59 protein-coding genes (2 of these 59 cut by a window edge) are annotated in these 56,023 nt (G+C 67.7%); 25 read left to right on the plus strand and 34 right to left on the minus strand.

Annotated elements, in window-relative coordinates; genetic code table 11:
• A protein-coding gene (locus ACYVAN_RS04505; RefSeq protein ID WP_460955935.1) for a hypothetical protein crosses the window boundary here: on the plus strand, window positions 1-82 show its end. 275 nt of this gene lie to the left of the window's left edge; 82 of the gene's 357 nt are visible here — the last part of the coding sequence; the start codon falls outside the window, past its left edge; it ends in the stop codon at window positions 80-82.
• 263 nt (window positions 83-345) lie between these two features.
• Window positions 346-480, plus strand: a complete 135-nt coding sequence (locus tag ACYVAN_RS04510; RefSeq protein WP_460955937.1) for a hypothetical protein — start codon at window positions 346-348, stop codon at window positions 478-480.
• 76 nt (window positions 481-556) lie between these two features.
• Here the strand turns inward: ACYVAN_RS04510 and ACYVAN_RS04515 are convergent, their stop codons facing one another.
• Entirely contained in the window at window positions 557-928 is a 372-nt protein-coding gene (locus tag ACYVAN_RS04515; protein WP_460955939.1) for a hypothetical protein, read from the minus strand.
• A gap of 304 nt (window positions 929-1,232) precedes the next feature.
• Here ACYVAN_RS04515 and ACYVAN_RS04520 point away from each other — a divergent pair, with 304 nt between their 5' ends.
• A complete protein-coding gene (locus ACYVAN_RS04520; protein WP_460955941.1) occupies window positions 1,233-1,754 on the plus strand; it encodes a class IV adenylate cyclase in 522 nt (173 codons plus the stop codon).
• A gap of 147 nt (window positions 1,755-1,901) precedes the next feature.
• Here the strand turns inward: ACYVAN_RS04520 and ACYVAN_RS04525 are convergent, their stop codons facing one another.
• From ACYVAN_RS04525 to ACYVAN_RS04540, 4 genes are all read right to left on the minus strand, one after another.
• Window positions 1,902-2,714 (minus strand): endonuclease I family protein, encoded by an 813-nt coding sequence (locus ACYVAN_RS04525; protein ID WP_460955943.1) that lies wholly within the window; start codon window positions 2,712-2,714, stop codon window positions 1,902-1,904.
• A 356-nt stretch (window positions 2,715-3,070) separates the two neighbouring features.
• Window positions 3,071-3,727, minus strand: coding sequence for a response regulator (locus tag ACYVAN_RS04530; RefSeq protein WP_460955945.1), 657 nt, complete (start codon window positions 3,725-3,727; stop codon window positions 3,071-3,073).
• Window positions 3,724-4,590, minus strand: a complete 867-nt coding sequence (locus tag ACYVAN_RS04535; RefSeq protein WP_460955947.1) for a sensor histidine kinase — start codon at window positions 4,588-4,590, stop codon at window positions 3,724-3,726. The genes ACYVAN_RS04530 and ACYVAN_RS04535 overlap by 4 nt, the downstream gene beginning before the upstream one ends.
• A 385-nt stretch (window positions 4,591-4,975) precedes the next feature.
• Window positions 4,976-5,317: an antibiotic biosynthesis monooxygenase family protein gene (locus ACYVAN_RS04540; protein WP_460955949.1), complete on the minus strand. Its 342-nt coding sequence runs from the start codon at window positions 5,315-5,317 to the stop codon at window positions 4,976-4,978.
• Between the two features lie 236 nt (window positions 5,318-5,553).
• Here ACYVAN_RS04540 and lhgO point away from each other — a divergent pair, with 236 nt between their 5' ends.
• Window positions 5,554-6,771, plus strand: a complete 1,218-nt coding sequence (gene lhgO, locus ACYVAN_RS04545; RefSeq protein ID WP_460955951.1) for an L-2-hydroxyglutarate oxidase — start codon at window positions 5,554-5,556, stop codon at window positions 6,769-6,771.
• 107 nt (window positions 6,772-6,878) lie between these two features.
• Here lhgO and ACYVAN_RS04550 read toward each other — a convergent pair whose 3' ends face one another.
• The gene (locus ACYVAN_RS04550) at window positions 6,879-7,268 is read right to left on the minus strand and encodes a phage holin family protein (protein ID WP_460955953.1); all 390 of its coding nucleotides are present in this window, start codon (window positions 7,266-7,268) and stop codon (window positions 6,879-6,881) included.
• 56 nt (window positions 7,269-7,324) lie between these two features.
• Window positions 7,325-8,350, minus strand: a complete 1,026-nt coding sequence (locus ACYVAN_RS04555) for a Ppx/GppA phosphatase family protein (protein WP_460955955.1) — start codon at window positions 8,348-8,350, stop codon at window positions 7,325-7,327.
• Window positions 8,351-8,635: 285 nt separating this feature from the next.
• Between ACYVAN_RS04555 and ACYVAN_RS04560 the strand changes: the two genes are divergently transcribed.
• A complete protein-coding gene (locus tag ACYVAN_RS04560) occupies window positions 8,636-9,682 on the plus strand; it encodes an LLM class F420-dependent oxidoreductase (protein WP_460955957.1) in 1,047 nt (348 codons plus the stop codon).
• 44 nt (window positions 9,683-9,726) lie between these two features.
• Here the strand turns inward: ACYVAN_RS04560 and ACYVAN_RS04565 are convergent, their stop codons facing one another.
• Complete coding sequence (locus tag ACYVAN_RS04565; RefSeq protein ID WP_460955959.1) at window positions 9,727-10,704, minus strand: D-2-hydroxyacid dehydrogenase family protein; 978 nt, start codon at window positions 10,702-10,704, stop codon at window positions 9,727-9,729.
• A gap of 66 nt (window positions 10,705-10,770) precedes the next feature.
• Between ACYVAN_RS04565 and ACYVAN_RS04570 the strand changes: the two genes are divergently transcribed.
• Both ACYVAN_RS04570 and ACYVAN_RS04575 read left to right on the plus strand, forming a co-directional pair.
• Window positions 10,771-11,553 carry a cupin domain-containing protein gene (locus ACYVAN_RS04570; RefSeq protein WP_460955961.1) on the plus strand — a complete coding sequence of 261 codons (783 nt, stop codon included), beginning with the start codon at window positions 10,771-10,773 and terminating at the stop codon, window positions 11,551-11,553.
• Between the two features lie 796 nt (window positions 11,554-12,349).
• Window positions 12,350-12,769, plus strand: coding sequence for a hypothetical protein (locus tag ACYVAN_RS04575; RefSeq protein WP_460955963.1), 420 nt, complete (start codon window positions 12,350-12,352; stop codon window positions 12,767-12,769).
• 48 nt (window positions 12,770-12,817) lie between these two features.
• Here the strand turns inward: ACYVAN_RS04575 and ACYVAN_RS04580 are convergent, their stop codons facing one another.
• The 6 genes from ACYVAN_RS04580 to ACYVAN_RS04605 form a co-directional block, all read right to left on the minus strand.
• Entirely contained in the window at window positions 12,818-13,876 is a 1,059-nt protein-coding gene (locus ACYVAN_RS04580) for a Gfo/Idh/MocA family protein (protein ID WP_460955965.1), read from the minus strand.
• A gap of 7 nt (window positions 13,877-13,883) precedes the next feature.
• A complete protein-coding gene (locus ACYVAN_RS04585; RefSeq protein ID WP_460955967.1) occupies window positions 13,884-14,570 on the minus strand; it encodes a response regulator in 687 nt (228 codons plus the stop codon).
• Window positions 14,571-14,611: 41 nt separating this feature from the next.
• Complete coding sequence (locus tag ACYVAN_RS04590; protein WP_460955969.1) at window positions 14,612-15,862, minus strand: sensor histidine kinase; 1,251 nt, start codon at window positions 15,860-15,862, stop codon at window positions 14,612-14,614.
• A gap of 129 nt (window positions 15,863-15,991) precedes the next feature.
• A complete protein-coding gene (locus tag ACYVAN_RS04595) occupies window positions 15,992-16,621 on the minus strand; it encodes an MBL fold metallo-hydrolase (protein ID WP_460955971.1) in 630 nt (209 codons plus the stop codon).
• Window positions 16,621-17,703, minus strand: coding sequence for an S-(hydroxymethyl)mycothiol dehydrogenase (locus ACYVAN_RS04600; RefSeq protein WP_460955973.1), 1,083 nt, complete (start codon window positions 17,701-17,703; stop codon window positions 16,621-16,623). Before ACYVAN_RS04600 ends, ACYVAN_RS04595 begins: the two co-directional genes overlap by 1 nt.
• Window positions 17,704-17,955: 252 nt before the next feature.
• Window positions 17,956-19,131, minus strand: a complete 1,176-nt coding sequence (locus tag ACYVAN_RS04605; protein WP_460955975.1) for an MFS transporter — start codon at window positions 19,129-19,131, stop codon at window positions 17,956-17,958.
• A 182-nt stretch (window positions 19,132-19,313) separates the two neighbouring features.
• On the opposite strand from ACYVAN_RS04605, the gene ACYVAN_RS04610 reads away from it, so the two are divergent.
• From ACYVAN_RS04610 to cutA, 3 genes are all read left to right on the plus strand, one after another.
• The gene (locus tag ACYVAN_RS04610; protein WP_460955977.1) at window positions 19,314-20,816 is read left to right on the plus strand and encodes an amidase; all 1,503 of its coding nucleotides are present in this window, start codon (window positions 19,314-19,316) and stop codon (window positions 20,814-20,816) included.
• Between the two features lie 156 nt (window positions 20,817-20,972).
• Window positions 20,973-21,731, plus strand: coding sequence for an SDR family NAD(P)-dependent oxidoreductase (locus ACYVAN_RS04615; protein ID WP_460955979.1), 759 nt, complete (start codon window positions 20,973-20,975; stop codon window positions 21,729-21,731).
• A gap of 19 nt (window positions 21,732-21,750) precedes the next feature.
• Complete coding sequence (gene cutA / locus ACYVAN_RS04620) at window positions 21,751-22,068, plus strand: divalent-cation tolerance protein CutA (protein ID WP_460955981.1); 318 nt, start codon at window positions 21,751-21,753, stop codon at window positions 22,066-22,068.
• A gap of 169 nt (window positions 22,069-22,237) precedes the next feature.
• Here the strand turns inward: cutA and ACYVAN_RS04625 are convergent, their stop codons facing one another.
• Both ACYVAN_RS04625 and ACYVAN_RS04630 read right to left on the minus strand, forming a co-directional pair.
• Complete coding sequence (locus ACYVAN_RS04625) at window positions 22,238-23,431, minus strand: acyl-CoA dehydrogenase family protein (protein WP_460955983.1); 1,194 nt, start codon at window positions 23,429-23,431, stop codon at window positions 22,238-22,240.
• Window positions 23,431-24,618 carry a CaiB/BaiF CoA transferase family protein gene (locus ACYVAN_RS04630; RefSeq protein WP_460955985.1) on the minus strand — a complete coding sequence of 396 codons (1,188 nt, stop codon included), beginning with the start codon at window positions 24,616-24,618 and terminating at the stop codon, window positions 23,431-23,433. Before ACYVAN_RS04630 ends, ACYVAN_RS04625 begins: the two co-directional genes overlap by 1 nt.
• Window positions 24,619-24,754: 136 nt before the next feature.
• Between ACYVAN_RS04630 and ACYVAN_RS04635 the strand changes: the two genes are divergently transcribed.
• The gene (locus ACYVAN_RS04635) at window positions 24,755-25,399 is read left to right on the plus strand and encodes a GntR family transcriptional regulator (protein WP_460955988.1); all 645 of its coding nucleotides are present in this window, start codon (window positions 24,755-24,757) and stop codon (window positions 25,397-25,399) included.
• Between the two features lie 137 nt (window positions 25,400-25,536).
• Here the strand turns inward: ACYVAN_RS04635 and ACYVAN_RS04640 are convergent, their stop codons facing one another.
• The 12 genes from ACYVAN_RS04640 to ACYVAN_RS04695 form a co-directional block, all read right to left on the minus strand.
• Window positions 25,537-26,397 (minus strand): 3-hydroxybutyryl-CoA dehydrogenase, encoded by an 861-nt coding sequence (locus tag ACYVAN_RS04640; protein WP_460955990.1) that lies wholly within the window; start codon window positions 26,395-26,397, stop codon window positions 25,537-25,539.
• 189 nt (window positions 26,398-26,586) lie between these two features.
• The gene (locus ACYVAN_RS04645) at window positions 26,587-27,270 is read right to left on the minus strand and encodes a dienelactone hydrolase family protein (RefSeq protein WP_460955992.1); all 684 of its coding nucleotides are present in this window, start codon (window positions 27,268-27,270) and stop codon (window positions 26,587-26,589) included.
• A 72-nt stretch (window positions 27,271-27,342) separates the two neighbouring features.
• A complete protein-coding gene (locus ACYVAN_RS04650; protein WP_460955994.1) occupies window positions 27,343-28,716 on the minus strand; it encodes a GH1 family beta-glucosidase in 1,374 nt (457 codons plus the stop codon).
• A gap of 1 nt (window position 28,717) precedes the next feature.
• Window positions 28,718-30,664 (minus strand): cellulase family glycosylhydrolase, encoded by a 1,947-nt coding sequence (locus ACYVAN_RS04655; RefSeq protein WP_460955996.1) that lies wholly within the window; start codon window positions 30,662-30,664, stop codon window positions 28,718-28,720.
• Between the two features lie 30 nt (window positions 30,665-30,694).
• On the minus strand, window positions 30,695-31,534 hold the full coding sequence (locus ACYVAN_RS04660; RefSeq protein ID WP_460955998.1) for a carbohydrate ABC transporter permease: 840 nt from the start codon (window positions 31,532-31,534) through the stop codon (window positions 30,695-30,697).
• On the minus strand, window positions 31,527-32,480 hold the full coding sequence (locus tag ACYVAN_RS04665) for a carbohydrate ABC transporter permease (RefSeq protein ID WP_460956000.1): 954 nt from the start codon (window positions 32,478-32,480) through the stop codon (window positions 31,527-31,529). The genes ACYVAN_RS04660 and ACYVAN_RS04665 overlap by 8 nt, the downstream gene beginning before the upstream one ends.
• The gene (locus ACYVAN_RS04670) at window positions 32,477-33,793 is read right to left on the minus strand and encodes an extracellular solute-binding protein (RefSeq protein WP_460956002.1); all 1,317 of its coding nucleotides are present in this window, start codon (window positions 33,791-33,793) and stop codon (window positions 32,477-32,479) included. The genes ACYVAN_RS04665 and ACYVAN_RS04670 overlap by 4 nt, the downstream gene beginning before the upstream one ends.
• A 188-nt stretch (window positions 33,794-33,981) precedes the next feature.
• Complete coding sequence (locus ACYVAN_RS04675; protein WP_460956004.1) at window positions 33,982-34,995, minus strand: LacI family DNA-binding transcriptional regulator; 1,014 nt, start codon at window positions 34,993-34,995, stop codon at window positions 33,982-33,984.
• Window positions 34,996-35,079: 84 nt separating this feature from the next.
• Complete coding sequence (locus tag ACYVAN_RS04680) at window positions 35,080-35,796, minus strand: serine hydrolase (protein WP_460956006.1); 717 nt, start codon at window positions 35,794-35,796, stop codon at window positions 35,080-35,082.
• A 495-nt stretch (window positions 35,797-36,291) separates the two neighbouring features.
• Entirely contained in the window at window positions 36,292-36,660 is a 369-nt protein-coding gene (locus ACYVAN_RS04685; protein WP_460956008.1) for an ANTAR domain-containing protein, read from the minus strand.
• 24 nt (window positions 36,661-36,684) lie between these two features.
• Window positions 36,685-36,831 carry a hypothetical protein gene (locus ACYVAN_RS04690; RefSeq protein WP_460956010.1) on the minus strand — a complete coding sequence of 49 codons (147 nt, stop codon included), beginning with the start codon at window positions 36,829-36,831 and terminating at the stop codon, window positions 36,685-36,687.
• A 190-nt stretch (window positions 36,832-37,021) separates the two neighbouring features.
• Window positions 37,022-37,594, minus strand: coding sequence for a type 1 glutamine amidotransferase domain-containing protein (locus ACYVAN_RS04695; RefSeq protein WP_460956012.1), 573 nt, complete (start codon window positions 37,592-37,594; stop codon window positions 37,022-37,024).
• A gap of 144 nt (window positions 37,595-37,738) precedes the next feature.
• Here ACYVAN_RS04695 and ACYVAN_RS04700 point away from each other — a divergent pair, with 144 nt between their 5' ends.
• Window positions 37,739-38,191 carry a peroxiredoxin gene (locus ACYVAN_RS04700; RefSeq protein ID WP_460956014.1) on the plus strand — a complete coding sequence of 151 codons (453 nt, stop codon included), beginning with the start codon at window positions 37,739-37,741 and terminating at the stop codon, window positions 38,189-38,191.
• 35 nt (window positions 38,192-38,226) lie between these two features.
• Here ACYVAN_RS04700 and ACYVAN_RS04705 read toward each other — a convergent pair whose 3' ends face one another.
• Genes ACYVAN_RS04705 through ACYVAN_RS04715 form a run of 3 tightly spaced genes read right to left on the minus strand, consistent with a single transcriptional unit; the run spans window position 38,227 to window position 41,790 of the window.
• Entirely contained in the window at window positions 38,227-39,231 is a 1,005-nt protein-coding gene (locus ACYVAN_RS04705; RefSeq protein ID WP_460956015.1) for a substrate-binding domain-containing protein, read from the minus strand.
• 49 nt (window positions 39,232-39,280) lie between these two features.
• The gene (locus ACYVAN_RS04710) at window positions 39,281-40,276 is read right to left on the minus strand and encodes an ABC transporter permease (protein WP_460956017.1); all 996 of its coding nucleotides are present in this window, start codon (window positions 40,274-40,276) and stop codon (window positions 39,281-39,283) included.
• Window positions 40,273-41,790: a sugar ABC transporter ATP-binding protein gene (locus tag ACYVAN_RS04715; protein ID WP_460956019.1), complete on the minus strand. Its 1,518-nt coding sequence runs from the start codon at window positions 41,788-41,790 to the stop codon at window positions 40,273-40,275. The genes ACYVAN_RS04710 and ACYVAN_RS04715 overlap by 4 nt, the downstream gene beginning before the upstream one ends.
• A 185-nt stretch (window positions 41,791-41,975) precedes the next feature.
• Between ACYVAN_RS04715 and ACYVAN_RS04720 the strand changes: the two genes are divergently transcribed.
• A complete protein-coding gene (locus tag ACYVAN_RS04720; RefSeq protein ID WP_460956021.1) occupies window positions 41,976-43,709 on the plus strand; it encodes a serine/threonine-protein kinase in 1,734 nt (577 codons plus the stop codon).
• Between the two features lie 128 nt (window positions 43,710-43,837).
• On the opposite strand, the gene ACYVAN_RS04725 is transcribed toward ACYVAN_RS04720, so the two are convergent.
• Window positions 43,838-44,914, minus strand: coding sequence for a lactonase family protein (locus ACYVAN_RS04725; protein ID WP_460956023.1), 1,077 nt, complete (start codon window positions 44,912-44,914; stop codon window positions 43,838-43,840).
• Between the two features lie 210 nt (window positions 44,915-45,124).
• Here ACYVAN_RS04725 and rocD point away from each other — a divergent pair, with 210 nt between their 5' ends.
• Window positions 45,125-46,348, plus strand: a complete 1,224-nt coding sequence (rocD, locus tag ACYVAN_RS04730; protein WP_460956025.1) for an ornithine--oxo-acid transaminase — start codon at window positions 45,125-45,127, stop codon at window positions 46,346-46,348.
• 59 nt (window positions 46,349-46,407) lie between these two features.
• On the opposite strand, the gene zapE is transcribed toward rocD, so the two are convergent.
• Complete coding sequence (zapE, locus tag ACYVAN_RS04735; RefSeq protein ID WP_460956027.1) at window positions 46,408-47,436, minus strand: cell division protein ZapE; 1,029 nt, start codon at window positions 47,434-47,436, stop codon at window positions 46,408-46,410.
• A 52-nt stretch (window positions 47,437-47,488) separates the two neighbouring features.
• Here zapE and ACYVAN_RS04740 point away from each other — a divergent pair, with 52 nt between their 5' ends.
• From ACYVAN_RS04740 to ACYVAN_RS04785, 10 genes are all read left to right on the plus strand, one after another.
• Window positions 47,489-48,223 carry a pyrimidine reductase family protein gene (locus tag ACYVAN_RS04740; protein WP_460956029.1) on the plus strand — a complete coding sequence of 245 codons (735 nt, stop codon included), beginning with the start codon at window positions 47,489-47,491 and terminating at the stop codon, window positions 48,221-48,223.
• A 216-nt stretch (window positions 48,224-48,439) separates the two neighbouring features.
• Window positions 48,440-48,991, plus strand: a complete 552-nt coding sequence (locus ACYVAN_RS04745; protein WP_460956031.1) for an Asp23/Gls24 family envelope stress response protein — start codon at window positions 48,440-48,442, stop codon at window positions 48,989-48,991.
• Between the two features lie 45 nt (window positions 48,992-49,036).
• The gene (locus ACYVAN_RS04750) at window positions 49,037-49,408 is read left to right on the plus strand and encodes a hypothetical protein (protein WP_460956033.1); all 372 of its coding nucleotides are present in this window, start codon (window positions 49,037-49,039) and stop codon (window positions 49,406-49,408) included.
• Window positions 49,386-49,667, plus strand: a complete 282-nt coding sequence (locus tag ACYVAN_RS04755) for a hypothetical protein (protein WP_460956035.1) — start codon at window positions 49,386-49,388, stop codon at window positions 49,665-49,667. The genes ACYVAN_RS04750 and ACYVAN_RS04755 overlap by 23 nt, the downstream gene beginning before the upstream one ends.
• Window positions 49,668-49,787: 120 nt before the next feature.
• Complete coding sequence (locus tag ACYVAN_RS04760; protein WP_460956037.1) at window positions 49,788-49,967, plus strand: hypothetical protein; 180 nt, start codon at window positions 49,788-49,790, stop codon at window positions 49,965-49,967.
• On the plus strand, window positions 49,964-50,347 hold the full coding sequence (locus tag ACYVAN_RS04765) for an Asp23/Gls24 family envelope stress response protein (protein ID WP_460956039.1): 384 nt from the start codon (window positions 49,964-49,966) through the stop codon (window positions 50,345-50,347). Before ACYVAN_RS04760 ends, ACYVAN_RS04765 begins: the two co-directional genes overlap by 4 nt.
• 2 nt (window positions 50,348-50,349) lie before the next feature.
• Window positions 50,350-50,889 carry a DUF6286 domain-containing protein gene (locus ACYVAN_RS04770; protein WP_460956041.1) on the plus strand — a complete coding sequence of 180 codons (540 nt, stop codon included), beginning with the start codon at window positions 50,350-50,352 and terminating at the stop codon, window positions 50,887-50,889.
• A complete protein-coding gene (gene amaP / locus ACYVAN_RS04775; protein ID WP_460956043.1) occupies window positions 50,886-51,512 on the plus strand; it encodes an alkaline shock response membrane anchor protein AmaP in 627 nt (208 codons plus the stop codon). Before ACYVAN_RS04770 ends, amaP begins: the two co-directional genes overlap by 4 nt.
• Window positions 51,513-51,555: 43 nt before the next feature.
• Entirely contained in the window at window positions 51,556-52,671 is a 1,116-nt protein-coding gene (locus ACYVAN_RS04780; RefSeq protein WP_460956045.1) for an ATP-dependent DNA ligase, read from the plus strand.
• Window positions 52,672-52,682: 11 nt separating this feature from the next.
• Window positions 52,683-53,570, plus strand: coding sequence for a 2-dehydropantoate 2-reductase (locus ACYVAN_RS04785; protein ID WP_460956047.1), 888 nt, complete (start codon window positions 52,683-52,685; stop codon window positions 53,568-53,570).
• 8 nt (window positions 53,571-53,578) lie between these two features.
• On the opposite strand, the gene ACYVAN_RS04790 is transcribed toward ACYVAN_RS04785, so the two are convergent.
• Complete coding sequence (locus tag ACYVAN_RS04790) at window positions 53,579-54,586, minus strand: EamA family transporter (protein WP_460956049.1); 1,008 nt, start codon at window positions 54,584-54,586, stop codon at window positions 53,579-53,581.
• Between the two features lie 118 nt (window positions 54,587-54,704).
• On the opposite strand from ACYVAN_RS04790, the gene ACYVAN_RS04795 reads away from it, so the two are divergent.
• Window positions 54,705-56,023: the 5' portion of an alpha/beta hydrolase gene (locus tag ACYVAN_RS04795; RefSeq protein ID WP_460956051.1), read on the plus strand. It continues 322 nt past the right edge of the window; only the first 1,319 of its 1,641 coding nucleotides appear in the window; its start codon is at window positions 54,705-54,707; its stop codon lies beyond the right edge, outside the window.

Below are 56,023 nucleotides of genomic sequence, written 5' to 3' on the forward strand. Positions count from 1 at the left end.
GGAGTACAACTATCCCGGAGCCGACCAGATATTCGCCGAACGGGAAATTCGATACTCAAAGGCGACGGCAATATCATATTGACCGATTGCCAGAACGAGGATCCGGTCATCCGCGTCGACTCGGCGACCCTGGAGAGCTCGTGTTATGAGGTCATCGGCTCGCAAGGGTGGCTCACCATGGAAATTCCGCGCGTGTATGCGATTCAGGGTGATGACCACAATGTGGCCGCACGACTCACGACCCAACGGAGAGACCGAAGCGGTCGACATCAGCCCCGGTGAACACACCCCGGTCGGTGAAGATCGACCACCGACCAATGGCCCGGCGTCGGCAAAAGCGACATCGTGACCTTCACCCGCGGCGGCGCCGCGCAAGTCTACGTCGCCCGCTCCGACGGTGCCGCCTTCGAAGACCGCACCCAATGGCACGACGACTTCGCCCCCAGCCCCGAAGTACCCCTACCCACCGGACACCGCTGAGGCATTTCCGTGCGCGAGTGGGGTGTGCGGCCCGTGCACACCCCACCCGGGCATTCGGCGCGGAGACAAGCCCCTGTCAGGGGCGCTTGAGGGCCTTGACGATCAACTGTCCGACGACGAGGTAGAGCAGCGCCGCCAGCCCGTAGTTCAGGACCACGCCCAGCACGGCATCGTCCGGGGTGAACACGTCCCCCAGACCGAGGACGAGCGTCTTGGCCAACGTGTAGACGATCGAGACGAATTCATTTCCCTGGTTGGCGCCGAAAACGACGAACAGGACGTGCAGGACGAAAATGGTGACGATCACGCTCGTCACCACTCGAACGACATTCGCGACGCCGGCGGCGCCTTCACCACGGCGGTCCTCGTAATACCAGTCCCGCTCCGGAGGATGACCGTGTCCATTCGGAGCGTGGGGACCGGGGCCTTGATTCTGCGGGTAACTCATAGGGTGAAATTGTGACCCCCGATCGAGTGAGCCACAAGGAAAAAGGCCGGTCATTGTCGCGAGAGAACTGCCACATGTCACACCATAAACGTGAACACTATTTAGAATATCCGCACGACCAGCACTTTCTCCAGGGGCCACGCCAAAATGGTTTACCCGAGCAACCAATTCAAACGAACGCACATCGCTTCCCCGCTGCGACCCCTTGGCAAAATATGCACCGGCCTGGATCCCCGAATTCGCGCGAATGTTCGATTCATTCGAAACGCCCGGGTTGTCGAACTCTTCCGGTTAGACTTGCCGAATGCAGGTCGACATCGTGGAATTCAAAGCCCGCTGCGCCGATCCCGCGGAAACGTTCGAACGGATATCGCAGCTGGGAGCACGCCACCGAGGACGTGACCACCAGATCGATACCTACTTCGACGTGACCGACGGCCGATTGAAGCTCCGCAGGGGCACCATCGAGACCACCCTGATCCACTACCGGCGCGATGACCGTAGCGGCCCGAAGGATTCGCAGGTCACACTGCACACGCCTGCGGACGGCCAGTCCCTGCTGGAGGTCCTGCGCGAGGGCCTGGACGTTCTCGTCGTGGTCGACAAGCGCCGGGAAATTTTCTGGTGCGACAACGTCAAACTGCACGTCGACCAGGTAACCGGGCTCGGCGGGTTCCTGGAAGTCGAGGCGATCGATCACGACGGCACGATCGGTCGCGAGCAGCTCCAGAGCCAGTGCCTGCGGTGGCTCGACGAGCTCGGCGTCGGACACGACGACCTGGTCTCGCACTCCTACAGCGATCTACTGCTGGCCACTTCCGGGTAACGCCCGAAACCGAGCTCAGCGCCCTCCCCCGCAAAGACCGGCAAAGCTCCACCACGAGTCCCCGCCCGCTCACGATCGGCGCTGAACCCGGTATCCCGCTGACCACGAGAGCGGCCGGTGGCGTGGGGCCACCGGCCGCTCTCGTGGTCAGCCCCAGATCTCGGCGACCCATTCGGGGTGGTCGATGAACGGGTTGCGGTTGTGCTGGACGCTGTCGAAGATCACCTGGTTGCGGTTCTGCTCGAACTCGTCCACCGGGTCCTGCTCGTGCCACTGCCGCAGGACCGAATCGCGCCCGATGTTGGGGGCCGAGCCGTTGTCCACCTGGTCGTTGGTCTCCAGGTCGGGGAACCCGCCGTCGCCCTCGTAGCGGACCGACATGTAGAAGATCATCCGCGCGACGTCGCCCTTGACCTCGTCGCGCGGTTCCCACGAGTCGTCGTCGGTGTGGTTGCCGGGGGCCTCGTCCACCTCGGTACCACCGAGGTCGAAGTCCTTGTTGCCGCGCTCGCCGTTGACCGAGACGTCGGTCGGCCGCAGGTGGTGCACATCCGTACCGGGGCCGGGAGCGGTGCCGAAGTCGCCGTGGGATTTGGCCCAGACGTGCTCGCGGTTCCACTCGTCCTGATCGCCGCCGTTGGTGTCCTTGCTCTGCGAACGGCCCGAGTAGAGCAACCGCACGTTGGACGGGTTGGACGGGTCCTCGTCGGTGGCCTTGAGCGCGTCCCACACCTCGTCGTAGGTCAGGGTTGTGACCCCGGTGCTGATGATCCCGTGCAACGAGTCCTTCAACTCCTGGCCGGTCTTGCCCTCGGCGTCCTGGTAGTAGTCGGCGGACTCGGCGGCAGCGACCGAATCCCGCGCGGGCGCGGGAGCCTCGGCCGCGAAAGCAGAGGTGGGTGCGACGACGATCGCGGCACCGAAGATCAGGGAGAGCGGTTTCCAACGGGTCAGGTTCACGGTGGTGTCCTCTCGACGAAATGCCGGCGCCACGCCGCGGCCCCAGCGCCCCGGCTTGACCCAGCGCTGTCGTTCAGCCGCGAGAAGCGTGACACATCGAATTCACTGTCGAGTGAACCAAATGGAGCACATCCAACTCAGACCGTCACCGTTTTCCTTTCGGTCATACGAAAGAGGAGGTCACTTGCCACAGCGGAGTGGACTTTCGGTAATAATGGGAAAACCGACAGGCCGCGACAATGGGCAATCCCGCCGCCCGAACACCGATGTTCAACACTTGTTCGAGAAACGGAAATCCGGTGAACACCACACGGTCGCGATCAGATTCTCGACAATCCCGACGAGCGCGCGAACGCTCACACGAGACCCCGTTCGTACGCGTAGATGACAAGTTGCACCCGATCCCGCACCCCCAGCTTCTGGTACAGGTGCTGCACGTGGGATTTCACCGTGCTCTCTTCCACCACCAGGAGCCTGGCGATGTCCCGGTTCCCGTTTCCCTTCGCGAGCAGTCGGAAGACCTCGCGCTCCCGGTAGGTCAAGTCGCCCATGCCGCAGTCCGCACCCGCCCCCGACACCGCCGGAACCCGGACGAACTCCCGGATGAGCCGTCGGGTGACCGACGCCGAGAGCAATGCTTCGCCCCGCGCCACCTCGCGCACCGCTTCGACCAGTTTCGCCGGCGACGCGTCCTTGAGCAGGAAGCCGCTCGCTCCCGCCCGCAATGCCTCGAAGACGTGCTCGTCCCGGTCGTACATGGTCAGCACGACCACCTTGGCGCACTGGTCGCCTCCCGAGCAGATTCGCTCGGTCGCCTCCAGCCCGCCCATCCCGGGCAGGTGCAGATCCATCAGCACGACCTCCGGGGAGAGCTCCCGGACAGCGCGCACGGCCTCGGCCCCCTCCGTCGCCTCACCGGCCACCTCGACGTCGGCGAACGGGTCGAACACCGACCGGATCCCCTGCCGAACCAGCGGTTCGTCGTCGACGATCAGAAGCCGGATCCGGTTCACGGCGCGCTCCGGGCGCCGGTGCACCCGGCTCCGGCCGGGTCGGCACCGGAACCGGCCGGGTCGGCACAGGAACCGGCCGGGATCCGCACCCGGAGACAGAACCCACCGTCGGGAGACTCGACGCACTGAACGTGCCCGCCGAGTTCGGCCGCGCGCTCGCGGAGTCCGGTCAATCCCCATCCAGCTTTCCCGCCCGGCGCTCGGGCTTCGGCATCGGATGATCGCCACTGCGCACCGTGCGCGAGACCCGCGGTCGCACGGTTGCGCACCAACATGTCGAGTTCGGGGCCGAACCTCACCCGCACGCTGATCGGCCCGCTGCCGTGCTCGATCGCGTTGGCCACGCCCTCCTGGAGGATGCGCAGGGCCGCGAGGCGGAGGCCATGTCCCAAGTCGCCCTCGGCTTCCGCGTTGTCCAGCCGCACCACGAGATCGACGTCCGGCAGATCCGCACCGAGCATCGCCGCACCGGCCGACAACGACCGGTCGCCCACGCTCGAACCTCGGTCTGTCGCGGCACCGCGAACCTCGGTGTCGCCGTTCTGACTCGCCGAACGCAACGCGCCCACCGCGTCCCGGACGTCCCGCCTGGTCAGTACCGCCAACTCCTCGATGCGTTCGGCGGCCGACCGCGTCTCCGGCACGTCGACGGCGAGCCGCCGAGCATGCAGCACGATCGCGAGCAGCCGGTGCCCGGCTACATCGTGCAGCTCACGCGCGATCCGGCGGCGCTCGACCATCCGCTCTCGTGCCGCCACTCGGGACAATTCTCGGACGAAGCGCCCGCGCCACCCGACCACGAGTGCGGCGGACACCCCGGCGGAACCCAACCCGACCAACAGGAAACGCCAATGCCGATCCATATTCCCACCGCCACCCCAGGGTTCCGATCCCCCTTCCAACCGGAACACTAAGGCGGAACGATCAGTGGGCGCAAGAACCTTTTCGGGCCACGAGGAAAAGTGGTCATCCCTTTCGACGAGGAGAATTATCCCGCACGCCGGAAGTTTCCTCGACATGATCACCGGGACACGGTCGTCCTGGCCACGGAAACCCCACCAGGGCCGCGAGACGGAACCGACCGAAATCCCGGAAAATCGCGGCACGGTCAAAGGCAAAGCAGAACCCGTCCATTCGAACCAGCACCCGAATATGCGGTACCAGTACCACTGAATCCGATTCACCCCGCGCGAAAGGCCGAGGAAAACCCGATCTCCGCGCTCTACCGCGAGTGCGGAACTTTCCGGATCACCCGACCCGCTCGTAGTTCGGGTACCAGCTCTCGGGCACGCCCGTTTCCTCGTGCACCCGGAACCGCAACGAGCGGGCCTCGACGCAGCACTCCCGCAACGGCCGGACCAGGTCCCGGTGCTCCGGAGTGCGCTCCCACGCCTCGAAAGCGTCCAGATCGGTCCACTCACTGGTGATCAACCATTGTTCCGGATCCGTGGCCGACTGGCATACCTGGTCCCTGAGGTGCCCCGGTACGCCCTCGGAGACGAGGAACCGCACCTGCTCGTAGGCGGCGAGGAACACGCCCTGCCGCGCGGTGGGCACCCGCATCAGAAACACCACACGAGCGCGAGTCATGACACTCCCCTTTCGACGGTGGGCCACGCGCTTGCCGCGCGGGCCGCTGGATCATGAGCGTGCCGCCACACGCGTCATCCGTCTTCCGCCCGCAGGACGAGATCAGCCTCCACCCGTGGGAGGATCCCGGCCCCGACACCGGTTCGAAAGCACCAGTCCTTCCGGGCAGCGGCCTTCCGGCACCAGTCCTTCCGGGTAGCGCCCTTTCCGGGTAGCGCGCAGTGGAGGATGTAGCCATGACCAACGATGTGACGATCGTCGGCGGTGGCATCGTGGGACTGGCGACGGCGTGGGCGCTGGTTCGCGGCGGAACCGCCGGTTCCGGGAACGGCGCAGCGCCGAAGGTCACCGTGCTCGACAAGGAACCCCGCTGGGGCGCGCACCAGACCGGGCACAACTCCGGGGTGCTGCACAGCGGCCTCTACTATCCGCCGGACAGCGGCAAGGCCCGTTTCGCCCGAGTCGGGGCCGAAGCGATGTACGAGTTCTGCGCCGAGCACGACATCCCGGTCGAACGCACCGGCAAGGTCGTCGTCGCGACCGACCACGAGCAGCTGCCACGACTGGCCGAGCTGGCCCGCCGGGGCACCGCCAACGGGGTTCGGCTCACCGAACTCGACACGGCCGGGCTCCGCGAACGCGAACCGCACGTGCGCGGAGTGAAGGCGTTGCTCGTTCCCGACGCGGGCATCACCGACTTCGGCGCGGTCGCGCGAAAGCTCGCCGAACTCCTCGCCGAGCGCGGAGTGGAGCTACGTTCCGGGACCGAACTCGTCGGGGTGGAATCCGACGGCGCGGACCTCGTCCTGTGCACCACGACCGGGGAGATCCGCACCCGCCGCGCGGTCAACTGCGCCGGGCTGCACAGCGACGCGGTCGCCGAGCTGGCCGGGGCGAAGCCGCCTGCCAGGATCCTGCCCTTCCGGGGCGAGTACTTCGAGAGCACGTCGTCCCGGCGAGAGCTGGTGCGCGGCCTGGTGTATCCGGTTCCGGACCCGGCTTTCCCGTTCCTCGGTGTGCACCTGACCCGCATGGTGGACGGAACGCTGCACGTCGGCCCGAACGCCGTTCCGGCGCTGGCCCGCGAGGGATACGACTGGCGCACCTGGTCGGCGCCCCACCTGAGGAGGCTGGTGCGTGATCCGGGACTGCGCGTGCTGGCGAAGAAGTACTGGCGCACCGGTGCCGGTGAGATCGCGCGGTCGGCGTTCAAGCCGCTGTTCGTGCGAGCCGCCCGGCAGCTCCTGCCCGAGCTGCGCGGACGTGACCTGGTGCCGACGGAGGCGGGTGTGCGGGCCCAAGCGGTCAAACCGGACGGCACGCTGGTCGACGACTTTCTGTTGGTCGAGGACGAGCGCTGGGTGCACGTCCTCAATGCACCGTCACCGGCGGCGACGGCGTCGCTGCTCATCGGCCGGGACATCGCGGACCGGATGACGGCGAAGAACGATTAGCGAGCGGACACGGCCACCGCAGGCGGCTACCGCTCCCGGAGCGGACCCGGCGCGAGTAGGGGACCACGATAGGTATATGCGCCTGCCGTGGTCCCCGGCAGCGGTGGTCAGCGCTGTGGTTCGGGGCTGCCGATGCGACGCACCATCCCGTGCAGCACGCTGCTGACGATCGTCACGATCAGCGCGCCCCAGAACGCCGCCCAGAACCCTTCGACGCGGAACGGCAGGTTCATCTCCGCGGCCAGGTATCCGGTGAGCCTGAACAGCAACGCGTTCACCACGAGCCCGATCAGGCCGAGCGTGAGCACGTAGAACACGCACCCGACGGTCTTGGCGACCGGTTTGAGCACCGCGTTGACGATGCCGAACACGATCGCCACCGCCAGTAGCGTGACGACCTTGGTGCCGGTGTCCGCGCCGCCGAGCGTGATGCCCGGCAGCGCGGTCGTGATCCACACCGCGACCGCGGTGATCACGATGTGCACGAGTAGTGCCACGGTAGAACCTTTCGTTCGGGTACGGGATACAGCTGTACCCACGATGCAAAACCCGGTCAGCGACCCCACGTTTCCGTCGGACCGAACACCGCGTCCGCTCCGCCGTCGAACATCTCGTCGGCGACCGCGTGGACCGCGTCGTCCCGATTGCCCTTCCGGGCACACTCGTAGGTCTCCACGAACCGGAAGACCAAGCCTTCGCGCAGCCCCCACGGGCAGATTTCCACGGATTCCACCCCGATCGAATCCAGGATCGCGTCGGCGACCACGGCACCGGCGAAGATGCGTTTCGCCCGGCTGCGGGAGACGCCGGGCAGCTTTCGGCGCTGCTTCTCGTCCATCTCGGAGAGGCTGGGTATCCAGCGCCGGAGGTTCGCGTGCACCAGGCGGTCCGGGTGCCGCACGAGGTGCTCGTCCGAACTGGCCGCCAGCACGGCGAGCTGACGGAACACCTTCGACTGCGCGACGGTGTGACCGAGGTCGGTCACCGCGAACCGTCCGAGCGAGTGGGGCACGGTCTGCCCGACCGCCGCCAGCAGCTGTTCGACCTGTTCCGGAGCCGGTGGATCCTCTGGCAAGTACTGCCTGGTCAACGCCGCGGCCCCCAGCGGCAACGTGGCCACGTCGTGCGGATACGCACCGTCGCCGGTGGCGACGTCGATGGTGCCGCCGCCGATGTCCACGGTGCTCAACGGGGTCTCGTCCTTGGCGTGCCACCGGCGCGCGGCGTGGTAGGTCACCGCCGCTTCGGAGCGGGGACTCAGCGCTCGAACCGGAAAACCTGCGGCCTCGGCCAACCGTCCGCGCAGCTCCTCGCTGTTGGCCGCGTCCCGGACAGCGGAAGTCCCGTAGACGATGACCGAGTCCGGTTCACGTTGCGCGCCGGCTTGCGCGCACTCGCTCACGGCCCGCACCGCCTGCTCGATGCCCTTTTCGGTCACCACCCCGTCGGGAGTCGTGTTCTTGGCGAGCCGAGTCTTGGCCTTCACGCTCCAACTGGCCAAGGGCGCGCGGGAGCGTTCCAGATCCACCAGTTCCAACCGGGCCGCTGTCGATCCGATGTCCAGCAGTCCCAGCCTCATGCGGCGCTCACCGCAGCCGGGGAGGGAAGGTGGAACACCCGGACGGGAGGCGTGCTCGGTGTCTGGCTCATTCGACGCGTTCTCCAATGTTCACGAAATCGATTCCTCCCCCATCTTGCCTTCGCTCCGGCTCATCCGAAATCCAGGTCATCCGGCTGGGGTCCCGCTCGGCCTTACTCGGCGGTAACCTCTGGACAGCCTCGGCGGCGCGGCCAGAGGATCAAAGCGCCCGCCGCCGAACGGACGGACGCCCCACCTCTGACCCGATCGACGGAGAGGACCACGATGCGCATCGGAATGCCGCTGAACTACAGCGGAGGGTTCAAGGAAACGGTCGACGAGCTGGCCACCTACGAGAAGGCCGGACTGGACATCGTCTACGTCCCCGAGGCCTACTCGTTCGACGCCGTCAGCCAGATGGGCTTCATCGCCGCCCGCACCGAACGACTCGAGATCGCCTCCGGCATCCTGCAGATCTACACCCGGACGCCCACGCTGACCGCGATGACCGCGGCCGGTGTCGACTTCGTCTCCGAGGGGCGGTTCACCCTGGGCATCGGGGCCTCCGGCCCGCAGGTCATCGAAGGTTTCCACGGTGTTCCCTACCACGCCCCGCTCGGCAGGACCCGTGAGATCGTCGACATCTGCAGGCAGGTCTGGCGCAGGGAGAAGGTCGTTCACGAGGGGAAGAACTACCAGATCCCGCTCCCGGCCGAACAGGGAACCGGCCTCGGCAAACCCCTCAAGCTGATCAACCATCCCGTCCGCGACCGGATCCCGATCATGATCGCGGCCATCGGCCCCAAGAACGTCGCCCTCGTCGCCGAGATCGCCGAGGCGTGGGAGCCGATCTTCTATGTTCCCGAGCGTGCGAACCAGGTCTGGGGCGAGTCCCTCCAAGCCGGTAAGGCCAAGCGCGAGGACGAACTTCCGGACCTCGACGTCGTCGTCCAGGCACCCTTGGCGATCGGCGAGGACGTCGACCACATGCTCGACGGCATGCGCGGCATGCTCGCCCTCTACATCGGCGGGATGGGTGCCAAGGGCAAGAACTTCTACAACAACCTCGCCCGCCGCTACGGGTACGAGGACGAGGCCGAGAAGATCCAGGATCTCTACCTCGAAGGCAAGAAGGAGGAGGCCGCGGCAGCCGTCCCCGAGGACCTGCTGGTCAAGACCTCGTTGATCGGCCCGGAAGGGCACGTCAAGGAGCGGTTGGCGGCGATGAAGGAATCCGGGGTCAGCACGCTCAACATCACCCCGCTGGCGGGTACCACCGAGGAGCGCACGCGGTTGATCGAGCAGATCCGCAAGCTCGCCGACGAGGTCTGAGCGACCACAGGCAGGCCCGCCCCCGCGGGGGCGGGCCGAGCGGCTCAGCCCCGGTCCGGATTGAGCACCCGGATGGGCGCACCGGCCAGGTAGGCGTCGATGTCTTCCACCGTCTCGGTGTAGAAGGTCTCGTAGGTCCCGCGGGTGACGTAGCCGATGTGCGGGGTCAGCACGGTGCGCGGCGCGCTTCGCCAGGCATCGTCCGGTGGAAGCGGCTCACGTTCGAACACGTCGAGCCCGGCGCCGGCGATTCGGCCCTCGTGCAGTGCCGTGCGCAGAGCCTCCTCGTCGACGATCGGCCCGCGCGAGGTGTTCACCAGGTATGCGGTCGGCTTCATCAGCCCCAGCGCAGTGGCATCGACAAGCCCGCGGGTACGCCTGCTGAGCACCGTGTGGATGCTCAGCACGTCGGATCGCCGGAACAGGTCCTCGAAGCTCACCCGCTCGGCACCGGCCTCCCGCGCCGCATCGTCGGTGAGGTTCCTGCTCCAGGCGAGCACCTCCATGCCGAACGTACGGCCGACCTGGGCCACCTGGGCCCCCAAGCGCCCCAGTCCCAACACTCCGAGGGTCCTGCCGCCGAGTTCGACACCGACCGACTCCTGCCAGCCGCCCTCCCGGATCAGCCGGTCTTCCTGCGGGATGCGGCGCGCGAGCGCGAAGATCAGCCCCCAGGTCAGTTCCGCCGTCGGCTGCCAGGTGCGGTCCGCTTCCGAAGCGGACCCCGTGCCGGACACGACCACACCGTGTTCGGAAGCCGCGCTCAGATCGATGGCCGCATTGCGCATGCCGGTGGTGACCAGCAGTTTCAGATTCGGCAGTGCCTCGAAGACCTCCCGGGGGAACGGCGTGCGCTCCCGCATCACCGCAACCACGTCGAACGGCCGCAACCGCCGCACCAACTCGGCGCGGTCATCGATGTGCTCGCGGAACACCTCGACCTCGGCCGGCAATGCGTCCCAGTCCGCGTACTCCCGCGCGACCGCTTGATAGTCGTCGAGCACCGCGACCCGAACGGACATCGTGCCTCCTCCACGTCGGAACCCCGATCCTAGATCGGAAGCCGGCCGTTGCGAGAGACTGGCACGGTGACTGGCTCAACCATCCTGCATCTTCTCCCGCTGAGCGCGTATCGCGCGAGCACGACCACCATCGGTTCGCCCACGCTGGAAACCGACGGTTTCGTGCACTGCTCTCCGGACGTGGCGACCACGCTGGCCGTGGCCAACGCGTTCTACCGCGACACCGGCGAACAGCTGGTCGCGGTGCGGCTCGATCCCGCCGGACTGTCCGCCGGGGTGCGCTGGGAAACGGCTTCTCCCACCCCGCCGCCGGGAGTGCCGGAGGACGTGTCGTTCCCGCACGTGTACGGCCCGCTGGAACGGTCGGCGGTACTGGAGGTGCATTACGCCCGCCGAGACGTCGACGGGCACTACGTCTCGCTGGAAACCAGGAGCAGCACCGCGGAGGAATTCGAGCTGCTCCCCCACCCGGAAGGCGGTTGGTACCGGCGCACCTGGGCCAGCGACGTCGAGGTCCGGCAGGAGGGCAAATCCGGATCACGCCCCAGCGCCACCGCGATCCACTTTCTGCTGACGCCCGGCACCAGTTCGACCTGGCACACCGTGTCCTCCGATGAGCTGTGGCTGTGGCACCGGGGCGGGCCGCTGACGCTGTCGCTCGGTGGTGCAGGCGAGCAGCCCTCGACCGAGCCGGAGACGGTCGTGCTGGGTGCGAGCGCGGGGCGGACTCCGCAGGTGCTCGTCCCGGCAGGCACGTGGCAATCGGCGACGGCCATGCCGGACGAAGAGACCCTGGTCAGCTGCGTGGTGTCGCCCGGGTTCGACTTCGCCGACTTCCACACTCCGTGATCTCGCTCCCCCGGGAGTTCGCCCGGGGGACGCGTTCGGCTCCCGGTACGAACCTGCGCAGCTCGGAACCGATGGATTCGAACGCACCCGTCGCCCCACGATGCGCACCGGCTGCCCCGCTCCCAGGAACGCGGCGCAGTCGCCGGGCATCGGCCCCTCCGCCGGACCGGCGATTCGTGGACCGGCGATTCGAGACACGCGAGCTCACGGGCACCCGTTCGACGCGTCGGCTACGCCACCGCTCGGGGCGCGGTGCCCGGGCTGGACGAACCGCGCGCTTTTCCACCCACGACAGGCAGACGAGCATGCCGGTGAGAGAACCGAAACCGATCACCACGCTCCACGCGAATACAGCCAGCGTGTTCACTTCCGAGCACCCCCGATCACTCACAGGAAGTCGCGCGGTCAGTTGCCGAGCACGGCGGGTTCCCCGTCCACCTGCTCGGCGTTCACCGCCTCAGCGTTCCGCCGCGCTTCACCGTAGGACCGGAGGACGCATACCGCTCGTCGCTGCTCCGCCACCCACTCAAAGGGGTCCAGAAGCCGCGGATGAAACGGGACACCTCACGGCGAGGTGCGTGCTCGCTCACAGTTGACCGTCTTGATCAGGCGTTTCGATGACTTCCACGGCTAACATCGGGAAGGTCCGCAACGATTTCGTGTATACGAAAGCGGATCGTTGTCCCGGATGGCCGCATCGGCCGCACCACCCGCTCGAGAGCGGCGAGGCACGGAGCCTACCCCGGGGCGATGCCGGGATAGCACATCCCGGCGGGCCACAGACCAGGAGGTAACGGTGAGAGGTTATTCCATTCACCTGTTCTTCCACCTGCTGGCGGCCCTGCTGGGCGGTGCGGCCGGGGTCGCCGCCGGTCTGTGGTGGGTGGGCGAAGCCCCAGCCGGTCTGTGGCTGGCGATCGGTGCGCTGCTGGTGGGTCTCCTGGTCCTCGTGGTGGAGTCGCTCTACCTCCCCACCGAACCAGGCTCGGCAAGGCGACCTCCATCGTCCCGGCGGAGGCAGGAATCGCCATCCCGGCAGAGGCAGGAATCGCCCTCATCCGGCTCGACCAGGATCACCGACACCACCCACGCCGGCCAGGAGTCCACCCGTGTGCTCGGAGCTTCTTCGGCGACCGGCACCCGCCCCGAGCTGGAGCCGGTCGCGGCACCGGAACCGCCCGAAGACCGCTCGGACGCGCCGACCCGGCGAAACTGATCTCCCGCTCGCGCGAACGGGAGATCAGTTCGAGAGCCGGCCAACTGATCATCCGAGCCGTTCTACCGTGCGGTCGTGCGCGGATCGCCGCGCCGCTTCGATGATTCGGAGCCCTGCCGATGCGTCGGCGGGGTCCACCGGTGGTGGCGTCCCGTCCCGCAGGGCCGCGACAACCCCGTCGTAGAACGCCGGGTAGTTGCCGGGCACCGTGGCCAGCGGGCGCACTTCGCCCTCGGAACCGAGTAGCCCCCAACGCTCGCGTGATTCGACGCCCCAGTTCTCCGCGGGCCGCTTTCCCTCCCGCAGCTCGTTCTCCTGCGGATCCAGACCGAACTTGGTGTACGCGGCCCGGTCACCCAGCAGGCGGAACCTGGGGCCGTGCTGGGCGGCGAACTTGCCCACCCAGAGATGCGACCGCACACCGTTCTCGTGGGTGAGGGCCACGAACGCGTCGTCGTCGACCTCGACTTCCGGACGCCGCCAGTCGATCTCCGCGTACACCGTGGAGACGGGGCCGAACAGCATCAGCGCCTGGTCGATCAGGTGGCTTCCGAGGTCGTAGAGCACCCCGCCCGCCTCGTCCGGTCCGCCCTTCTCGCGCCAGCCCGGCTTCGGAGTGGGAACCCAGCGCTCGAAGCGCGACTCGAAGCGGTGGACGGCACCGAGTTCGCCTTCGTCGATCAGCTTGCGCACGGTCAGCATGTCGTTGTCCCAGCGGCGGTTCTGGAAAACGGTGAGCATCAGGTCGCGGGCTCGTGCGTGATCGATCAGCTCGGTGGCCTCGGACACGCTCGGGGTGAACGGCTTGTCCACGACGACCGGCAATCCGGCTTCCAGCGCCGCCTCGGTCATTTCGACGTGGGTCCGGTTGGGACTGGCCACCACCACGAGGTCGAGTTCGCCAGCTCGATCGAGCAATTCCGATGCGTCGGCGACCACCTGGGTATCGGGGTACTGCGCGTGGATCTCGTTCCGGCGTTCGGGATTCCGGGTGACCACCGCGGTCAGCCGGAGCTGTGGGTTGGCGTCGATCAGCGGTGCGTGGAACACCGCGCCCCCGATGCCGTATCCGATCAGGCCGACTCGCAGTGGTAGTGAAGCAACCATGCCCTCATTAGACCGCCTGCCACCCGCTTTCCTGGCCGGGGGATACCAAGCCGGTTTCGTAGGCCGCGATCACCAGCTGCGTCCGGGAGTTCAGTCCGAGCTTGCGCATCACGTGGTACAGGTGCGACTTGACGGTCAATTCGGCCAGGCCGAGGTTACGGGCGACCTCGGCATTGGATCCACCACGCGCCACTTCCAGCAGCACATCGGTCTCCCTGCTGGTCAGCTCACCGAGCTCGCTGGCCGCGTCGCGCACACCGAGCGACGCGAAGCGCTGCAGCAGCCGTCGGGTCACGCTGGGCGCCAGGAGCGCATCACCGGCGGCCACGGTGCGCACCGCACGAACGAGTTCTTCCGGAGCCGCGTCCTTCAGCAGGAACCCGCTGGCTCCGGCGCGCAACGCGGAGTAGACGTACTCGTCGAGATCGTGCACCGTCAGCATGAGCACCGACGTCCGGCCCTCGGTCAGTTCGATGATCGCGCGCGCGGCCGAGATCCCGTCCAATTCGGGCATCCGCACGTCCATCAGTACGATGTCGGGGGGACGGCGGCGCACAGCCGCGACCGCAGCATGCCCGTCCGCCACCTCGGCGAGCACGCGGAGTTCGGGTTCGGCGTTCAGCAGCGCCACCAGACCGGCGCGAATCATGGCTTGATCGTCTGCGACCAGCACGGTCGTCTTCGAAGACTCCACGCGCCGAGCCTCCTCGATTGCGGCCGACTCGGGGTACCCGGTCAGACCGGGGCCGAATTTTCCGGGCACGGTAGCACGGCAGCAATGTGAAATCCGCTCGCAATTGGATGTGCGGTCAAGGTTCCGCCCAGTAGGGCAACCCGTTCGCGCAGGCCGACGAGCCCGTGTCCGGCACCGTCCCGCCCCGACGTGACCTCCAGGACCTGCGAAGGATCCGGCCCGCGACTCCCGACCTCGGCATGCACGTGGTTGGTGACCTCGATCTTCAGGCTTCCGGGCCCGTACTCCAACAACACCCGCGCGCGCCCCGCACCCGCGTGCTTGAGCACGTTGGTCACGGCCTCTTGCACGATGCGATAAGCGGTCATCTCCAACCCCGACCCCAAGGCTCGAACCGCGCCACGCCGTTCGAGCCGCCAGGACACACCGCCGCCCCGAACCGAGTCGACCAGCTCATCCACCCCGTCGAGGCTCGGGCTGGGATGCCAGTGGACGTCGTCGGACTCCGGCCCGTCCCGGAGCGCGCCGAGTAGGTTGCGCATCTCCTCCAACGCCCCGCGTGAACTCTCCTCAAGTTCGTGCAGGGTGTTGCGGGCGTGCTCCGGATCGCGGTCCACCAGCACCCGCGCAACCCCCGCTCGCAGGGCCACCACCGACAGATTGTGCGAAACGATGTCGTGGAACTCGCGGGCGATCCGTGCCCGCTCGACCGTCGCTGCGTCGGCCGCGAGTTGATCCCTGGCTTCGTCCAGCAGGCTCACGGTGTGCTCCAACTGGGACCTGCGCCTGCGCCCGGCCCTGATCACCCGCGCGAGCACCACGATCATCGCCAGATCCGGAACCGCGCCGAACACGGTGAGGACGCCGGGTGCCCACGGCAACCACACCATCTCGCTGACCGGGAACAGCATCGCGACGGCACTCACTCCGAGCGCTTCGACCAGTCCGGACCGGACGCAGATCGTGTAGACGGCCAACAGGATCGCCAGGTTCAACGCGCCGATCGCGATCCCGGCCACGGTCAGACTCACCGTGACCAGAATCAAGAGCGTGAAAACGATCCGCGGGTAGCGTCGGCGCAGCATCAGGGAGCACGTGGCGGGCAGACTCGGCAGCAACGGCGCCCACCACGACATACCCGGTTCCGGCTCGGCCAGCGCGAGGTCGAAGACGTTCAACCCGCAGATCGCCAGCACGAACAGCAGATCCACCAGAACCGTTCGCACCCGTGGCGGCGGGATCAGCGTGCCGGTCGGGCGAGCGGCTGCTTCCGAAACGAACGACGTGCGCAACCGTCGACCCCCGCATCCTGCACTCGGTGTGTGCGCTTCGAAGCATGCAGGGCCCATCGGGGGGAACTCATCCGGCGAAAGTCGTAACTCGCCTGGAGGCCGTGCCCGCGAAGGGCACGGCCTCCACGCTCAGGAACCTCTCGCGACCCATTCGTCGAATTCGGCCCGCACATCTTCGATCGTGGTGCTCCCACCGTGACCGGGGTGGACCACGGTCTCGTCCGGCAGGGCCAGCAGCCGTCGACGGATGGAGTCCGTGATCACGCCGAAGTCCGAATAGGAGCGACCGGTCGCGCCCGGCCCTCCCGCGAACAGGGTGTCACCGGTGAACACAACGCCCAGGTCGGCCGCGTGGAAGCACACTCCGCCCGGCGCGTGTCCGGGGGTGTGCAGCACTCGCAGTCCGGTACCCGCCACTCCGACGACTTGCTCGTCGGCCAGTTCCCGTTCCGGACCACGATCCGGATGGGTCATCCGCCACAGCACCAGATCGTCCGGATGCAGCATCACAGGTGCACCGACGGCGTCCGCGAGTTCGGGCGCCACGCGCACGTGATCGTCGTGCGCGTGGGTGGCCAGGACCGCCAGCACCGACCGGCCACCGACCAACCGTCGGATCTCGGAGACGTCGTGCGGAGCATCGATCACCACGCATTCGCGATCGTCACCGACCACCCACACGTTGTTGTCGACATCGAAGGTCTGACCGTCCAGGGAGAACGTTCCCGACGTGGTCGTGTGGTCGATCCGAGCGGCCATCAGAGCACCACCACCGAACGCAGCACCTCGCCACGTTGCATCCTGTCGAACGCGTGCTCGACCTCGTCCAATGCGATCTCCTCGGTTACGAAATCGTCCAATGGCAACCGCCCCTGCCGGTACAGCTCGGCCAGCATGGGGAAGTCCCGTTCGGGCAGGCAATCGCCGTACCAACTCGACTTGAGCGCGCCTCCCCTGGCGAACACGTCCAGTAGCGGCAGTTCAAGGCGCATTTCCGGGGTCGGTACACCGACCAGCACCATCGTGCCCGCCAGATCCCTGGCGTAGAAGGCCTGCTGGTAGGTCGCAGGCACCCCGACGGCGTCGATGACCAGATCTGCGCCGAACCCGTCGGTGAGATCACGGATCGCCTCCACCGTATCCGACTCGGCCGCGTTCACCGTGTGCGTGGCGCCGAACTTCCGCGCCGAGTCGAGCTTCCGAGCGTCCTTGTCGACGGCGATGATCCGGCGGGCCCCGGACATCCGGGCGCCTGCTACCGCTCCGTCGCCGACGCCTCCGCAGCCGATCACGGCGACCGAGTCGCCCGGCTTGGCACCACCGGTGTTGACGGCGGCGCCGATCCCGGCCATCACTCCGCATCCGAGCAGCCCCACTGCCGCGGCCCGAGCCTCCGGGTCCACCTTTGTGCACTGGCCCGAGTGCACGAGCGTCCGTTCCGCGAAGGCGCCGATGCCCAGGGCGGGCGAGAGCTCGGTCCCGTCGGCGAGCGTCATCGGCTTGCTCGCGTTGTGGGTGTCGAAGCAGTACTGCGGCCGTCCTCGCTTGCACGCCCGGCACAGGCCGCACACGGCCCGCCAGTTCAGCACCACGAAGTCGCCCGGTTCGAGGTCGCGCACCTCCGGACCGACCTCTTCGACGACACCCGCGGCTTCGTGCCCCAGCAGGAAGGGGAAGTCGTCGCTGACACCACCCTCCCGGTAGTGCAGGTCGGTGTGGCAGACACCGCACGCTTGAACGCGCACCACGGCATCAGCCGGGCCGGGCGAGGGCACGTCGATGGTCAGCACTTCAACCGGGGCGTTCTTGCCGGACGCCACCACTGCTCGAACCTCGGTCACCAGAACCTCCCGACGAGCCTACGTAAAAGGCGGAACGGTCATCGTCCGATGCGCCAACGGCATCGGCAAGGACATTCCCCGGTGCGGCACCATTTTTCACCGGTCGGAATCACCTCAACGGTACGGACGGGACGGTCGGGAGCGATAACCTTCCGAGCGTTGCGACCACCCCCATGGCCCCGGCCCGCGTGAGCCGTGGCTCGGTACTTCTCGAACAGTGCCCGTTTCCGACAACGGCCGGAGCCGCGGAGATCACCGGCGAACGAACAGCAACGCGATCCCGGCCACGATCGCGGAGACGCCCGCGGCGAGCCAGGCACCGGCGAGGCTCACGTGCGCGGCGAGCAATCCGAACAGCAGCGGGCCGCTGCTGCCCCCGATGTAGACGCCGGTCTGGGTGAACGAGGTAGCGCTGGCCACCCGGTCCGGAGCGATCTTGGCCACCGCGAAGTTGAGCAGTCCCGGCCACGACCAACCGGCACCGAAACCGATCGACACCCCCAGCAAGAACACCGGTGGGATGTCGACGGCCATCAGCGCGTATCCGAGCGAGCCCACGAAGAGCATCACCGTGATCACCCGGACCAGGTCCGGGTTCCGGCGATCCGCCGCCGCCCCGGCCAGCAGCCGGACGGCGAGCCCGACGGCCGACCCCACCGAAAGCACCAGTCCGGCGGCAGACGGACTGAACCCCACTTCGACGGCGGTCGTGGTCACGAACGCACCAAGCGCATTGGCCGCGGCCGAGCCCAGTGCACCCGCGATGGCCAACAGCAGCAACGCTCTGAGCGGGGCCGACGCCGAATCGCTCGCGGCCGGGACGCCGGTGGACCGCTCCGACTGCGGCAGTTTCGGTACCAGCGCGACAGCGGTAAGTCCGATCAGGCCGCTGAAGACGAACGCCCATCGCCAGCCGATCGTCAGTGCGATCGCGGGCACCGCCACACCGGCGAGCAGTGTCGCGGCCGGGATCGCCGACTGCTTCACACCGAACGCCAGGCCCCGCCGGTATACCGGGATGCCCTGGGCGATGAGCAGGTTGGCCGACGGCTGGGCCAACGAAGTCGGAATTCCGGCCAGGCACAGCAAACCGATCAGCCAGCCAGGGGAACCGACGACGGACAAGCCGAACAGGCACGCCGAGCTGCCGACCACGGCCAGCCGCATCGCGCCGCTCGCGCCGATGCGCTCCACGAGCGACCCCATCAGCCGGGAGGACAGCGCGGCGACACCGAAGAAGCTCGCGGTGGCCACACCCAGCTTGGCCGCGCCGAAGTCGAGTTCGGTTTGCAGCTGTACACCCATGCCGCCGACGAAGAAGACCGGGAACACGCCGACGGTGACCACGAGCGCCACCGCCGCCAGCACCCGTGCTTCCGAGACGTGTCCGGTGCTTCGCCGTCCGGAGCCGAGGGCCACTGCAGGCATCAACTTCCTCCTCAGCGCGTCCGTGCCGGCTATCCGGATTCCAGCCTGCGAACACCACTGAAATTTAGCAACGCTAACGTGACGGACGACTCCCGAACCGGGTCCGATAACCGACTTGACGTCACCTGATCGGACCGCGAAGGTCGAATTGATCACGCGTGAGCGCCGAGGAGGCAGTCGGCTTGCCCATCGAATCCAGCGAAACCAGCTACGACGGTGCAGCACCTGCCCCGCCCGGCGCGGGGTTGCCCGCGTCGACCATCCCCGAGCTGGTGCTGCTCGACGCCGTGGAGCTCTCGTGGCTGATCCGGAACCGCGAAGTCTCGTGCGTCGAGGTGATGCGGACGTTCCTCGGACACATCGACCGGTTCAACCCACTGGTCAACGCGATCGTCTCCCGAGTCGACGAGTCCGAACTGCTCGAACGGGCACGGCAGCGCGATGCCGAACTCGACCGCGGCCACTGGGCGGGATGGATGCACGGCTTTCCGGTCGCGGTGAAAGACCTCGCCGACGCGGAGGGCCTACCGACCACCAAGGGCTCCCCCGTCCTCGACACCCGGCCCGTCCGAGCCGACGCCGAGTTCGTGCGGAGGATGCGCGAACAGGGCGCCATCGTCATCGGCAAGACAAACGTTCCGGAGTTCGGCCTCGGCTCGCACACGTTCAACCCGATCTTCGGCACCACCAGCAACCCCTACGACCTCACCCGCAGCGCAGGCGGCAGCAGCGGTGGTGCGGCCGCGGCGCTGGCGATGCGGATGCTGCCGGTGGCCGACGGCAGCGACTTCATGGGGTCGCTCCGCAACCCGGCGGCCAGCTGCAACGTGCTCGGGCTGCGTCCGGGATTCGGCCGGGTTCCCGCGGAGGGATTCATCAGTTCACCGGCCGTGGTCGGGCCGATGGGACGCACGGTCCGCGACACCGCCATGCTCCTGTCCAGCTTGGCGGGACCGGACGAACGAACTCCGCTCAGCGTCCAGCAGGATCCGGCGATGTTCACCCGGCCCCTGGACGAAGACGTCGGGCAACCCAGGATCGGCTGGCTCGGCGACTTCGACGGCTACCTCCCGACCGAGCCGGGAATCCTCGAACAGTGCACCGGCTCCTTTCAGGAGTTCGCCGCGGCGGGGTGCGTGGTCGAACCGGTCGACCGGCGCTTGCCGTTCGAGCAGGCCTGGGAAACCTTCTTGCTCTGGCGACACTGGATGGTCGGGCGAGAACTCGCACCCACGTACGACGATCCCGCACTGCGCGGGAAGCTCAAACCCGAGGCCGTCTTCGAGGTGGAGGGCTACCGGGCGCTGTCCGTATCCGACATCGACCGCGCGGTCGACGGTCGCAACCGCTGGCGTGCGGAGGTCTCGGACCTGTTCGACACCTACGACTTCCTGCTCGCCCCCAGCACGCAGGTGTTCCCGTTCGCCCTCGAAATCCGCTGGCCCGAAGAGGTGGCGGGCCGTTCGATGGATACCTACCACCGGTGGATGGAAGTCGTCGCCCCGTGGACGCTGTCCGGCCATCCGGTGCTGAACCTCCCGGTCGGCTTCAACGCCGCCGGGCTACCGACCGGGGTGCAGCTCATCGGCCGGAGTCACGACGAGTGGTCGCTGCTGCGGGTCGCACACGCCTACGAGATGGCGAGCGACTGGGTGCACCGCGTCCTACCACCGACCCTGCGCTGAGCACGTGTATCGCGCACGGCACCCACCGACACCTTGACCGGTCGGCCACGTGGCGACGCCGTACAGGCGATCACCCGCGCGAACGGGACCTGCGCGGAAGCCGCGTGTGCCACGCTGCGAACAGTGCACGACTATTCCCGAGGAGGCTGCAACTCGATGGGTACCGATGTCTTTTCCTTGCGGGACAAGGTTGCGCTGGTGACCGGAGGTGGCCAGGGAATCGGTCTCGAGATCGCCAAGTCGTTGCGGTCGGCAGGCGCTCACGTGGTGATCGGCGAGATCAACGCCGAGACCGGCAAGCGGGCCGCCGACGATCTCGAGGGCGATTTCGTACGTCTCGACGTGACCGACTCGGGACAGGTGGCCGACGCGGTGCGGCAGATCGTCGACGACCACGGCCGCATCGATGTCTCCGTCCACAACGCGGGCATGGTGCGCAACGAACCCGCCGAGGAGATGTCCGACGACTCGTGGCGGTCGGTGATGGGCCTGAACCTCGATGCCGTCTTCTGGTGCTGCCGCGAGGTCGGCAAGGTGATGCTCGCGCAGGGTTCGGGCTCCATCATCAACATCGCTTCGATGTCGGGGCTTATCTCCAACCACCCCCAGCCGCAGGTTTCCTACAACACCTCGAAGGCCGGGGTCATCATGTTGACCAAGTCGCTGGCCGGTGAGTGGTCCGGACGCGGTGTGCGGGTCAACTCGATCTCGCCCGGCTACACCGGCACCGACTTGCTCAAGCAGGTGGAGGTCACGCAGCCGGAGTGGTTCCGCTCCTGGGTCACCCAGACCCCGATGGGGCGGGTCGCCGAGCCGCACGAGCTCGGGCCGGTCGCGGTCTTCCTGGCCGCCGAGGCGAGCAGCTTCGTGACGGGCAGCAACGTGGTGGCCGACGGTGGATTCACCGTGTGGTGACCCCGCTACCCTTGCGGCCATGGCTGACTACGTGCAGGTCGTGACGACGACGGACTCCGAAGAAGCGGCTGCTGCCCTGGCGCGCGGCATCATCGATGCCCGCTGCGGTGCGTGCGTCCAAGTGGTGCCGATCCGCAGCTTCTACCGGTGGAAGGACTCGGTGCAGGACGACCCGGAATGGCAGCTGCAGATCAAGACCTCCGCCCAACGTCTCGATGCGCTCGTCGAGCACATCAAGGCGGCCCACACCTACGATGTCCCCGAAATCGTCACCGTACCGATCATCGCGGGCAACAACGACTACCTGAGCTGGGTGGACGAGGAAACCCGCGCCTGATCCTCGGTCGCCGCGGAGATTTCCGCTCCCGGTAGAGCCAAGGTGCGTACCTGCGGGACGACGGGGCCGGTTCGGTCGGTGCCCCACGCGCGGGCACCCGACCGAACCGGCACGGGCCGGAATCGAACAGGGCCCGGAAATCGAACGAGCCCGCGAACCGGCCCGGCCGTCAGCCGCGGAAGGCGGACACCCCGGTCATGGCCTGTCCGATGGTCAGCGCGTGCATCTCGCTGGTGCCCTCGTAGGTCAGCACCGATTCCAGGTTCGTCATGTGCCGGATCACGGGGTACTCCAGCGAGATCCCGTTGGCTCCGAGCACGGTGCGAGCCGTGCGCGCGACTTCGAGCGCTCCTCGCACGTTGTCCAGTTTGCCGAAGCTGACCTGCTGCGGCAGTAATGTCCCGGCGTCCTTGCGACGACCGAGGTGCAGCGCCAACAACCTCCCGTTGTGCACGCGCACGGCCATGTCCGCGATCTTGGACTGAGTCAGCTGGAACCCGGCGAGCGGCCGATCGAACTGCTCGCGGTTCTTCGCGTAGTCCACCGCCGTCTCCAGGCAGGTGCGACCGGCCCCGACCGCACCCCACACGATCCCGTAGCGGGCCTCGTTCAAGCAGCTCAGCGGTCCACGCAGGCCGGTCACCTCGGGCAGCACGGCATCTGCGGGCAGCCGCACGTCGTCGAGCACCAGTTCGGCGGTGACCGAGGCGCGCAACGAGAGCTTCTGCTTGATCTCCGGGGCAGAGAACCCGGGTGTGTCCGTGGGAACGACGAACCCGCGGACACCCTCGTCGGTCTGCGCCCACACCACGGCGACATCGGCGATCGTACCGTTGGTGATCCACATCTTGCGTCCGTTGAGGACCCAGTCCGAACCGTCCCTGCGAGCATGGGTCCGCATCGACGCGGGATCCGACCCGCAGTCGGGTTCGGTCAGGCCGAAGCAGCCGATCGCCTCGCCCGCTGCCATGTTCGGCAACCACTGCTGCTTGTGCTCCTCCGAGCCCCAGCGCCAGATCGCGAACATCGCCAGCGATCCCTGCACCGAGACCAGCGAGCGGAGCCCCGAGTCGCAGGCTTCCAGTTCCTCGCAGGCCACGCCGTAGTCCACTGCGGACATTCCCGCGCAGCCGTAGCCGTCCAGGTGCATGCCGAGCACGCCGAGCTTGCCCAGCTCCCTGGCCAGTTCCCGTGCCTGCGGGAGTTCTCCGCGTTCGTACCAGTCCCCGACGTACGGCAGGACACGGTCCCGGCACAGCGCACGCACGCTGTCCCTAATGGCGAGTTGTTCGGTGCTGAGTTCGGCGTCGATCCCCAATGGGTCGTGCGGGTCGAAAGCGGGACGGGTTCCGCTGGCGCTCATCACCAGGCCTCCTTCTGTCGGGACAACGAGGGCAGGTCCGCCGGAGCGGAATCGGCGAGCCATGCGAGCACTTCGTCGTTGTGCTCGCCGAGTTCGGGAGGGGCCACCGGCGCGGCGCTTCCGGTGTCCGAGAAGTCGATGGGCATCCGCACCTGGGGCACGGCTCCCCCGCCGGGGTCGACGGTCGGCCGCAGACCGAGCGATTCGGCGTGGTCGACCGCCTGGGCGAGATCATTGACCGTGCCGCACGCGATCCCGGCTCGCTGCAATCGCTCCTGCCAGTCGGCGGCTCTGCGGGCTCCGAGAACGTTCTCCAGACCGCGTACCAGCTCGGCTCGATTGGCCACCCGTTCGGCGTTCGTGGCGAAACGAGGATCGGCGGCCATGCCCACCAGACCGAGCACCTCGGTGAGCTTGCGGAACTGGTCGTCGTTGCCGACGGCCACGGCGAGCAGGGCGTCCTCGCAGCGGAGCGTCTCGTAGGGGGCGATGCTCGGATGCTGGTTGCCCATGCGTCCCGGGGAGTCCCCGGTGGCGAGCAGGCCACCGACCTGGTTGACCAGTGATGCGAGGAGGCTGGAGAGCAGGTTGACCTCGATGTGCTGACCGCGCCCGGTGTTCTCCCGGTCCCGGAGCGCGGCGAGAATGCCGAGCGCGGCGTCCTTGCCCGTCAGCACATCCACGACGGCCACTCCGACCTTGGTCGGTTCTCCGTCCGCGCTTCCGGTGATGCTCATCAGCCCGCCGACGGCCTGCACCACAAAGTCGTAGCCGGGCAGGTCGGCGCCTTCCGAGCTGCCGAATCCGGAGACGGAGGTGTAGAGCAGGCGTGGGTTGAGCTCGCTGGCGCTTCGGTAGTCCAGTCCGTAGCGGGCCAACGACCCGGCCCGGAAGTTCTCGACCAGCACATCGGCGCGACTGACCAGCTCGTGAGCGGCTGCACGGTCGGCAGGAGCGCTCAGGTCCAGCGTGATGCTGCGCTTGCCCCGGTTCAGCGACTCGAAGTAGGAGGAGCTCCGATCTGTCCAGGGTGGACCCCACGCACGGGTGTCGTCACCGCCGCCGGGACGCTCCACCTTCACGACCGTGGCTCCGAGGTCGGCGAGCAGCATGGTCGCGTACGGGCCTGCCAGAACCCTGCTGAAGTCCGCGACGAGCACGCCGTCCAGCGGCAGCGTCCGTCCCATCCGTCGCCCATCCCTTCCGGCCGCCGCTAACGGCGGGTCACCTTGGACCAAAGTTGGATCCAATATACAGTGAGGGAACCGGGCGTCAACACGACGCGATTTCCGACACACCGCGTTCCGAGAGTCCAGGAGTCCGATGCGCCGTCCACCCACCACGCAGGCTTTCGTGCTCGACGAACTGCGCAAAGCGATCGTGTCTCGTCATCTCACTCCCGGTCAGCCGGTCCGGCAGGACACGATCGCCCAGGAACTCGGCGTCAGCCGGGTACCCCTGCGCGAGGCGCTCAAGACGTTGGAAGCCGAAGGGCAGGTCGTCTACCAGCCGCACCGGGGGTACTCGGTCGCCGAGCTGTCGATGACCGACCTGCTGGAGGTCTATCGGATGCGGGAGCTGCTGGAGTCGGAAGCCGCTCGGGTCGCCGTCGACAAGTTCACCGACGCGGACCTGGACCGGATCGGCGTGGCTCATCACGAGGTGGGAACGGCTGCCGCGGACGGGGACCTGGTCGGCATGATCGCCGCGAACCGGCGATTCCACTTCTGCCTGCTCGAACCATCCGGGATGCCACGGCTGGTTCGGGTGGTGCGGACGCTGTGGGACGCGACCGACGCCTATCGCGCGGTCTACTACAACTCCGACACCAATAGGGAACGCGTCCGGTGCGAGCATGAGGCGATCGTGCACGCCGCGGCCGATCGGGACGCGGAAGAACTCGTGCGGCTGCTCGACGAGCATCGCAACCACGCGGTGGACGCCCTCCGCTCGACGGCGAAGCCCTAGGGACGAACGGGACGGACCGGGCCCACACCGCCCCGAGCTGTGGACAACTCGGGGCGATGCGGGCAGTGACGTCGATTTCTTCCGGAGGCGACGCGCGCACCGCACCGGCGGCGCGTGACTCCCGGCTCTCCGGTGTCTCAGTCGTAGGTGTAGAAACCGCGGCCGGACTTCTTGCCCATCAGGCCCGCGTCGACCATGCGCTGCAGCAGCGGCGGCGCGGCATAGTGCGCTTCGCCGTACTCGGCGACCATGCAGTCGGCGATGGCCTTCAGGGTGTCAAGGCCCACCATGTCCGAGAGCTTCAGCGGGCCCATCGGGTGTGCGCAGCCCAGCACCATGCCGTTGTCGATGTCTTCGGCCGACGCGATCCCGGCCTCGAACATCCGGATCGCCGAGAGCAGGTACGGCACCAGCAGGGCGTTGACCACGAAGCCGGAGCGGTCCTTGGCCCGGATCGTCTGCTTGCCCAGCTTGTCGGTGGCGAACTGCGAGGCCCGCTCGACCGTGGCCTCATCGGTCAGCAGCGACGGCACGAGCTCGACGAGCTTGAGCACCGGAACCGGGTTGAAGAAGTGCACCCCGATCACGTGCTGGGGCCGCTTGGTAGCCGCCGCGAGCTTGGCGATCGGAATGGAGGAGGTGTTCGACGCGAGGATCGCGTCCGACGCGGTCACGACGTCGTCGAGCTGGGCGAAGACCTTCGTCTTGAGCTCGGCGTTCTCCGCGATCGCTTCGACGACCAGCTGGCGGTCGTGCAGGTCGGCCAGCGAGGTGGTGAACCGCAGCCGGCCCAGTGCCGCGTCGCGATCGGCTTCGGCGAGTTTCCCGCTACGTACCGCGCGATCCAGCGATTTCTGAATGCGAGCGCGACCCGCCTCGGCGGCGGAGTCGTCGACCTCCGAGACGATCACGTCCAGCCCGGACCGCGCGCTCACCTCGGCGATCCCGGCTCCCATCAGCCCGGAACCCACCACGCCCACACGTTCGATATCCGTCACCACACCGTTCCTTTCGCTCACCACGGGTCGGTCGGCCCATTGCCTTGAGATGATGTCAAAGGCTGAGGTTACTGACCGGTAAGCGTCTGGTACACCACCGGTGCCCGGCCCAACGACCGCTCCCGGCAAAGAGGCGCTGCCCTCGACGGCGCTCCGCCCATCGACAACCACTCGCCGAAACCGAGCCGATCACTGGGAGGGGCGCTGTGCGGTGAAGGTCGCGCCGAACCAGTCGGCGGCGGCCGTGGCGACCTCGTCGAGCGCGCCGGGTTCCTCGAACAGATGCGTCGCCCCGTCCACGACCCGGACCTCGTGGCGGGCCTCCAGCCGCTCGGCCGCGGACCTGTTCAGCTCGAGCACCTCCAGGTCCCGGCCGCCCACGATCAGCAACGTGGGCGAAGACACCTGCTCCAGCGGTTCCGAAGCCAGGTCCGGCCGCCCGCCCCGCGAGACCACCGAGCGAACGAGTTCCGGCCGCCGGGCCGCTGCGCCCAAGGCTGCGGCCGCACCCGTGCTCGCGCCGAACACCCCGACCGGCAGCCCACGGGCGGTCGACTGCTCGACCAACCAGTCCAGCACCCCGAGCACCCGTTGGGTCAGCAACGGGATGTCGAAGCGGTGCTCAGCGGTGCGGATGTCGCGTTGCTCTTCCTCCGCCGTGAGCAGATCCGTCAGCAACGTGTCGAATCCCGCGGCCTGGAGTTGCTCGGCCACCCACCGGTTGCGCTCGCTGTGCCGGGAGGAGCCGCTGCCGTGGGCGAACACCACCACACCGGCGGCCTTGTTCTGCGAGGACAGGTCACCGAGGACGACCGATTCCGCAGCACCGCCCGCGGCAGGCAGCGAGACATCCTCGGAACGAGCAGCGCTCACGGTCCCTCCCGCTGAATAGGTGCACCGGGCCACTACGCGGATACCCCGTGGTGGCACACGGCAACCCCGGCGTCAGGAGGTGATCAGACTTCGATACCAGTGGAAGCTGTCCTTCGGGGTACGACGCTGCGTGTCGTAGTCGACGTGGACCAGGCCGAACCGCTGCCGGTAGCCCTCCGCCCATTCGAAGTTGTCCAGCAACGACCAGCAGAAGTAACCGCGCACATCGACACCGTCGGCCATCGCTCGGCGAACCGCCCGCAGGTGGGCGTCGAGGTAGGCTATGCGGTGCTGATCGGCCACCCGTCCGTTCTCGTCCACGGTGTCGAAGCCGCTCGTGCCGTTCTCGGTGATGTAGATCGGCGGGAGATCACGATAGCTCTCGTCCAGCCACCGCAGCAGCCGGTGGAGCCCGTCCGCCTCCACCGGCCAGCCCATGGTGGTGGTCGGCAACGACGCGGGCGGATCGAGCACCGCTCCGACGTCGGCAGCCGTCCGCACTCGCGCATCCGGCTGTTCGAACGGAGCCTCCCGCACGTAACTCGGGAAGTAGTTGTTCACTCCCAGGAAGTCCAATGGCGTGCTCACGATCTCGAGATCGCCCTCAGCCCGGAACGAGAAATCCGTGATCTCGCCCCAGGTGTCCCTCTCGGCCGCCGGATACCGACCGCGCAGCACCGGGTCGCTGAAGGAGAGGTTCTGCAGGCATTCCATTCGCGCGGCGGCCGCCCGGTCCTGCTCCCTCACCGGCGCGATCGGGTTGAGGTTGAGGGTGATGCCGAACCGCTCGGCACCACGGCGCTGCGCGCGCAGCGCACGTACCGCCATGCCGTGCCCGAGCAGCAGGTGGTGAGCCGCCGCGAGGGCGCCGTGTCCTTCCTCCGCACCGGGAGCGTGCCTGCCTTCGGCATGCCCGACGAACGCCGCGCAGAACGGCTCGTTGAGCGTCGTCCACATCGGAACGCGGTCGCCCAGCCTGGCGTGGACCACTTGAGCGTATTCGGCGAATCTGGCTGCGGTGTCCCGGTTGCGCCAGCCACCCATGTCCTCCAGCGCTTGCGGGAGGTCCCAGTGGTAGAGGGTGAGGGCCGGTGTGATCCCCGCTTCGCAGAGCGCGTCGACCAGGCAGTCGTAGAAGTCGAGTCCACGTTGGTTCACCGCACCTCCGCCGTCCGGCTGGATGCGCGGCCAAGCCACGGAGAAGCGGTAGGCATCGACGCCCAATTCGCGCATCAGGCGGACGTCTTCCGGATAGCGGTGGTAGTGGTCGCAGGCCACATCACCGGTGTCTCCTCCGTACACGGCCCCGGGGCGGCGCACGAACGTGTCCCAGATGGACGGTCCTCGGCCGTCCGCCTCAACAGCTCCCTCGATCTGGTAGGAAGCGGTGGCGACCCCCCACAGGAATTCGCGGGGAAACGAACCGGGCGACATCGGACGGGGCATCTCAACTCTCCGTTCGCAGTTCGAGCACGCGGACTCCGTAGGGGTCGAGCACGACCTCGTCCAGCCGGTCGCCGGTGGTGATGTCGTGCAATTCCCCGCCGGGTACGTGCGGAATCGCGGTCGTTTCGTCAGGGTTCTGGCTGACCAACCACGCGAACCGCCGCCCGTCTTCGTGCACGAGCACGTCGGCGAACACGAGCGGGGTGTCGACCACGATCGGACGCCGGACGCCGGCGACTTCGGCGAGCGCACCAAAGAGCCGGTGGGTGTCCTCCGGGTTGATCCGTGCGTTCGCGGCGGCGAAGTGCTCGAGCGGGTACGTGGCCAGAATCGCCTCGCCCACCCCCGTCCGGTGCCGTAGCAGGGCGGGGCGACCGTGCGCGTCGGTCGCCACGACCGTGGCACCGTTGGGGCGCACCGGCAGGAACGCGCGGCTGTGCTCGTTGCCGCCCACCCGGAAGGACAGGACTTCACCTCCGCTGATCCCGCCGAACTCCGTTGTGAACCGCAGCTCGACGAATTCGTCCTCGACCGGGTCGACCAGCCCGTAGGCCAGCTGCTTTTCCACGCCGAAGGTCTCGTCGAGATAGGGCAACCAGGCACCGCGATGGTGGGCGACCTCGCCCGCGCAGTACGACAGGTACACGACCGCTCCGTGCTGCGCGTACTCCTGCAACCGTTGGAAGGTGGGCCCCTGGAGCTGGCGCACGCACGGCAGCAAATAGAGCAGGCAGTCCGGGTCGATGCCATCCCGCTCGCGTACGAATCCCGGCGCCAGGTCGGCTTCGCGCGCCGCGACGTAGCCCTGCCGCAACGTGTCGAAGATCAGCGCTCGCTCATCTCCCCGCGTGAATGGATAGCCACGTTCCAGAAACTCACTCACTACCAGTCCGACGCCGGTATCCGAGCGCGTGCAGTACTCGAATCCGATATCGGTGAGCACACGTGCGAAGCTGTCCAGCTCGTGCAGGGGCGCTTTCGGTTTTCCGGCGTTGTCGGTGATGCCGAAATGCATTTCGAACGGGTGGTGCGAGTACGGTTCCTGCTCGATCAGGTCGTCGTAGTCGGTGTTGTTCCACGCCAGCCAACCGGTGGCCCCGGCGAGCAGGGAGTTGTGCAGGGTCTGGCGGTAGTAGTGGGCGGCGTTCTGTGCGGAGGCCATGTCGCTGGAGAGCCCGAATTCCTCCAGCACCACCGGCTTGCCGGCCACCGCCGCGAGTTCGCAGATGAATGCCGCGTTCAGGTGCTGTCGAACGGGGTCGCTGTCCATCCGGTACACGTGCGGTCCCGCGAAGTCGACGAGTGCTCCCGTGTCGCGCACCGAAAACCCGTTGTCCACGCCGGTGACTTCGATTCCCCACGCCCCGTCGCCGAGTGAGACCGGCTGCCGCGCACCGCCGGCCCGAACGGCTTGGACCATGATCCGCGCCCAGCTGATCACGTCCTCGGACGGCGCGGCGGATTCACCGTGCACCCGCCCGTAGATCGGCATCTCGTTGCTGATCAACCAGGCGGCAACCGAAGGGTGGTCGGCGAACCGCTCGCTCATGCGTTGAGCGAACCAGGCTTGTTGGGCCACCATCCAGACATCGGCGTAGAGGTCCCGCCCGCCGCGCCACGGCGGGTCCCAGTTGTCCCCGGACATGTGCCCAACGAGGAATGTCGGGATCGAGGACATGCCCAGCTCGTGGTGTGCGTCGAGGAAGTCCGCGAAGCGGTCGACCTTGTTCTGGTCGACGACGTCGGGTTCCGGCATGAAGTCGGGCCAGTAGAAGAACGAGCGCGTTTGTCCGAGTCCGTGCTCGCGAAGCACGTGCAGTTCCTCGCGCACGACCGCCGGGTCGTAGTCGCGCCACATCAGCGGCCCGCCGCAGCGGGACCAGAAGTTGGTACCGAGCCAGCTCACCGGTCGGCCTTCGACGTTGAGCTTCGCCGAATTGCGTCGCATCGAGCACCCTTTCCGTGAGACCTCGCGCTATTACTTGACCGCGCCCGCCGTGAGCCCCTGCACGAGGTAGCGCTGCAGAAAAAGGAACCCGACGACCACGGGGATGCTCACCACCGTCGATGCCGCCATGACTTCGTTCCAGTACACCGACGACTGGGTGGAGTACTCGCGCAGTCCGACCGCCAGCGTCCGGGAGCCGGAGTCGGTCATGATGGAGGCGAACAGGGTTTCACCCCAGGCGGTCATGAACGCGTAGATGCCGACCGCGGCGATACCGGGCTTGGCGGCGGGCAGCACCACCCGGAACAAGGTGCCGACCGGTCCGGCTCCGTCGATCTCGGCTGCCTCGTCGAGATCCCTCGGGATCGAGTCGAAGTAGCCGACCAGCATCCAGATGGCGAAGGGCAACGAGAACGTCAGATAGGTGATCACCAGACCGATCCGGCTGCCCTGCAACACGATGCCGGTGGCCTGGCCGATGGTGGCGTAGAGCAGGTACAGCGGGAGCAGGAACAGGATTCCCGGAAACATCTGGGTGGACAGCACCGTCATCCGAAACGCGTCCCGCCCCCGAAACTTGTACCGGCTGATCGCGTAGGCGGCGAAGATGGCGACGAGTACCGAGAGGGAGGACGCTCCCAGCGAAACCACCGCGCTGTTGGCGAAGTAGCGCGCGAGGTCCACGGTGGACCACATCTGCACGAACGGCGCCGCGGTGATGTTCCGCGGAAACCACTCGAACTCGTCCTGCACTTCCCCCAGTGGCTTCAACGCCGAGGTGACCATGACGTAGAGCGGTAGCACGGTGAACAGGGCGAGACCGCCCAGCCCTGCCACGCGCAACATCCGGAACCAACGCGGATCACCCACGGCGAGACCTCCTCGCGTTCAGCGCCAAAAACCCGGCCGTGACTCCCAGCAGAAACAGCAGCAGCAGCGTGGACATCGCCGATCCCAGACCGAAGTTCCAGGTGAGGAAGGAATTCTGGTAGATGTGGATCGAAATCAGGTTCGCCGCCGACGGAACCGCCTCGTCGAAGAGGATGTAGGGGACGTTGAAGTCGTTGAACGTCCACAGGAACAGCACGAGCACCAGCACCCCGCTGATCGAGCGCATCATCGGCAGCGTGATCGTGCGGAAGCGCTGCCAAACACCCGCTCCGTCGACGGCCGCGGAATCGTAGAGATCGTCCGGGATCGCCTGCATACCCGCCATCAGCACCAGGAACGCGAACGGCCACAACCGCCACACGGCGGTCACCACCAGGCTCAAGAACGCGTTGTCACCGAGCAGCCAGAAAGTGTCGCCCGGAAACCCGAGCGCGGCCAACGTCGTGTTCACCATGCCGTCGCTGCGGTCGAGCATGAACTTCCAGATCATCACCGCCGTGTACACCGGGAGGGCGTACGGGATCAGGAAGAGCCCGCGGAACAGGAACCGTCCCCGGAACGCGCGTTGCAGCAGGGTCGCCGCGAACAGCCCGAGCCCCCAGGACGATGCGACCGCGAGCACCGAGAAGGCGACGGTCACCATGAATGACCGCAGCAACTCGCCACCCACAGCACCGTTGAAGTCGATCGCGAACCGGTAGTTGTCCAGTCCCGCGAACGGTGCGCTCAGCCACTCCCGAATGTGGAACTGGGTCAGCTCGAGCAGGCTCATCCACAGACCGCCGAGCATGGGAATCAGGTGAACGACCAGTTCGAACAACAGTGCGGGAGCGAGCAACAGGTACGGCAGCACGCGTCGGCTCGGTGTCCACGGTCCGCGCTGCCGTTTCGGCACCTCGGGGTCGCCCGGGGGTGAATCGGTCATCTTGGACCACCGCCGAGCATCTTCTGTTCCGCGTCCGACAACGCGGCGGCCACATCGGCCTTCCGCACGGGTTTCCCGGTGGCCGCGCGCGCGAACAGATCGCGTACCGCGGCGCCCACCGTGGTCTCGAACTGGCTCTCGTTGGGGATCATCGGCACCGTCTCGGCTCCTTCCGCCAGCACCTGCCCGAACACGCCTTTCTTGCCGGTCCGGAACTCCGGGTCCGTGTAGGCGTCCTCGACGACCGGCAGACTCCCGTACTTCTTGTTGAGGACGATCTGTTCTTCCTTGCTGGTGAGGAACTCGACGAGTTTCAGCGCCGCCTCGCGCTTCTCGCTGTCCTCGAAGACGGCCAGGTTGGTCCCGGCGACGTGGCTGCGCACCGGGACGCCACCGGGCGGCTGCTGCGCGGGAAGCGGCATCGGCAGCACTCCCCACCGCTCGCCCGGCATCCCGTTGGCCTCGATGGTGGCGATGGAGCTGTTCTGGGCCAGCAACATTGCCGCTCGCCCCCGCGTGAAGTTGTGGACGGCCTCGGTCGCCGAACCGAGTTCGGCATCATCCGGCCGGACGACCTCGTACCTGCTCATCAGGTCGGTGTAGCGCTGTACGGCCGTCACCGCCTCCGGCGAGGTGAACGTGGCCCGACCCCGCTCGTCGATGAAGTGGGCGCCTTCCTGCCTGCCGAAGATGAACGCGAAGTGCGAGTTCTCGGTGTAGCTCGCTCCGGCGATGGTCAGCCCCCAGCGATCCCGTTCCGGCTCGGTGAGCCGTTCGGCGACGTCCAGGAACTCCGACCAGGTGCCGGGCAGCTCGGTGATGCCGGCCTCGTGGAAGCGTTGCTTGTCGTAGAACAAGCCGTAGGACAGGCCGTAGAGCGGCAACGCGGTCGGAGTACGGCCGGGCATTCCGGTCGAGGTCATGCTGCTGTCGAGGAACCTCTCCCGGCCACCGAACCGACGCATCAACTCCTCGTCGAACGGCACGAAGGCTCCGGTCGCCTGCAGCGAGGCGGACCAGGTGTTGCCGAGGTTGACCACGTCCGGGCCGACGCCCGACGTGGCGGCTCCGAGGATGCGGTTGAGCAAGTCACCCCAGCCGATCACCTCGACGTTGACCTTGATCCCGGTTCGCGCGGTGAACTTGGTGAACTCCTCGTTGAGGATCGCCAGGTCCTGCTCGGCGCTGGCTCCTTGGTTGCTGGCCCAGTAGGTCACCGTTCGGGGGTCGTCGCGAGCGCCCGCGCACCCGGTCAGCACACCAGCCAGCAGGGCTGCGATGAGTACGAGAGATCCGAACGAATGCTTGAACACATCGTCTCCTCGTGCCGCGCGAATCCAGTGGTCAGTGAGCCGGTGAAGTGACGGGTTCGAGAACGCGGTCAGGTGAGCAAAACTAGGCACTTAACCGGTTAACCTGAAGGGCCGTTATCTCCTCGTGAGGAGAAATGGGCGATACGCGTGCTGTCGTTGGTGCGAACGGATCGTTCGCACACCACCGTTCAGCGTGCGCCGGCGCTGCTTGCGCGGACGATCAGATCGCGCCTGGAAAGAGCCACATCATCGGCCACGCCGTTCTCGATCAGCTCCAGCAACTGACGCACCGCCGTGGCCGCGTCCCCGACCACGTCGTGATCGAACGCGGTCACCGCGGGCTCGACGACCCGGCACAGCATCGAGTCGTCCCACGCCACGATCGCCAGATCGTCGGGAACCCGCACACCGAGCTCGCCCGCCCGAGCGGCCGCCGCCACTGCCATCACGTCGTTGTCGTAGACGACCGCCGACGGCCGCGGCTCGGACTCGAGCACTTCGCGTGTAGCGGCAACCCCGCCCCGCTCGGTGTAGCCACCGTCGGCCGCCACCACGGCAGTCCCGAGCCGGTCCTGGATCGCTTCCCGCAGAGCCGCGCTGCGCCGCCGGGTGTGCAGCAGCTCCCACGAGCCGAGCACGTGGCCGATGTGCCGGTGTCCGGCGGCCGCCAGGTGGTCGACGATCTGCCGCACGTCGGAAAGCTCAGCACTGCGCAGTACCGGGATGCCGGTCATTTCGCCGGGCGCGCCGAACGCGACCGCCGGTGCACCCAACTCCCGCAGCAGCGGTGGCCTCGGATCCGACACCCGGAGGTCGGTCAGCAACATCCCGTCCACCCTGCGTTCGGCCCACCAGCGGCGGTACGTCGCCAACTCCGTCTCGGAATCGGCCGCCAACGCCAGTTGCAACGACACACCGTGTTCGGACAGCGTCTGTTCCATCCCGACCAGCAATCGCATGAAGAAGGGTTCGGTACGCAGGAGCTCAGGCGGCCTGGCGAACACGAAACCGATGCTGGCCGTTCGATCGCTGGACAGGGCACGAGCCGCGTTGCTCGCCCGCCAGCCCATCTGCTCGGCGACGTCGAGGATCTGCTGACGCGTTTCGGCGGAGACACCCTCCCGGCCGTTGAGCGCGTAGGAAACAGCGGCCTTCGAGACGCCCACTCGCCGGGCGATGTCGACGATCGTGGGCCGCTTCACCGCAGGTCCTCCCCCTGGCACCGACAGACGGGGAAGCATAGCGAAAACACGACCGGCGCGGAAACTCCGCAGGTCACGAGCTCCTCAACGCAGTTCGCGCACCAAGTCGTCGGCCACGTCGGTGACCTGGTCCCGCGCATGTGAATAACCGGCACCACCGGGCTGGTCGGACAGGACCGCGGCGACGAACCGGCGGTCGTTGCCGAGGACCCCAGCACTGTGCATGCTCAACTGCCCGGAATGGCAGCACATCCAGCCCGCCTTGGTGGCCGACGGGATGTGCAAGGTCGGCGATTCCAGGCCGAACGCCTGGTCGAACCCCTCTGCGGCAATGGCGGGAGCAGCCTCCAGCGCACCCATGATCAACTCTCGATCCCGGGGCGGCATCCGCGTCAGCACGTGCTCGAACAGCAGAACGACGTCGCGAGCGGACACGACCGTCTCACCCCACCACGCCGGATCGCTGGGAGGCTTCAGGTCCGTGAGCCGTAACTGCGCGGCAATCCTGGAGACGGCACCCACCCCGTCGAAGCGCTCCCAGAGCACGTTCATCGCATCATCGTCGCTGAGCCTGAGACTGCGCTCGATCAGCCGCAGGTCGGAGTTCGAGACCTGCAGACCTCCGTGCCTGCGCTGGAGCACATCGATCGCGACGGCAAGCTTGACCAGCGAAGCCGAGAACAGCGCACGATTCGCACTGGGGTTCCCGGCCAGCTCACCGGTAGCGCGGTCGAGAACGGCTACCGCGTAGGTGCTCTGATCGCCGGCCCCGCCCGCCCTGCCAACCGCGGAATGCGCCACGCCGGCCCGAACGACGGGCTCCGACCTCCCGGCCTCACGCCCGGTTTCAGGAGGTTGTTGCGCATTGATCCCCACAGCGCCGATGAATAACACCAAAACGATCAGGATGTGGATGCGTAAGCGCCGCGCCGGATATGTGAGCCGCCTCGATCGCCCACCCGACTTTCGCCCCGAAATAGTCATGGTTGGTCACGTTTCGCCGAAGTCGTACTACGAGCATGACGTGACAGGACAGTCGTGCCGTGCCGCCGAAGTGCGGCAGTGCCGGGGAAATCGTACCGCAGGAGAACCGAAAAACGAACTTCGAGTCCACAGTCGACCTTGAAAATTCTCCCGCGCTGAGGGGTCTCCGTCCACACAGGCTCTGGACGATCTCCTTCACCACGCTGTGCGCGGACCGCGTGCACCGGTCATGTCTTACACCACCGGTGCTCATGAGCGTGTGGTACATCGCCCGGCGGTGGGCGCGGGCGGTGCGGGCCCGGGATTCGGAACCTAGGTCAACCACTTCACCGGTCCTTCCACCACCGCCGAAGCGACAGCCCGCAATTTGATGTTCTCGGGCAGGCTTCGCCTGCGCAGAAAGCAGAACGCGTCGGCGGCAGAGCACCCGTGCCGCAACATCACCATTCCCTTGACCTGGTCGATGACCGACCGGAAATCCAACGCCTGTCTGAACCGCTCGGCCAGAACCACCCGCTCGGCGTGCTTGAGCATCATCGAGAACGCGTTGGTGGCCAGGTCTACGACGAGAAGCGCGAGGTCGAAACCGGAACCGAAAACATGTGACTCTACGGAGTACAGCGTCATCGGCCCGAGCACCTCGTCCTCGGCGATCATCGGGAACGACAACGACTCCGCCACACCGCGGGGGTGCCACGACCGGGATTATTCACCGAACCGGTGCTCATCGACCATCGAGGTGATGAGCACCGGCTCCCTCCGGTCGACCGCAGCAAGCGCGGGTCCGTCCCCGGTCTCGTACTGCAGCTGCTCCAGATCGGCGTACGAGGCGATGTCCGGCATGATCGACATCGGCGGTCCCTCGCCCAGTACCGTCACTCCGCAGGCGCCCACCCGTTCGATCCCGCGGACCCCAGGTGATGCCGTTTCCAGACCAGCTGGTCCATGTCCTCGGTGCTGACGAACAAGCCGGCAGCGTGGCCGGCTGTTGCGCGATCTCCCGTGCGCCGTGTCCGAGGACGACGTGTCCTCCGCGGACACCTCAGGCGCTGGAGGCCTGCCGACGGTGCTTGCCCTCGGCTACCTCCTCGACGACCTTGCCGCAGAACGCCGGAAGGTCGTTGGGGTTCCGGCTGGTCACCAGCCCACCGTCGACCACGACCTCGGAATCGGCCCACTCCGCACCGGCGTTGCGAAGGTCGGTGGCCACGCTCGGGTACGAGGTCACGCGGCGGCCGCGGACGACGTCCGCCTCCACGAGCATCCACGGCGCGTGACAGATCGCCGCGACCGGCTTCTGCTGGGCGAAGAATCCCGCGACGAAACCGACCGCGTGGGAGTTCTGTCGCAGGGCATCCGGATTGGCCACACCACCGGGCAGCACCAGCCCGTCGTAGTCGTCCGGGCGGACGTCCGAAACGACTTTGTCGACCGGGAACGTATCGGCCTTCTCGAGGTGGTGGCGGCCCTGCACCGAACCGGAACTCACCGACACCAGTTCGGGTTGGCCGCCCGCATCCTCGACCGCCTTCCACGGCTCGGTCAGTTCGACCTGCTCGATGCCGTCCGTGGACACCAGGAATGCGATCTTGCGGCCGTTGAGCGTTGCGCTCATGATCCTCCTTCCGCGAGTCCTCGGGTAACCCATCAGCGCTCTACCCCACGACCGGCGGCCGTAAACCGGTCCCCGCCCCTGTCGACACCTCCCGAACGATCCGGCAAGATCGATCATCGCCCGCCCCGGACCGAAGGAGTTCGAATGCGAACCGGTGATCCCGTCGAAGACTTCGTACTCCCCGATCAGCACGGTGACGAGCGCGGGCTCTCCGAGCTGCTCGGCGGTGGAGCGGTGGTGCTCTTCTTCTACCCCGCCGCGATGACCACCGGGTGCACCACCGAGAGCTGCCGCTTCCGGGACTTGGCCGCCGAGTTCGCCGCGTGCGGGGCACAGCCGGTCGGCATCAGCACCGACCCGGTGGCCAAACAACGTACGTTCGCCGAGCAGCACTCGTTCGGCTTTCCGCTGCTGTCCGACTTCGAGGGCGAGGTGGCCCGCCGGTTCGGGGTGAAGCGGCGGTTCGGGCCGCTTCCGGTGAAGCGGCACACGTTCGTCATCGGAACCGACCGAGTCGTCATCGGCGTCGTCCGCAGCGAGTTGCGCATGTCCGCGCACGCCGACACCGCGTTGGGGATGCTGCGCGAACGCTCCTGACCACCACGGGCGAGGTCAAGCCCCGCACCCGAACGTCACTCCGGTTGCGCCTCGCAGCTCGGGTTCAGCAACTTCCGCACCTTCGGGGTGTCCAGGTTCTCGCGGGTGATCAGCGTCGATCCCGTATCGGTGTCCGGCCCGTCCTGCTCCTGGCCACGGATCTTGGCCACCGCCGACTCGACGGCGTCGTGTCCCATCCGGAACGGGTTCTGCGCGATCAATCCGGTGATCACACCTTCGCGCAGCGAATTGATCTGGCCTTCGGAGGTGTCCCACCCGACGATCTTGATCTCGCCCGCCTTGCCCGCCTGCCGAACCGCTTCGGCAGCACCGAGCACGCTGGGTTCGTTCGCGGCGTAGATGCCGTTGAGGTCGGGATTGGCCGTCAGGATGTCCTGGGTGACCTGCAACGCGGTGTTGTAGTCGCTGTCGCTGGACTGTCTGGCCACGAGCTCCAAGCCCGGATTCTGGGTCAGACCGCGTTCGAACCCTTCGGCTCGCGACTCGTTAGTACTGGTGCCCGGCTGAAATTCGATGAACGCAACCTTGCCCCGCCCACCGAGTTCCTCCGCGAGCAGGTCGGTGCCGCTTTCCGCGGCCGCCACGTTGTTGGTGGCGAACACCGGCACTTCCGGGGGCTGCGGTTCCGTTCCGGAATCCATGTTGACGACCGAGGTGCCCTGTTGTCGGGCCGTTCTGGTGATGTTGGCGAGCGCCTTGGCGTCGGTCGCGGCATAAACCAGCCCCTGGTACTGCCCCTGGGAGATGAGGTCCTGCAGCAGGCTCTGCTGACCGCTGACGTCGCTCTCCTGGGACACACCGTCCCAGTGCATGTCGACGCGATCATGTTCCCGCGCCGCGCATTCGGCACCGGTGCGGACGTTCTCCCAGAAGTCGAAACCGATCGCTTTCGGCACCACCGCGATCTTGGTCGGTCCGCCCTGTTCGGCACCGTCGCCGGACGGCTGCCGGACGCCCACCGTGCACCCGGCGGCGACCAACGACAGCAGCATGCAGGTCGCGGTCAGAGTCTTCCGCATTCCGAGCTCCCTTCCACGGCGCCGTCCGCACGACGCCTCACCGCCCGACTCATCCGGTGTCGCCGCTGAGCTTTCGCCGCTGGTAGCGGTCCCACCACACGGCGAGCCAAATGATCACGCCGATGAGCACGTTCTGGTAGAAGGTGCCGATGTCGAGCTGCACGGCACCGTTGCGGATCACGGCCACGAGAAATGCCCCGATCAACGACCCCAGAACCGTTCCACGGCCACCGAACAAGCTGGCCCCACCGATGACGACGGCCGCGATCACGTCCAGTTCCAGACCTTCACCGAAGTTCGGCTGGCCGGAGTTGATCCGCGACGCGGCGATCATTCCGCCGAGCCCAGCGAGACCGCCCGAAAGCACGTACACAGCCGTGGTGTGCCGCTTGATGGGCACGCCGGAGAGTCGGGCGGCTTCCGGGTTGGACCCCATCACGTACGCGTAGCGGCCCAGTCTGGTCCGGGTCAGCACCAGGTGCCCGGCCACCGCGACCAGGGCGATCAGCACGATGGGTATCGGGAGCACTCCGATCACGCCCTGCCCGAGCAGCCGGAACGAATCCGGCGCACCGAACACCGCCACCGCCCCGGTGATGATGAGCACCAATCCGCGCCCCACGCTGAGCATCCCGAGGGTCGCGATGAACGGTGGGAGGCCGACCACCGACACCAGCAGGCCGTTCACCAGACCGGCAACCGCACCGACGAGGACACCGCCGGCGATTCCCAACAGGGGCGACATGCCATGGCCCGCCATCAGCATCACACCGACCACACCGGACAGTGCCGCCACCGATCCGACGGACAGGTCGATCCCTCCGGTGATGATGACCAGCGTCACGCCGACGGCCATCACCGCGTTCACCGAAGTCTGCGATCCGAGGTTGAACAGGTTGTCGGCGGTGAGGAACGAGGGGGCGATGATCGACAGGACCACGAAGACGACAATCAGCGTTCCGGCAGCAGCGAGCTGCGAGACCGCCCCGGACATCCGAGTGGTCAGGAACCCGAGTGCACCGGGCTCACCTGTCCGCTCGCTCATGGATCCTCCCCGGCTCCGGTCGCGAGTGCGACGACGCGTTCCTCGGAAAAGTCGGTTTGGGCGACTTCGCCCGTGATCCTCCCTGCCCGCATGACAAGGATCCGATCGCACATGTTGAGCAACTCCGGCAGATAACTGGAGATGAACACGATCGCCTTGCCCTCCGAAGCCAGCAGGTCCATCTGCTGGAACATCTCCGATTTCGCCCCGACATCCATGCCCCTCCCCGGTTCGTCGAAGAACAGCACGTCCGCACCCGTTTCCAGCCAACGGGCCAGCACGACTTTCTGCTGGTTCCCGCCGGAGAGCGCCTGAACCGGCCTGCCCACCCACGGAACCCGAATCCGCAGCGCCTCGCGTTTGCGTTCGGCGATCCGGTTTTCGGCGCGGAGGTCGATCAACCCGCCGCGCATCGGCAACCGGGCCAGCGTGATGTTCTTGTCCACCCCCAGTTGTAGGGCCAAGCCGTCGGTCTTGCGGCTTTCGGTGAGATAGCCGATTCCGGCGGCGATCGCTTCCGACGGGTTCCTGACCCGCAGCGGGCGACCATCGAGAGACACGGTCCCGGACTCCGCCGGTTCCGCGCCGAACACGGTGCGGGCCAGCTCCGTCCGACCGGCACCGACCAGCCCCGCCAGTCCCACGATCTCGCCGGAACGCACCTCGAACGACACGTTCCGCACCACGCCACCTCGGCTGAGTCCGCTGACCCGAAGCCGCACGTCGCCGGGTTCGGTCCGCGTTCGCGGGTAGAGGTTCTCGACATCACGGCCGACCATCAGACCGACCAGGCGGGTTTCGTCGAGTTCGGACACCGGGTGAGTGGCGACGACCTCCCCGTCCCGCATCACCGTCACCAGATCACCGATCTCGAAGATCTCGTCGAGCCGGTGCGAGATGTAGAGGACCGCGATTCCCCGGTCGGTCAACTGCCGGATGATGGTGAACAGTTCGGCGGTCTCCCGCTCCGTAAGGGTGGCGGTCGGCTCGTCGAGGATGAGCACGCTCGATCGCACCGCCAGCGCCTTGGCCAGCTCCACCCGCTGCTGCTCCGCTGTGGACAGCGAACCCACCAACCTGTTCGGATCCACCGCCAATTTCACTCGGTCGAGCAATTCGACGGCGCCCCGGCGCTCCCTGCGGCGTGAGATCCAACCGAGGGAACCAGGTTCCCGACCGATGAACAGGTTCTCGGCCACCGACAGGTCCGGCGCCAGGGCGAACTCCTGGTGCACCATCGAGATGCCCCGCCGCAGAGCGCTGCTCGGGCCGTGGTGGGCGACCGGCACGCCCGCGAGTTCGATCCGTCCCTCGCTCGGTGCCTCGACCTGAGCGATCAGCTTCATCAGCGTCGACTTGCCCGCGCCGTTCTCACCCGCGAAGACGTGCACTCGACCGGGAAGTACATCGAGGTCGACATCGGATACGGCGGCAACACCGGGGAACCGCTTGCTGATGCCTCGTAGGGAGATCGCGGGCGGCGCGTCCGCCGACTCCGAAGGTGTGCTCGACATCACGGGCGCACCTCCCTCGATCCACAGTGATCGTCACGTTGCGGCTCGCAGTGAGCTGGATCATACCCACAACACCACGGGCTCGAAAGATGTGGAACGAAGCCAAGTAACCGATTACTCCGCCCGCTTCCCCGCTCGCCGAGCACGACTCGAACGGTGCGGGTGGAGCTCCCGGAACCACCCGGATGACGAGGGCATCCGTTAGCTTGGAGGCAGAGCACCACGACCGCGAGGAGAATGAACACGTGCAGCCGCTGCTGGCCACTGAGCCGGACCGGATCGGCGACTACCGATTGCTTTCGCGTCTCGGCAAGGGAGCGATGGGCTCGGTTTACCTTGCCCGGTCCCGTGGTGGGCGCGTGGTGGCGATCAAGGTGATCCGGCCGGATCTCGCCGAAGATCCCGAGTTCCGGGAACGCTTCCGCCGCGAGGCGCAGATGGCGCGCTCGGTCGGCGGGTTCTGGACGGCGGCCGTGGTCGGTGCCGACCCGGATGCCGAACAACCGTGGCTGGCCACCGAATACATTCCGGGTCCGACCCTGCACCGGGCGGTCGCCGACTTCGGGCCGCTGCCCGCGGACACGGTGCGGAGCCTGGGGTCCGGACTGTCGGAGGCACTCGGCGCGATCCACCGCGTCGATCTGGTCCACCGGGACCTCAAGCCGGGCAACGTGCTGCTCGGTCAGGACGGGCCGCGGGTCATCGACTTCGGCATCTCCCGCGCGATGACCGGCCAGGCACTGACCGCCACGGGCATGTTCCTCGGCACGCCCGGGTTCTTCTCCCCGGAGCAGACGCTTGGCGGGGACATCGGCCCGGCGAGCGATGTGTTCTCGCTCGGTGCGGTGCTCGTGTTCGCCGCCACCGGCAGCGGCCCGTTCGGGGAGGAGAGCACCGCGGCCTTGCTCTACCGGGTGGCCCATGCCGAAGCGGACCTGTCCGAGGTTCCCGGCGACCTGCGCCCCACGCTGGCGGCGTGTCTCGCGAAGGATCCGGCCACCCGCCCGACGACCTCGGAGCTGATCGACTTCCTTGGCGAGCCCAGGATGCAGGGCGAGCACTGGTTACCGGCACCGATCACGGCGGCGATCAACGAGCACGCCACTCGGTTGCAGCAGACCGTCGAGGCGGCACCGCCCGACACTCCGCCGCCTTCGGCCGCTCGACCGAGTTCGGGCACGCTCGCCTACAGCTCACCTTCCCCGGATTCCGACGGCGGGACTCCAGACGGTCAGCACCGACCCGGCGCGGGGCCACCCGCCGGACACGACCAGGGCACACCGCCGATCCCGGCGACGCCGCCGTCCGATCCGGGCCGTCCGGCGGAACGGCCCGGGAAGATCCGCCCGGCCGTCCCGCGGAACACCGCAAAGCAGGCGGTCGCCGACCGGGCCCGCGTCCGGAAGGACAATCCGGGGCCGGTGTTCACGACGGGCGGTCGGGGCGGCGCGCTGTTCTCGGCAGTGCTGCTGGGACTGTTCGTCTTCGGCACGCTGATGCTGCTGGGCACGCCCCGAGGCGATGTGGCCATCCCGTACTTCATCGGGCTCGGACTGCTGACCGCGAGTGGCGCGCTGTCCCTGCTCAAAGCCATCACCCCGGGGCTCCGGCTGAAGCTCAACAGCGACGGACTCCTCGTGTCCCGGTCGGGTTTCACCCGGGAGATCCCGTGGGAACACGTTTATCGGGCAGGCATCGTCGGCCGCGGCAAGAAACGGTCCGTGGTCGTCTGGTGCACCGATGACGCGCCTCCGCTCAGGTCGTGCATGTGGCACCGGGTCCAGAAGCACCAAGGCGGGGCCGCGGTCTTCCCGCTCGGGGCGACCGGGGGCTGGTGGACGCGCAGGCAAGAGGCCAAGCGGATCCACACCGCGCTACAACAGTACGGGCGGGGCAGTTTCGACCGCGCAATGCTGTGAGCCGCTCGAGCAACGCCGTAGCTCGCCCCTACCAGCAGGACTGTTCGGACAAACGCGTGCTTTCGGACGCCTCCCGCCCGAGTGGCTCGTAGTGCGACGACCGGCGCACAACCGGCGCGGCCGGCAGTTCAGCCCGGTACCGGCAGGACGCAGGCCGGGCTTCCGGTCGTGACCGGTTCACCGACCGATGTGAGCTCGCCGGAGTCGCCGACGGAGAACGCGCGCACGGTCCCGCTGCGCTGCCCGGCCACGAACAGCACCGTCCCGTCCGGTGCGAGGCTGATGTGCCGGGGTTCGGCCACCCCCGCCTCCCACAGCCCGATTCGCCGGAAGCCGACCTCGGACTCTCCCGTGGCGAACTCGGGATCTCCCGTGGCGAACACTGCGATGCTGTCGTGTCCTCGGTTGGAGGCGAGGACGAACCGTCCGTCCGGCGTGACCACGACCTCGGCGGCGAGGTTGGTCTCCGCGTAGTCCGCGGGCAACATCGAGATCGTGCGACCGGCCTCCAGCACACCGGTTTCCGGATCGTATCCGAGCTCGGTGATGGTCGAGGCCAGCTCGTTGAGCAGATACACCCGCTCACCCGACGGGTGGAACGCGAGGTGACGTGGTCCAGTCCCGGCCCGCAGCGACACCTCGTGCTTGAGCGTCAGGTGGCCGGTTTCGCCGTCGAAGTCGTAGACGTGGAGCGAGTCGGTACCGAGATCCGTCGCGAGCACGTGCCGCCCGGCGGCATCGGGCACGATCTGGTGCGCGTGCGGTCCGTCCTGCCTGGGGTGCGGACCGCTCCCGCTGTGCTGGACCAGATGACACGCCTCGCGCAGGACGCCCCCGTCACCGATGGGGTGCACGGCCAGGTTCCCCGTCACATAGTGGGCCGTGAACAGGAAATTTCCGGAGGGGTGCACGCTCAGGTGACAAGGCGCCGCCCCCATCGAGGGCTGGGAGTTCGTTTCGCGCAGCGTGCCGTCGGCTCGCACGGCGAAAGCTATGACGCGCCCTTCCATCGACTCGCTCACCGCGAACAGAGTCGCCGAATCAGGCGCGAGGGCGAGGAAGGACGGGTCCATCGCTCGCGTGGCGCGGCCTGCGCACCCGAGTCCGCCACCCGGGTCGGCGACGAGCAAGCTGATCCCACCGGCGTCGGAGTCCGGACCGGTGTAGGCCCCCACGTAGATCCGATACTCGTCGTCCACCGGCACCCGCGACCCTCCACATCGAACACGAAGCGCAACTCGATCACTACCACTTGTGCCGAACCGATGGTAATCGCGTGATCCGACGTCGGTATAACCGGGCACGCGAACTGATGCAAAAGATCGTCACATTTCGCCCGAATGACGCAACGATGCGTCGAAAGAAGCAACGGTTCAAGACTGAAACGCAACCCGATGCCGACATAGCCTGTCTTCATGACCTCCGCGGCTTCCAGCACGACATCCGCAGACCACCTCGCACTCGCCGAGCACTACGGCGCGCACAACTACCACCCGTTGCCGGTGGTGATCGCCGATGCCGAAGGCTCGTGGATGACCGACGTGGACGGCAAGCGCTACCTCGACCTGCTGGCCGGCTACTCGGCGCTGAACTTCGGCCACCGGCACCCGGACCTGATCGCCGCAGCGGTCGAGCAGTTGGGCCGCGTCACACTCACGAGCCGCGCCTTCCACCACGACCAGTTCGGCCCGTTCTGCCGCGAACTGGCCGAACTCACCGGGACCGACACCGTGCTGCCGATGAACTCCGGCGCCGAAGCCGTCGAATCCGCGATCAAGGTCGCTCGGAAGTGGGCGTACCAGGTCAAGGGCGTCGCGGAGAACCAAGCCGAGGTGATCGTCGCCGGTTCCAACTTCCACGGGCGCACCACCACCATCGTGTCCTTCTCCACCGATCCGGACGCCCGCGACGAATTCGGACCGTTCACCCCGGGGTTCGTGGTCACGCCCTACGGCGATGCCGACGCCGTCGAACAGGCCATCACCGACCGCACAGCTGCCGTCCTCGTCGAACCCATCCAGGGCGAGGCGGGCGTCGTCGTCCCGCCTCGGGACTACCTGCCGCGCCTGCGACAGCTCTGCGACGACCACAACGTGCTGCTCGTCGCCGACGAGATCCAGTCCGGGCTGGCACGCACCGGCACGTTGCTGGCCTGCGACCACGACGGGGTGCGCGCGGACCTGTACACCCTCGGCAAGGCGCTCGGCGGCGGTCTGCTCCCCGTTTCGGCGGTCGTCGGAAGCCACGAGGTGCTCGGCGTCCTCCGCCCCGGCGAGCACGGATCGACGTTCGGCGGGAATCCGCTGGCCTGCGCCGTGGGACGGGCCGTGATCCGGTTGCTCCGCACCGGAGAGTTCCAGGAGCGATCGCGCAAACTGGGTGAGCGCCTGCACGCCCGATTGCGCGAGCTCATCGGGCACGGGGTCTCCGAGGTGCGCGGCCGCGGGTTGTGGGCGGGCGTGCGAATCGAAGACGGCGGTCCGAGCGGACGTCAGGTCAGCGAGGCGCTCGCCGAACGCGGGGTGCTGTGCAAGGCGACCCAGGAGAACACGCTGCGGATCGCTCCGCCGCTGGTGATCGACGGGGAGGACCTCGACGCGGGTCTGGACGCGATCGTGGAAGTGCTGCGCCGCGACTGACACCGCACCGAGCAGAGCAGGTCAGGCACGGGCGGCAGCGCAGCCGCCCGTACGACCGATCAGGACTTCGCCAGATCACGCGACAGTGCGGTAAGCCTGCTGATCGCCCGCAGGTACTTCTTCCGATAACCGCCCTGCAGCATCTCATCGCTGAACAGCTCGGACAGCGGTCGCCCGGACACCCGGACCGGGATCGCCCGGTCGTAGAGCCGGTCGGCCAACGCGACCAACCGCAACGCGACGTCCTGGTCGGGTGCGGGACGCAGGCCGGAAAGGTACACCGCGGTCGCTCCCGTCACCAACTTTCCGTACTTCGACGGGTGCACGCCCCCGAGGTGCTCACACAGCTCGTCGAAGCTGTCGAGGGTCGCACCATCGGTGGTAGCGGCCAAGTCCACCAGTTCGGCGTCGTCCATCGGGGGCGGCGCGTCGGGCAACCCGCGGTGCCGGTAGTCCGGCCCGTCGACCCGCACCACGGAGAAGCGGGAAGACATCGCGTGGATCTCCCGGAGGAAGTCCACCGCGGCGAATCGGCCCTCACCCAGCTTGTCCGGCAGCGTGTTGGAGGTGGCGGCAACGCACACGCCGGCGTCGGTGAGCTTGGCGATCAGCTGCGTGACGAGCATGGTGTCGCCGGGATCGTCCAGCTCGAACTCGTCGATCGCCAGCAGCCGGTGCTCGGACATCCGGCGGACCGTCTCGGCGAAGCCCAGTGCGCCGACCAGGTTGGTCAGCTCGACGAAGGTCCCGTAGGACTTCGGCCCGGGAGCCGCGTGCCAGGTGGAGGCCAACAGGTGTGTCTTGCCGACGCCGAACCCGCCATCGAGGTAGAGCCCGGGAAGGGTCTCCTGCGAGGGCTTGCGTCCGCCGAAGAGACCGCGCAACCACCCGCCGGTCTTGTTCGACGTCCCCACCCGCGCGGCGAACTCGCTGCACGCCGACACCGCCGCCGACTGGCTGGGCTCGTCGGGATTGGGGATGTAGGTCTCGAACCGGACCTCGTCGAACCTGGGCGGCGGCGTCATCGCGTCGACCATCTCGTCCGGACTGAGTTCGGGTCGACGATCGGTCAGGCGCGGGGTGCTCATGTCGAAAGCTTAACCGGCGTGCTGGGATGGTCCGGTGGACAGGCTCTGGCCCGTGGACGGCACTCAACAGGTGGACAGCGAACTGGAAGCGTTCTACGACTTCCCCGAACACGCCCGGCCGTGGTTGCGAGTGAACTTCGTCTCCAGTCTCGATGGGGCGGTGACTGTGGGGGGCCGGTCACGTGGCCTGTCCTCGCGCGCCGACCAGCGCGTGCTGGGACTCATCCGCGACCTCTCCGACGTGGTACTCGCGGGAATCGGCACCGCGACCGTCGAGGGATACCGTGGCATCAAACCGACCGAAGCGCGCAACGCACGCCGAACCAGGTTTGGCCTTTCCGAACAACCACCCCCGATCGCGCTGGTCACGCGGCGGTGCTCACTGACACCGGACGCCCCGCTGGTCACCGACACCCACGTCGCTCCGATCGTGCTCACCTGCGAGGCCGCCCCCGTCGAGCGTCGCCGCGCGCTCGCGGATGCGGGCGTGGACGTCGTCGTCACGGGGGACGAGGACGTCGACCTGCACGAGGCGGTGTCGGCGCTGGACCGGCGCGGACTGGGCCGGATCGGCTGCGAGGGCGGTCCGACCTTGTTCGGCAAGCTGATCGAGCAGGACCTCGTCGACGAACTCTGCCTGACCGTCTCGCCGATGCTGGCCGGTGGCGACGCCGGGCGCATCGCCACCGGAACACCGATCGAGCAGCCACGTGGCATGCGGCTGGTTTCGGCGCTGCGCGCCGAGGAATCGCTGTTGCTCCTGCGCTACGCGAGAATGCGTGGTTGAGCGACGAGGCACACAGCGACCAGCGAGTACGCGTTATTCGCGCGACCGCTGGGGTCGCCCGACCACTCTTTCGAAGGACGGGACGGTGCGTCCGCGAGGTCCGATCATGCTGCGCGGCGAGACTGTTGCCAGACTTCGTCGAGGGAGCTGCCATCCGTCGCAGTGGTCCCGGTCCCGCCGAGGGCATCAGCACGCCGTGAGAGGAGCTTGACGTCCATGTCGCAGAGCAGTGGTGGACAGACCACCGGACAGAGCACTGGTGGGCAGAGCACTGGTGGCCAGGGCAGCAGTGAACAGGCCGGCACCGAAGGCAGCCGGGTACCCACCGCACGTGGCGGTGCCGACCTGCCCAAACCCGCCGACGAACCCTCGACCGGCAAGACGACCATCGCAGCCTCCGTGGTGCAGAAGATCAGCGGGATCGCCGCGCGCGAGATTTCCGGCGTGCACGCCATGGGCGGCGGTGTCTCGCGTGCCTTCGGTGCCCTGCGCGAACGGATTCCAGGTGGCACCGGCACCTCCTCGACCTCGGGTGTGCAGGTCGAAGTCGGGGAGAAGCAGGCCGCGGTCGACCTCGACATCATCGTCGAGTACGGGGCCTCGATCGTCGACCTCGCCCGCGCGGTGCGGCGAAACGTCATCAACAGCGTGGAACGCATGACGGGACTCGACGTCATCGAGGTCAATATCGCGGTCAACGACATCCACCTGCCCTCGGACGACGAAGGCAACGAAGCGGAAGCGGCCTCCTCCTCACGCGTGGAATGAGCCGTGCGCTCCCCCGACCAGCCGGCCAGCTCCGAAGGACCCGTGATGACGGCATCCGAGAACAGGACCGCCGACGCAGCCACCCGGTTGGCCGCGACGGTGCGGTCACATCCCTCGGTGACCGAGCTGCACGGTGGCCGACTAGGGGTGATCGCGACTCCGTTGCCCGGGCGAAAGATCGTCGGCGTCCGCATCGGTGCCGATGCCGAAGCCACCGAGATCGGCGTCGCGCTCCGGCTCGACCGCCCGCTCCCCGAAGTGGTCGGCGAACTTCGGGTCCGCGCGCGTGAGGTGCTCGGCGCGGTGCCGGTGAACATCACGGTGGCGGACGTCAGCACACCGGATGAGCGAGAACCGGATGAGCGAGAACCGGACGCACGGGAGTCGGAGAACGATGAGTACCGGCACGAACGGTGAAGGGAACATCGTGGACCGCGCCGCGTTCCGCGCGTTCGTGCGGGCCAACCACCCGGACGTCGGTGGAGATCCCGAAGTGTTCGCGGCCGGTGTCGCGGAGTTCCGCGCCCGGCGCGCTCGGCCCGCTACCTCGCGACACCGGTACGACCGGTACGACGCGCCCGTCGTGGTGGTGCGACGGGCGCGTGGCTTGCGTGCGATCTTGCACCACATCCGCCTTCGGCGGGTTCGTCGTATCCGGGAAGCGCGGGTCCGGTGAAATCTAACGGCGTTCCCGTGGTCGCCGCGAACCTCGTGCGCGTGGGGCGGCCCGGTCCACCACGGGTCGTCGACAGTGATTCGGACAGTGATTCGTCTTGATGGCAGGAGGTTTTCCGCTTTGAACGCAACTCAGACGGGTCTGCTCGCCGGGCTCATACTTGGTACGGCTGCCGTGGTCGGTGGATTCACCGGCTTTCTGATCGCACTCGCGGCGGGGGCGATCGGGCTCGTCGTCGGCCGGGTCCTCGACGGCGAGCTGGAAATCGGCGAGATCTTCGGCAGAGGCAAAGACCGATGACCGCGAGTTCCGCGACGGTCGCGGACGAACGGACCGAACCGTCCGCACGAGGTCGACTGGACATCAGCCGAACGGTGCTGCGCAAGATCGCGGAGCGTGCGGCCGACACGGTTCCGGGCACCACACGGGTGCACCGGCGGATCGCCGGGGTCGGCTTCGGCGAGCACGGGGCCAGCGCCCGACTTTCGGGCCCGGACAAGGAACTGGTCATCCGACTCGACGTGGCACTGCGCTTTCCGGCCCCCGTTCGGCAAACCACGCGGGCCGTCCGGGAGCAGGTCAGCGCCGAACTCGTCCGGATCGCCGACTGCGAGGTGCGCACGGTCGACGTCACCGTGTCCGCGCTGGTACCGGCCGACCGACCACCACGAGTGGAATGAACATGCGGATCGTCCTGCGCCTGATCACGGCACTGCTCGGATTGGCCACCGCGACGCTGGGCGCGTTGCTGCTGACCGAGGTGTTCTGGTGGTGGTGGTCGCGTCCGGACTCCGGCGGCGTCGTCGTTTCTCTGCGCACCGTGCTCTCCGGCTTGCGGGGTGTGTCCTGGGGGGACGTTCCGGTTCGGGTCACCGCCGCGGGCGCCGTGGTGGTGGGCTTGCTCCTCCTGCTGCTGGCGGCCAGGTCCGGACGAACCGAGATCCGCCTGCACGATCCCGCGCCCGAAGTCACCGTAACCACCGATCCCCGATCGCTTGCCCGCTTGGTGGGGCACCAGGTCCGCGCCCAGGACGGCGTGTCGGCGGCCTCCGTCACCGCTCGACGCACCCGAGTGCGAGTACGGGTGACCAGCCGGTTCAGCGAGCTCGGCGACCTGCACGCACGGGTCCGCAGGTCCGTGGACGACGCGATCGGTGAACTGCCGATGAGCCGGCAACCGAAGGTTTCGGTCTCGGTCTCCCCGCCCAAGGAGCGCGCATGACCCATCGATCCGCGGATACGGCACGCGGGGCGCACCCGAGTTCGACGCCGATCGGCCGCTCCGCCGCCTTCGAACGAACACTCGCCACCGCTTTCGGCCTGCTGCTGGTGGCGGCGGGGCTGGCGGCCCTCGTCGTCGGCACTGGCTGGGTCGGGACGTTCCGCGGCAGGCGGCCGGTTCTCGACCCGCTCATCGAACAGTGGTGGCGGTCGAACCCGGGGTGGGGCGTCGCTGTCGCACTCGCCGCGGGAATCGTGCTGCTCGTCGTCGGCCTGTGGTGGGTGGTCCGTGCGGGCAAGCGAGAACCCAAACCCGACATGCGCCTGGAGGAGCCGACGACCGGCAGCACCACGGTCACCTCCTCGGCGATCACCGATGCGGTGCGTTCCGACGCGGAAGCGGTCATCGGTGTGACCCGGGCGCGCGTCCGGATGGCCGGCACCTCACGGTCCCCCGCACTGCGACTGACCCTCTCGTTGCAAGAGGGAACCAACGTGCGCCAGGTGTGGGACGAGCTGGATGGCAAAGTCCTCTCCCGCGCCAGGGAAGCGCTGGAAACCGAGGTCGTGCCGACGACGATCCGGTTGCAACTCGATCGGGCGGCCCGGCAACGGGTTCGCTGAGCCGCGATACTCGACCACACCACCCGAGCCCGGGAGGCCGCCGATGCTGCCGGTACCCCCACCGATCAAGCCGATGCTGGCCGGACCGGTCCAGGAAATCCCACGACGTTCGGGCATGCTCTTCGAACCCAAGTGGGACGGCTTCCGTTGCCTGGTCTTCGTCGATCCGGAGGCCGATGAGCCGGTCTTCCTGCAGTCACGCACCGGTAAGGGGTTCAACCGCTACTTTCCCGAGGTCGTGGACAACGTCCGGACGGGAACCGATCGACCGCTGGTACTCGACGGCGAACTCGTGGTTTCCCGCAGCGACCACGGTGGTGATCGGTTGGACTGGGACGCGCTGAGCGAGCGGATCCACCCCGCCGAGAGCCGGGTCCGCACGCTCGCGGAACGGACCCCCGCCCGCTTCATCGCCTTCGACCTGCTGGCTCTGGACGACCGCGACCTCCGCGAAACACCTTTCGCCACCCGCAGGCGGTTGCTCGCGGAACTCGGTCTCGACGGACCCGGCCTGCACACCACCGCCGTCACGGACGATCCGGACGTCGCCGTGGACTGGTTCCGGCTTTTCGAAGGCGCCGGACTCGACGGGCTGATCGGCAAGGACTCCGACAGCCCCTACGAACCGGGCAAGCGGACCATGCTCAAGATCAAGCACACGCGCACAGCCGACTGCGTGGTGGCCGGGCTTCGCTGGCACGCCAACACCGAGCCCGGCACCGCGATCGGTTCACTGCTGCTCGGATTGCACGACGACCAGGGTGTCCTGCACCACGTGGGTGTCGTCGGTGCGTTCTCCGCGGCTCGGCGCCGTGAACTCGCCGACGAGTTCGCCGACCTGCGCACCGATGCGGAGGAGCACCCGTGGCTCGGAGCTGATGCCGAGGACGGTCGCCGCCTGCCGGGAGCCGTCAACCGCTGGCGCAGCGGCGAGCAGCCGTGGGTCCCGCTGCGCCCCGAGAAGGTCGTCGAAGTCGCCTACGACCACACCGAAGGCGCCGCACCCTCCCGCTTCCGGCACACGACACAGTTCGTACGTGACAGACCGGACCGCGATCCCGCCTCGTGCCGGTACGACCAGCTCGAGGAGCCCGCCCGTTACGACTTGGGCGCGGTGCTGCGCGGTGAGGTGTCCTCGGCGCCGGACGGCGACGGGTAGCCTCCCCGGGTGTGCGAGCACAACGGATCGCGGTGATCGGGGCAGGGGCAATCGGCGGAGTTCTCGCCGCCGCAGCGCACGACGCGGGGCACGACGTGCGTCTGTGCGTGCGAACGCCATTCGAGAAGTTGCGGCTGGATGCTCCGGAGGGTCCCTCGGACGTCCCGGTCGAGATCCTTTCCGACCCGGACTCCGTGTCCGAAGTGGACTGGGTTCTGCTGACCACGAAGGTGCAGGACGTCGACAGCACCGCGCCCTGGCTGCGGCGACTCGCGGGTGAGAACACCCCGGTCGTGATCATCCAGAACGGAATCGAACACCGCGACTCGGTGAGCTCGCTGGAGCTTGCCGCACCGCTACTGCCCGCGCTGATCTACGTGGGCGCCGAACGCGTACGCCCGGGGCACATCGTGCGGCGCTCCCCGACCAGCATGATCGTGCCCACCGGCGACCTCGGCGACCGCTTCATCCGGATGCTGTCCACATCCGGGGTCACGACGTCGAGCACCGAGGACTTCCACACCGCGGCGTGGCGGAAGCTGCTGACCAACCTGGCGGCGAACCCGATCACGGCGCTGACGCTTCGGCGACTCGACGTGTTCGCCGAACCCGACATCCGCGAACTCGCCTCGGGCGTTCTGGACGAATCCGTCGCCGTGGCTCGGGCCGAAGGCGCCGACATCGGTACGGCGGACGCCGAGAAGGTGCTGGCCTCTTTCACCGGCCACTTCTCCGCCGACACCGGCACGTCGATGCTCTACGACCGGCTGGCAGGCGCGAGCACCGAACACGAGCACATCACCGGTGCGCTGGTGCGCGCGGGTGAACGGCACGGCATCGCGCTGCCCCTCAACCGCACGCTGCTGACGCTGATGCGCGCGCTCCGCCCGGTCGCATAGGGGCGCGCCTAATCCGGTCGGCCGCCCCGTTCGCGGGATGCGGCTCCGGTCTCGCCTGTTGCTCCGGACTCGCCCGTTGCTCCGGAGTCGCCCGTGCCGGAGTCGGCGGGTTCGGAATGGGAGCGGGCTCCGCGCGTGGCCCCGACCGAGGCGACGACAACGCAGCCGATCGCGACCCACTGCCCCGCGCCCAGCGCTTCCTGGAGCACCACCAGGCCAGCCAGCGCGGCTACCGCGGGCTCCAGACTCATCAGCACCCCGAATACGCGCGGTGGCATGCGCCGCAACGCCTCGAGCTCCAGGGAGTACGGGATGACCGAGGACATCAGTGCCACGGCGAAACCGGCGGCGAGCACGGTCGGCTCCAGCAGCGCCGGTCCCGCAGCGGGAATGCCGAACGGAAGCGCCACCATCGCGCCGAATGCCATGCCCAGCGCGAGCCCGGAGCCGCCGGTGGTGTAGTTGCCGAGCTTGGCGCCCATCAGGATGTAGCCGGCCCACAGCGCGCCCGCCAGCAGGGCGAACGCCACCCCGCCCCAATCGAGACCACCATCGCTCCTGGCCAGGAGCAGCACACCGGCACCTGCCAGCAACGCCCACACCACATCGAGCTTGCGTCGGGAACCGAACACCGCCACCGAGAGCGGGCCGAGGAATTCGATCGTGACCGCCACTCCCAGCGGTATCCGTTCGAACGCCTGGTAGATGCTGATGTTCATCCCGGCGAGCACGGCGCCGTAACCGGCGACGACGACCAGGGTTCTGCGGTCCAGGCGTATCGACGGACGCCAGATCACGAGCAACACCGCAGCCGCGAACACCAGGCGCAGCACCACCACGCCGGAAGCGCCGGCCACCGTGAACAGCTGTTTGGCGAACGCGGCACCGACCTGCAGACTCACGACCCCGAGCAGCACCAGAGCAGGCGGGGGCACGGCCTCGAACACGCGGGACGCGTTGCGCTCCAGTCCCACGAGCGACTGCCGTCCCGACGGTGTTTCACGCGTGTGCGCCATGCCGACCGTGAACATCCTTTCCGCTCCGGCGCGGTCCCTCCGCGCACAGCCACCCTATCGAGACCGGAACGGGTTCGAATTGAGCTGCCCCTCACGGGAGCCTCACGCCAATCGTGCGATGCTGGTCGTCGTGGTGGACAGCACGCGCTCAAGCACGGCACCCACCGTGCGCTCCCGAACAGGAGTGCCCACACCCCACACCGCCCGGCGGGCGGGTGTTCTGCTGCTGCCGCTGTTGCTCATCTTCAGCGCGGCCTGCGCGGCAGGGCCTTCGGACCGGCCCGCGGTGGCCTACCTGGACTCGGAACAGCAGGTCGCTCCGTCTCCGCCCGAGCCGAAGCCCGCACCGGTCCCGCCGCTCGAGCAGCCCGGGCGGGAGAACCTGACCTGGCAGGACTGCACCGGGCAGACGCGCGAGGAGCTCGGCGCACCCGCGCCGCCCCCTGATCTGCTGTTCTCCTGCTCTCGGCTGCTGACCACGCTGGACTCACCGGAATCGCCTTCGCGCGGAATCGCGCGCACCTCCCTGCTCAGCGTGGGCAGCGGTGACATCCCGCTGGTGGTGCTCAACGACGCCGGTGGCGAGCCGGGCACGACCTATGCGGCACGGTTGGCCACGCGGCTACCTCCGGAAGTGCTGAACACTTTCCGGCTCATCGGGATGGATCGGCGTGGCACCGGGAAGTCCGAACCGGCGGACTGCATCCCGCAGGCCCAACGCGAAGCGATCGTGGGCTTCGACCCGCTCGCCTCGGACCTCCCCACTCTTCAACCGCTGATCGGCTCGATCCGGGACTCCAGCCAGGAATGCCTGCTCACCCTGGACGACCGACTGCAGGCCTACGACACCTGGCGAGCCGCCGGTGACCTCGAAGAGCTCCGGATCGAACTCGGCGTGCCCAAGCTCCACGCGATCGGCCGAGGCGAGGCCTCCCGGTTGTTGACCACCTTCTCCGAACGCTTTCCCACCTCGGTCGGCCGCATGGTGCTCGACGGGGCCCCCGATCCGATGCTCGACATCAGGGGGCAACTGGAGGCTCGTGCGCGCAGCGCGGAGGAGACCTTCGACGTCTTCGCCGCCGCCTGCGACGACGGGAAACCGTGCCCGCTCGGTCCCGAACCGCGACGGAACGTCCGAGAGCTCGTCGAGCGCGTTCGCACCGAGCCGCTTACCGGCGCGGGCAGCACGGTCAGCGCAGGCAAGGTCGTGCGCGGAATCCTGCAGGGTCTGCAAGACCGCGAGTCCTGGCCGGAGCTGGCCGATGCGCTCGCGGCGGCCGATCGTGGTGACGGGACACCCATCGCCGCGCTGGCCGCACCCTTGTTCACCGGCAGCGCCACCACCCCGGCGCGCCTCGACGGAGATCTCATCACCAGCTGCAACGACACGACGATCCGGGTGCCACCGCAACGTGGCGCCGACATCGCCACGGAGTG

This window comes from Parasphingorhabdus pacifica, from assembly GCF_054779195.1.

What these genes read in the sequence shown, in the direction of transcription:
- ACYVAN_RS04515 (WP_460955939.1), bottom strand. Translation starts at nt 928, where the DNA reads ATGAGTTACCCGCAGAATCAAGGCCCCGGTCCCCACGCTCCGAATGGA.
- ACYVAN_RS04520 (WP_460955941.1), top strand. Translation starts at nt 1,233, where the DNA reads ATGCAGGTCGACATCGTGGAATTCAAAGCCCGCTGCGCCGATCCCGCG.
- ACYVAN_RS04535 (WP_460955947.1), bottom strand. Translation starts at nt 4,590, where the DNA reads ATGGATCGGCATTGGCGTTTCCTGTTGGTCGGGTTGGGTTCCGCCGGG.
- ACYVAN_RS04540 (WP_460955949.1), bottom strand. Translation starts at nt 5,317, where the DNA reads ATGACTCGCGCTCGTGTGGTGTTTCTGATGCGGGTGCCCACCGCGCGG.
- lhgO (WP_460955951.1), top strand. Translation starts at nt 5,554, where the DNA reads ATGACCAACGATGTGACGATCGTCGGCGGTGGCATCGTGGGACTGGCG.
- ACYVAN_RS04555 (WP_460955955.1), bottom strand. Translation starts at nt 8,350, where the DNA reads ATGAGGCTGGGACTGCTGGACATCGGATCGACAGCGGCCCGGTTGGAA.
- ACYVAN_RS04560 (WP_460955957.1), top strand. Translation starts at nt 8,636, where the DNA reads ATGCGCATCGGAATGCCGCTGAACTACAGCGGAGGGTTCAAGGAAACG.
- ACYVAN_RS04565 (WP_460955959.1), bottom strand. Translation starts at nt 10,704, where the DNA reads ATGTCCGTTCGGGTCGCGGTGCTCGACGACTATCAAGCGGTCGCGCGG.
- ACYVAN_RS04580 (WP_460955965.1), bottom strand. Translation starts at nt 13,876, where the DNA reads ATGGTTGCTTCACTACCACTGCGAGTCGGCCTGATCGGATACGGCATC.
- ACYVAN_RS04595 (WP_460955971.1), bottom strand. Translation starts at nt 16,621, where the DNA reads ATGGCCGCTCGGATCGACCACACGACCACGTCGGGAACGTTCTCCCTG.
- ACYVAN_RS04605 (WP_460955975.1), bottom strand. Translation starts at nt 19,131, where the DNA reads ATGCCTGCAGTGGCCCTCGGCTCCGGACGGCGAAGCACCGGACACGTC.
- ACYVAN_RS04615 (WP_460955979.1), top strand. Translation starts at nt 20,973, where the DNA reads ATGGGTACCGATGTCTTTTCCTTGCGGGACAAGGTTGCGCTGGTGACC.
- cutA (WP_460955981.1), top strand. Translation starts at nt 21,751, where the DNA reads ATGGCTGACTACGTGCAGGTCGTGACGACGACGGACTCCGAAGAAGCG.
- ACYVAN_RS04625 (WP_460955983.1), bottom strand. Translation starts at nt 23,431, where the DNA reads ATGAGCGCCAGCGGAACCCGTCCCGCTTTCGACCCGCACGACCCATTG.
- ACYVAN_RS04630 (WP_460955985.1), bottom strand. Translation starts at nt 24,618, where the DNA reads ATGGGACGGACGCTGCCGCTGGACGGCGTGCTCGTCGCGGACTTCAGC.
- ACYVAN_RS04635 (WP_460955988.1), top strand. Translation starts at nt 24,755, where the DNA reads ATGCGCCGTCCACCCACCACGCAGGCTTTCGTGCTCGACGAACTGCGC.
- ACYVAN_RS04650 (WP_460955994.1), bottom strand. Translation starts at nt 28,716, where the DNA reads ATGCCCCGTCCGATGTCGCCCGGTTCGTTTCCCCGCGAATTCCTGTGG.
- ACYVAN_RS04655 (WP_460955996.1), bottom strand. Translation starts at nt 30,664, where the DNA reads ATGCGACGCAATTCGGCGAAGCTCAACGTCGAAGGCCGACCGGTGAGC.
- ACYVAN_RS04665 (WP_460956000.1), bottom strand. Translation starts at nt 32,480, where the DNA reads ATGACCGATTCACCCCCGGGCGACCCCGAGGTGCCGAAACGGCAGCGC.
- ACYVAN_RS04690 (WP_460956010.1), bottom strand. Translation starts at nt 36,831, where the DNA reads ATGTCGATCATGCCGGACATCGCCTCGTACGCCGATCTGGAGCAGCTG.
- ACYVAN_RS04695 (WP_460956012.1), bottom strand. Translation starts at nt 37,594, where the DNA reads ATGAGCGCAACGCTCAACGGCCGCAAGATCGCATTCCTGGTGTCCACG.
- ACYVAN_RS04700 (WP_460956014.1), top strand. Translation starts at nt 37,739, where the DNA reads ATGCGAACCGGTGATCCCGTCGAAGACTTCGTACTCCCCGATCAGCAC.
- ACYVAN_RS04705 (WP_460956015.1), bottom strand. Translation starts at nt 39,231, where the DNA reads ATGCGGAAGACTCTGACCGCGACCTGCATGCTGCTGTCGTTGGTCGCC.
- ACYVAN_RS04710 (WP_460956017.1), bottom strand. Translation starts at nt 40,276, where the DNA reads ATGAGCGAGCGGACAGGTGAGCCCGGTGCACTCGGGTTCCTGACCACT.
- ACYVAN_RS04715 (WP_460956019.1), bottom strand. Translation starts at nt 41,790, where the DNA reads ATGTCGAGCACACCTTCGGAGTCGGCGGACGCGCCGCCCGCGATCTCC.
- ACYVAN_RS04720 (WP_460956021.1), top strand. Translation starts at nt 41,976, where the DNA reads ATGACGAGGGCATCCGTTAGCTTGGAGGCAGAGCACCACGACCGCGAG.
- rocD (WP_460956025.1), top strand. Translation starts at nt 45,125, where the DNA reads ATGACCTCCGCGGCTTCCAGCACGACATCCGCAGACCACCTCGCACTC.
- zapE (WP_460956027.1), bottom strand. Translation starts at nt 47,436, where the DNA reads ATGAGCACCCCGCGCCTGACCGATCGTCGACCCGAACTCAGTCCGGAC.
- ACYVAN_RS04745 (WP_460956031.1), top strand. Translation starts at nt 48,440, where the DNA reads ATGTCGCAGAGCAGTGGTGGACAGACCACCGGACAGAGCACTGGTGGG.
- ACYVAN_RS04750 (WP_460956033.1), top strand. Translation starts at nt 49,037, where the DNA reads ATGACGGCATCCGAGAACAGGACCGCCGACGCAGCCACCCGGTTGGCC.
- ACYVAN_RS04755 (WP_460956035.1), top strand. Translation starts at nt 49,386, where the DNA reads ATGAGTACCGGCACGAACGGTGAAGGGAACATCGTGGACCGCGCCGCG.
- ACYVAN_RS04765 (WP_460956039.1), top strand. Translation starts at nt 49,964, where the DNA reads ATGACCGCGAGTTCCGCGACGGTCGCGGACGAACGGACCGAACCGTCC.
- ACYVAN_RS04770 (WP_460956041.1), top strand. Translation starts at nt 50,350, where the DNA reads ATGCGGATCGTCCTGCGCCTGATCACGGCACTGCTCGGATTGGCCACC.
- amaP (WP_460956043.1), top strand. Translation starts at nt 50,886, where the DNA reads ATGACCCATCGATCCGCGGATACGGCACGCGGGGCGCACCCGAGTTCG.
- ACYVAN_RS04780 (WP_460956045.1), top strand. Translation starts at nt 51,556, where the DNA reads ATGCTGCCGGTACCCCCACCGATCAAGCCGATGCTGGCCGGACCGGTC.
- ACYVAN_RS04790 (WP_460956049.1), bottom strand. Translation starts at nt 54,586, where the DNA reads ATGGCGCACACGCGTGAAACACCGTCGGGACGGCAGTCGCTCGTGGGA.